Annotated in this window: 36 protein-coding genes; 12 read left to right on the top strand and 24 right to left on the bottom strand. The window is 61.3% G+C overall.

Annotation, left to right across the window (positions count from 1 at the left end; all coding sequences use genetic code 11):
• Positions 1 to 456 precede the first annotated feature (456 nt).
• From FHS81_RS06605 to FHS81_RS06635, 7 genes are all read left to right on the top strand, one after another.
• Positions 457 to 10,866 (top strand): cadherin-like domain-containing protein, encoded by a 10,410-nt coding sequence (locus FHS81_RS06605; RefSeq protein WP_210281582.1) that lies wholly within the window; start codon positions 457 to 459, stop codon positions 10,864 to 10,866.
• A 179-nt stretch (positions 10,867 to 11,045) separates the two neighbouring features.
• Positions 11,046 to 12,581 (top strand): TolC family protein, encoded by a 1,536-nt coding sequence (locus FHS81_RS06610; RefSeq protein WP_183751313.1) that lies wholly within the window; start codon positions 11,046 to 11,048, stop codon positions 12,579 to 12,581.
• Positions 12,578 to 13,408 (top strand): efflux RND transporter periplasmic adaptor subunit, encoded by an 831-nt coding sequence (locus tag FHS81_RS06615; protein WP_183751314.1) that lies wholly within the window; start codon positions 12,578 to 12,580, stop codon positions 13,406 to 13,408. The genes FHS81_RS06610 and FHS81_RS06615 overlap by 4 nt, the downstream gene beginning before the upstream one ends.
• Complete coding sequence (locus FHS81_RS06620; RefSeq protein WP_183751315.1) at positions 13,405 to 14,769, top strand: efflux RND transporter periplasmic adaptor subunit; 1,365 nt, start codon at positions 13,405 to 13,407, stop codon at positions 14,767 to 14,769. The genes FHS81_RS06615 and FHS81_RS06620 overlap by 4 nt, the downstream gene beginning before the upstream one ends.
• Entirely contained in the window at positions 14,754 to 16,943 is a 2,190-nt protein-coding gene (locus FHS81_RS06625) for an HlyD family efflux transporter periplasmic adaptor subunit (RefSeq protein WP_183751316.1), read from the top strand. Before FHS81_RS06620 ends, FHS81_RS06625 begins: the two co-directional genes overlap by 16 nt.
• A 58-nt stretch (positions 16,944 to 17,001) precedes the next feature.
• Positions 17,002 to 17,922 carry an SPFH domain-containing protein gene (locus FHS81_RS06630; protein WP_210281583.1) on the top strand — a complete coding sequence of 307 codons (921 nt, stop codon included), beginning with the start codon at positions 17,002 to 17,004 and terminating at the stop codon, positions 17,920 to 17,922.
• Between the two features lies 1 nt (position 17,923).
• Complete coding sequence (locus FHS81_RS06635; RefSeq protein ID WP_183751317.1) at positions 17,924 to 18,217, top strand: NfeD family protein; 294 nt, start codon at positions 17,924 to 17,926, stop codon at positions 18,215 to 18,217.
• A gap of 132 nt (positions 18,218 to 18,349) precedes the next feature.
• Here FHS81_RS06635 and FHS81_RS06640 read toward each other — a convergent pair whose 3' ends face one another.
• Entirely contained in the window at positions 18,350 to 20,965 is a 2,616-nt protein-coding gene (locus FHS81_RS06640; RefSeq protein ID WP_183751318.1) for a sensor domain-containing diguanylate cyclase, read from the bottom strand.
• Between the two features lie 416 nt (positions 20,966 to 21,381).
• Here FHS81_RS06640 and FHS81_RS06645 point away from each other — a divergent pair, with 416 nt between their 5' ends.
• The 3 genes from FHS81_RS06645 (at position 21,382) to FHS81_RS06655 (ending at position 28,488) form a co-directional block, all read left to right on the top strand.
• The gene (locus tag FHS81_RS06645) at positions 21,382 to 22,575 is read left to right on the top strand and encodes an efflux RND transporter periplasmic adaptor subunit (protein ID WP_246374879.1); all 1,194 of its coding nucleotides are present in this window, start codon (positions 21,382 to 21,384) and stop codon (positions 22,573 to 22,575) included.
• A gap of 9 nt (positions 22,576 to 22,584) precedes the next feature.
• Complete coding sequence (locus FHS81_RS06650) at positions 22,585 to 25,749, top strand: efflux RND transporter permease subunit (protein ID WP_183751319.1); 3,165 nt, start codon at positions 22,585 to 22,587, stop codon at positions 25,747 to 25,749.
• Between the two features lie 231 nt (positions 25,750 to 25,980).
• On the top strand, positions 25,981 to 28,488 hold the full coding sequence (locus FHS81_RS06655; protein WP_183751320.1) for a cellulase family glycosylhydrolase: 2,508 nt from the start codon (positions 25,981 to 25,983) through the stop codon (positions 28,486 to 28,488).
• A 114-nt stretch (positions 28,489 to 28,602) separates the two neighbouring features.
• Here FHS81_RS06655 and FHS81_RS06660 read toward each other — a convergent pair whose 3' ends face one another.
• The 6 genes from FHS81_RS06660 to FHS81_RS06685 form a co-directional block, all read right to left on the bottom strand.
• Positions 28,603 to 29,325 carry an ABC transporter ATP-binding protein gene (locus tag FHS81_RS06660; RefSeq protein WP_183751321.1) on the bottom strand — a complete coding sequence of 241 codons (723 nt, stop codon included), beginning with the start codon at positions 29,323 to 29,325 and terminating at the stop codon, positions 28,603 to 28,605.
• Between the two features lie 6 nt (positions 29,326 to 29,331).
• Entirely contained in the window at positions 29,332 to 30,099 is a 768-nt protein-coding gene (locus FHS81_RS06665; RefSeq protein ID WP_183751322.1) for an ABC transporter ATP-binding protein, read from the bottom strand.
• Complete coding sequence (locus FHS81_RS06670; protein WP_183751323.1) at positions 30,096 to 31,139, bottom strand: branched-chain amino acid ABC transporter permease; 1,044 nt, start codon at positions 31,137 to 31,139, stop codon at positions 30,096 to 30,098. Before FHS81_RS06670 ends, FHS81_RS06665 begins: the two co-directional genes overlap by 4 nt.
• The gene (locus FHS81_RS06675; protein ID WP_183751324.1) at positions 31,139 to 32,044 is read right to left on the bottom strand and encodes a branched-chain amino acid ABC transporter permease; all 906 of its coding nucleotides are present in this window, start codon (positions 32,042 to 32,044) and stop codon (positions 31,139 to 31,141) included. Before FHS81_RS06675 ends, FHS81_RS06670 begins: the two co-directional genes overlap by 1 nt.
• A gap of 162 nt (positions 32,045 to 32,206) precedes the next feature.
• Entirely contained in the window at positions 32,207 to 33,334 is a 1,128-nt protein-coding gene (locus FHS81_RS06680) for a branched-chain amino acid ABC transporter substrate-binding protein (RefSeq protein WP_183751325.1), read from the bottom strand.
• Positions 33,335 to 33,669: 335 nt separating this feature from the next.
• Positions 33,670 to 34,155 (bottom strand): Lrp/AsnC family transcriptional regulator, encoded by a 486-nt coding sequence (locus FHS81_RS06685; protein WP_183751326.1) that lies wholly within the window; start codon positions 34,153 to 34,155, stop codon positions 33,670 to 33,672.
• A gap of 349 nt (positions 34,156 to 34,504) precedes the next feature.
• Between FHS81_RS06685 and putA the strand changes: the two genes are divergently transcribed.
• Positions 34,505 to 38,182, top strand: coding sequence for a trifunctional transcriptional regulator/proline dehydrogenase/L-glutamate gamma-semialdehyde dehydrogenase (putA, locus tag FHS81_RS06690; RefSeq protein WP_210281584.1), 3,678 nt, complete (start codon positions 34,505 to 34,507; stop codon positions 38,180 to 38,182).
• A gap of 96 nt (positions 38,183 to 38,278) precedes the next feature.
• Here the strand turns inward: putA and FHS81_RS06695 are convergent, their stop codons facing one another.
• The 14 genes from FHS81_RS06695 to minC form a co-directional block, all read right to left on the bottom strand.
• Positions 38,279 to 39,472 carry a CobW family GTP-binding protein gene (locus tag FHS81_RS06695; protein ID WP_183751327.1) on the bottom strand — a complete coding sequence of 398 codons (1,194 nt, stop codon included), beginning with the start codon at positions 39,470 to 39,472 and terminating at the stop codon, positions 38,279 to 38,281.
• Entirely contained in the window at positions 39,472 to 40,218 is a 747-nt protein-coding gene (gene ribD, locus FHS81_RS19345) for a bifunctional diaminohydroxyphosphoribosylaminopyrimidine deaminase/5-amino-6-(5-phosphoribosylamino)uracil reductase RibD (protein WP_210281585.1), read from the bottom strand. Before ribD ends, FHS81_RS06695 begins: the two co-directional genes overlap by 1 nt.
• Positions 40,218 to 40,853 (bottom strand): GTP cyclohydrolase I FolE, encoded by a 636-nt coding sequence (gene folE / locus FHS81_RS06705; RefSeq protein ID WP_183751328.1) that lies wholly within the window; start codon positions 40,851 to 40,853, stop codon positions 40,218 to 40,220. Before folE ends, ribD begins: the two co-directional genes overlap by 1 nt.
• Positions 40,854 to 41,036: 183 nt before the next feature.
• The gene (locus FHS81_RS06710) at positions 41,037 to 41,507 is read right to left on the bottom strand and encodes a type II toxin-antitoxin system RatA family toxin (RefSeq protein ID WP_183751329.1); all 471 of its coding nucleotides are present in this window, start codon (positions 41,505 to 41,507) and stop codon (positions 41,037 to 41,039) included.
• Positions 41,507 to 42,532 (bottom strand): lipoyl synthase, encoded by a 1,026-nt coding sequence (gene lipA, locus FHS81_RS06715; protein ID WP_183751330.1) that lies wholly within the window; start codon positions 42,530 to 42,532, stop codon positions 41,507 to 41,509. Before lipA ends, FHS81_RS06710 begins: the two co-directional genes overlap by 1 nt.
• A gap of 180 nt (positions 42,533 to 42,712) precedes the next feature.
• Positions 42,713 to 42,964 carry a GlsB/YeaQ/YmgE family stress response membrane protein gene (locus FHS81_RS06720; protein WP_183751331.1) on the bottom strand — a complete coding sequence of 84 codons (252 nt, stop codon included), beginning with the start codon at positions 42,962 to 42,964 and terminating at the stop codon, positions 42,713 to 42,715.
• Between the two features lie 167 nt (positions 42,965 to 43,131).
• A complete protein-coding gene (gene lpdA / locus FHS81_RS06725) occupies positions 43,132 to 44,544 on the bottom strand; it encodes a dihydrolipoyl dehydrogenase (protein ID WP_183751332.1) in 1,413 nt (470 codons plus the stop codon).
• A 60-nt stretch (positions 44,545 to 44,604) separates the two neighbouring features.
• On the bottom strand, positions 44,605 to 45,966 hold the full coding sequence (locus FHS81_RS06730) for a pyruvate dehydrogenase complex dihydrolipoamide acetyltransferase (protein ID WP_183751333.1): 1,362 nt from the start codon (positions 45,964 to 45,966) through the stop codon (positions 44,605 to 44,607).
• Positions 45,967 to 45,977: 11 nt separating this feature from the next.
• Entirely contained in the window at positions 45,978 to 47,369 is a 1,392-nt protein-coding gene (locus tag FHS81_RS06735) for a pyruvate dehydrogenase complex E1 component subunit beta (protein ID WP_183751334.1), read from the bottom strand.
• Positions 47,370 to 47,441: 72 nt separating this feature from the next.
• The gene (gene pdhA, locus FHS81_RS06740; RefSeq protein WP_183751335.1) at positions 47,442 to 48,515 is read right to left on the bottom strand and encodes a pyruvate dehydrogenase (acetyl-transferring) E1 component subunit alpha; all 1,074 of its coding nucleotides are present in this window, start codon (positions 48,513 to 48,515) and stop codon (positions 47,442 to 47,444) included.
• Between the two features lie 463 nt (positions 48,516 to 48,978).
• Positions 48,979 to 49,635 (bottom strand): class I SAM-dependent methyltransferase, encoded by a 657-nt coding sequence (locus FHS81_RS06745; protein WP_183751336.1) that lies wholly within the window; start codon positions 49,633 to 49,635, stop codon positions 48,979 to 48,981.
• 286 nt (positions 49,636 to 49,921) lie between these two features.
• Positions 49,922 to 50,275 (bottom strand): cell division topological specificity factor MinE, encoded by a 354-nt coding sequence (gene minE, locus FHS81_RS06750; protein ID WP_183751337.1) that lies wholly within the window; start codon positions 50,273 to 50,275, stop codon positions 49,922 to 49,924.
• Positions 50,272 to 51,087: a septum site-determining protein MinD gene (gene minD / locus FHS81_RS06755; RefSeq protein WP_183751338.1), complete on the bottom strand. Its 816-nt coding sequence runs from the start codon at positions 51,085 to 51,087 to the stop codon at positions 50,272 to 50,274. The genes minE and minD overlap by 4 nt, the downstream gene beginning before the upstream one ends.
• A gap of 13 nt (positions 51,088 to 51,100) precedes the next feature.
• Positions 51,101 to 51,946, bottom strand: coding sequence for a septum site-determining protein MinC (gene minC, locus FHS81_RS06760; RefSeq protein ID WP_183751339.1), 846 nt, complete (start codon positions 51,944 to 51,946; stop codon positions 51,101 to 51,103).
• A 373-nt stretch (positions 51,947 to 52,319) separates the two neighbouring features.
• Between minC and FHS81_RS06765 the strand changes: the two genes are divergently transcribed.
• Entirely contained in the window at positions 52,320 to 53,528 is a 1,209-nt protein-coding gene (locus FHS81_RS06765) for a lytic murein transglycosylase (protein WP_183751340.1), read from the top strand.
• 173 nt (positions 53,529 to 53,701) lie between these two features.
• Here the strand turns inward: FHS81_RS06765 and FHS81_RS06770 are convergent, their stop codons facing one another.
• The 3 genes from FHS81_RS06770 to FHS81_RS06780 all read right to left on the bottom strand — a co-directional run bounded on the left by FHS81_RS06770 (position 53,702) and on the right by FHS81_RS06780 (position 57,317).
• Positions 53,702 to 54,256 (bottom strand): GNAT family N-acetyltransferase, encoded by a 555-nt coding sequence (locus FHS81_RS06770; protein WP_183751341.1) that lies wholly within the window; start codon positions 54,254 to 54,256, stop codon positions 53,702 to 53,704.
• A gap of 77 nt (positions 54,257 to 54,333) precedes the next feature.
• Positions 54,334 to 55,464 (bottom strand): type III PLP-dependent enzyme, encoded by a 1,131-nt coding sequence (locus FHS81_RS06775; protein WP_183751342.1) that lies wholly within the window; start codon positions 55,462 to 55,464, stop codon positions 54,334 to 54,336.
• A 737-nt stretch (positions 55,465 to 56,201) separates the two neighbouring features.
• On the bottom strand, positions 56,202 to 57,317 hold the full coding sequence (locus FHS81_RS06780) for a polyamine ABC transporter substrate-binding protein (RefSeq protein ID WP_183751343.1): 1,116 nt from the start codon (positions 57,315 to 57,317) through the stop codon (positions 56,202 to 56,204).
• Positions 57,318 to 57,671: the final 354 nt, after the last annotated feature.

Consider the following 57,671-nt stretch of genomic DNA (forward strand, 5'->3'; position numbering starts at 1 on the left):
GCCGGTCATCGACGCGCGGAACCCCATGCGGCAGCGGGAAAAACGGCGATATCCGCGCCATCTGGCACTCACTCAACAAAAACAAATCACCCATCACAACCTCCTCAATGGAGACTGTGAATCACATCTAAAGCCAAATTAATAGGTCCTGAACCTAATTAACTGGATGTTTCGGTGAATATCGTATATGTCTCGCAAATCAGTATTTCTGATCTTGTTTTTGTGATGATTTATGCTTCAACGTAAAACTTGGAGGTCGATTGTTCGCTATGTCGAAGGGTAAAAAAGTGGCAGGCGCCAACAAGGTTCATGCGGGTCTTTCGTCGCCAAGTCTTGCCCTTGCTCTTGAGCCGCGTTTCATGTTCGACGCTGCCGGTGTTGCCACCGCTGCCGCAACGGGCGCCGTCTCCGAAGCGACCTCTCACGCAGAAGCCGATAAATCGACTGCGGCAGCCGATGGTGCCGTTGCGTCCGCGCTGTCTGAGTGTGCCGGTCGACACCGGGCCGTTCGGCAGTAAAGCCGAGGCCCAGCTCATCCAGGCAGACGATGATGCTGCCGGCTCCGTCAGCAAGGCCGTGTTCGTCGATGCGCGCTTTCCCGATATCGAGGCTCTGAGGGAGGGGCCTGGTGTCGATGTCGTGGTGCTCGACCCTTCGCAGGACGGTATCGCGGAAGTCAGCAAGGCTTTGGCCGCCCATGAAGGAACTCTGACATCCATCTCGTTCGTCGGGCAGGATGGCAGCAACTCGTTCGGCGTCGGCGGCACGACTGTAGATGCTGCGACCCTCTCGTCCCGCGCCGGAGAAGTGGCTCAATGGGCCTCCGCTCTTGCGCCCGATAGCGAAATCCTCATTTCCGGCTCCGGTGAGGGGCAGGCCGAAGGTGTAGCGCTTGCCAGCAGCCTGTCATCCTTGACCGGCGCGACCGTGCCCTCATCTTTCGCCGGCACTGAGGATTTGCCGGAAAGCTCCACGGACGACACCGCGACAGCCCTGTTCGGTTCTGTCCCGTTGGCATCGGCGGCTCTTGGCGAAACGGGCGATACCGTGCTGCCGCCAGACAATCCGGCCATCACCGGCGATGAGGCCTCTATTCGTGTCAGCGAGCCCAGCACGCTCAATGAGCCGGGCGCGGAAAAGGCGACCTTGTCCGGGTGGCAGTTTGAAAGTGCCCGGCCTGACGATCAGTTTCTGGTTTCGGCGAGCGTTGCCGATCCGGCTGTCGGCTCGCTGAGCGACTTCGGTGGCCAGAGCACGACCGCCGCCAATGCGTCCATCGGCTTCACCGGCTCGCTGACCCAGGTCAACGACTGGCTGGATGGCGTTGTCTTCCAGGCGGCGGACGTCGAGCGCGGTCTGGCCTCTGGCCAGACAAAGGTGGTGCTGTCGATCACCAATATCACCGATGCCCAACCCGTCGCTGTCGATCACGAGATCGAAGTCGAAGTAGCATCCTCGAACGATCCGGTGACGATCGCCGACGCGACCCGGATTGTGGCGGAAGGGGCCAACAATACCGTTATAACCAAGGACACGCTTGCCGCCGTCGATCCGGAGACGGAATTCGGAGCAGGAAATCCGACACAGATCATCTACACGCTGTCGAAGGCGCCGAATCAGGGCTATCTGCAACTCAACGGCACGCGGATCGGCGCGGACTCCGTCTTCTCTCACCAGCAGGTGCTCGATGGCCAACTGGTCTACGTGCACACGGCGACCGGCGCGGAGCAGAACAAGAGCGACGCCTTTCAGGTGCGGGTGAATGACGGCGCTACGCCGCTCGACAAGTCCGATACGGCGACGATCACGCTCGATATCGCCCCGGTCAATCAGGCGCCTGTCATAACCAACAGCAGTGGCACGGTCTATGAAGGCCAGCCGCAGAATGCGAAGAATGGTGCCGGGGCCGCTGCTTCCGCTGCTTCCGCGGTCGGCAATTTCATCAGCGCAACAGGCGGCGGCGATCCCGGCGACACGACACTGAACGTTACGCTGACGTCGCTGCCCTCCAATGGCACGCTTTATTTCAATGGCGTTGAGGTCACTCAGGCGGATATCGATAGCGGTTTCAGCTTCGCCTATGCGGATCGCGGCTCGTTGACCTATGGTCATGACGGCAGCGGTGACCCCAACCCGCCCAAGGACGCGTTTGGCTTCACCGTTACGGATGGTGGCGGCGGCGCGGGCGAAGGCGCGGCCTTGAGTGTGTCGGGCTCGGTGGACATTACGACGCTTGCCGTCAACGACGATCCTGTGCTCGATCCGGCTTCCTCGCTTGACGCGACGGTCAATGCCGGCAACAAGGTCCAGCTCACTCTGGACATGTTGAATGTTCTGGACGTGGATTCCGCCGACAAGAATATCGTCTTCCGCGTGCTGGACAGCACGACGGGCACGGATCTCGACAAGGGGCGTCTGGTCTTCGAGAACTTCGAGAACAGCGGTGAGAACGTTGCCATTGCCGCGACCGGCGGCGTCTTTACGCTGGACGACGTCAAGAGCGGTCGCGTTTATTACTATCAGACGGGATCGGCTGGCGAGAACGAGACGGACAATTTCAGCTTCCAGATCCTCGACAATGCCCAGTCGCTCCATTGGGATGCTCAGGGAAACCCGTTCACGCGGGCCGGCGGCGTCTATGATAATCCGGTTGCCGTTCCGGGCGACCAGCTCAAGACATTCAGTTTCACGGTCAATCTGAACGAAAAGACCGAGGCGGATGACGGAACCGGCCGTTTCAAGGTTCTCAACTATGACGAACCGGAGAAGGGTTCCGCCGATGCCGGCACCGAACCCGTCGAGAACGGGCTGACCCACGGGAGTCTGGACGAAGGCGGTGTCGTAAAGCTCCTCAACGGCCGCGACGGCAACCCGGGTCTGTCCTATGAAGTGCCTTATCAGGTAGAGGGCCTGCTTCCCGGCACGCTGTCGGCCGAGCAGATCGTATACACGATTGCCAGTTTCGAAGGCGGCGCCAACGGAAAGTGGAACGGGGAGCTGCAAAAGAACATAGGCAGCGATGCAAACCCGCAATGGGTGAGCCTCGGCGTCTACAGCACGTTCACCCAAGCCGATCTCAATGCGGGACGTGTTCAATTCAAGCATGACGGCGGCGAAAACTTCGAGTCGAGTGTCAAGCTCAACGTGTCAGCCGGTTTGCTGATCGATGACGGCAATGGCAATCTCGTCAACGATCAATGGAATCCGGAACTCAAGTTCTACGTCACGCCGGTCAACGACGCTCCTGTGGTCAAGGGCTCCGACAGTGGCGTGATGTATGAGGGCGGCTCCTTCGATATCACGAAGGACTATCTGGCGATCAGCGACCCGGACGACGCCGTGAGCGAGTCGTATCTGGAGCAGGGCGCGACGTTGCCTTTCGCCGCGGGCGATAACTATGCCTTCAACAATAACGACAAGCTGACGTTCACAATCGCCGATAAACCTCAGAACGGGCACATCGAGTATCTCGACGAGGCCACCGGCGAGTGGAAAAAGGTTGAGGCCGATACAGAGCTTCAGGCGAACTGGATATTCGGTGACAGCAACGAATCACGTTTGAAATATATCCACAACGGCAGCGAGACGACGCAGGACAGCTTCACGATTCTGGCCAAGGATCGATGGGGTGAATCGTCCAACAAGGCGACGGTTTCGCTCTCCATCATTCCGATACCGGATGCTTCGTGGGTTCCGAAGGATCCGACCGGCGCCGAGCCAGCGCCGGATCATCAAGGCCCATTCCAGCCCGGCGGCACCGCAGGGCCGGGCGTGAATGCGCCGCTGAGTGTCGCCGAAGGTTCTTTTGCACGGATAGACAACACGGTGTTGCAGGCCGTCGACCCCGACAGTTCGCCTACACAGGTGCAATATCGTATTACGTCGACACCGAAAAACGGGCTCATCGCCTACTCGACGGACGGCATCACCTTCTCCAGCATCGGGGTCGGCTCGTCGTTCACGCAGGCGGACATCGACGCGGGTTACATCTATTATCGGCACAGTGGCGTTGAGTCTTCAGGCGCCAGCCTCGCCGCAGGCACGAAGGATGACAGCTTCACCTTTACCCTGTCCGATGGCGCATCCGCGAAAGCTGGCAACGAGTTCTGGATCTACACGCAACCTGCGAACGACGCGCCCAAAGTCACGGGGCCAACGGGACCGATCCAGTCCACGGACAGCACGCATGCGGTGCCGGGCTTCAGCGTTTCCGATCCCGATCTGTCCGGTGGTGCAACATCCGGTGAGACGGACTTCGTGCAGGTCGTGGTCCGCCTGCTCGATGCAAGTGGCAACCCACTGAAGCACGCCGATTATACTGACACGACCATTTCCTATGACACGACGAGCGGCGCGCAGGTCGTCGGCAAGAATGGCGTCAATGACTATCTGACGCTGCAGGGCACGCAGGCCGAGGTTAATGCCGCGCTCGCCGGTTTGGCGGTCAAGTTCGATACTGATCGCAATGCCATCTATAGATTGCAGGTCGTCGCTGACGACCGCCTGCGCGATTCGGCAGGCGCACTCGTGGACGGCGACGCCACGACCGATGGCTTGCAGCCCGGCGCCAACGGCGGCCTCAATAATCAGAGCACGGCGGCATACACTCCAGGAACGCCGGTGCCCGGCGCCGAGGTTGATTACTACACCGCGACGGGTATCCCGACCGAGCTTGCCGGCAACCTCGCTGCCGCATCGGTCAGGCTCTATGCCTCCACAACGAACGATCCAGCCACGCTCGATGCCGGCACCAAAAACATCAGTGTGGATGAAGATCAGCCCACCAACATCGGCTCGCTGATCAACTTCAATATCGCCGACCCCGAGTCCGATACGTTCGGCACGCCGGTTTCCGTAACGCTTTCCGTTGCGAGCGGAAGACTGGCTGTCGGCACAGGGCAGGCCGCCGGTATTACCGGCGTCACCGGCAACAACACCGGCACCGTGCGCATTGAGGGCACGGCTTCGGCTATCAAGAATTTTCTGAACGGTACGCTGACTTATACAAGCGCTGCGAACGTCAATCACGATCTGAATGGCGCCGAGGCGGACGGCGACGTCACGCTCTCGGTCTCTTTCGACGACAGCGGATCGCAGATCGGTTCCGGCGGAGCCAGCGCCAATCCGGCCAATCTCGACATCGCGCTGACAATCGTCGCGGTCAACGATGCCCCCACGGTGACGAGTGGCAGTGGTCTCATCGTCATGCCGCCGGACAACTCCGCTATTAAAATTCCCGGCTTTGCCGTTGGCGACATCGATATCGTTGGCGACAATGGCGGCATTGCCGCGGGCGAGACGGATTTCGTACAGGTCACGGTCCGCATCAGCGACGGGCAGGGCAAGCCGCTGGCGCAGGACAGTTACACCGACGGTGCGCAGGCGCTCATCAAGATTGACTCCCAGAACGCTGCCGGCGGAGCGCTCGTCATCGACAGCGTCTACAACGGCGACGGCTCGGCGCTCGTGCTGCGCGGCACGCTGGCGGAGGTCAACGCTTATCTTGCCGGCCTGACCGTGCAGATCACCACCCCGGATCTGGTCAACAAGGATGCCACCTTCCGCGTGGAGGTGATTGCCGATGATCGCGTGCGTGATACCGCTACCGGCGCCCTGGCAGGCAATGTCGCCAATGGCGGCGCCAACGCCAGCCCGAATGGCGGCACGTCCGGAACGCCTTCGGCCGAACTCAAAATTTACGAGGATGCGGCTGCGTCGCAGATTGCCGGTCTCGACCTGGGCGGCAATGTCGCCGTCGCCTCCCGTGACATCTTCCTTTCGCAAGTGAACGACCCTGCGAAAATCGACGTTCCAGAGCAGAAGAGTGATGAGAGGATCAGCACCTATCAGCTTAACGGGATTGTTATCGCGGATACCGATGCGCTCAATGCTAATCTCACTGTCAAGGTGACGCTCGATCCTGGCTTTACGTTTGCCACATCCAACAACGTCGTTGCGGGTTCTATAGAGGCGACCTTTACCGGCAACCTGACCGCGATCAATACGTGGGTCAACCTGCTCAAGATCAACCTGCCGAACACCAGTGGAGCCCCCTCGGATTGGAACGGCAGCTTCGGCGTCACCATCGTCGTCGATGACCACGGCAACACTGGAAATCGACCCGGAAGCCTGACGGGTGACAGCAACAATCCGACGATCAATCCCGGAGACTTCGACTACAAGGACCCGGGGACCGGGAATGCGCTGGTCACGACCCGCAGCTTCACCGTCACCATTGTTCCAGTCAATGACGCGCCGGTTGTCAACAGCACCACTGAGGCTACCCTCGATACGATCAACGAGGATACCGTCGCCGGCAACCTGACAGGCAAGACGGTCGATGTGCTTTTCAGCGGTTATTTTTCAGACCCCAAGGACAATGTTGCCGGCGGCACGCAATCGGATAACTTTGCCGGCATTGTCGTTGTTGGAAACACTGTTAACAGTGCTCAGGGTGCCTGGCAGTACTCCGTCGACGGTGGAGCATCGTGGAAGGATATCGGCGGGCATAGCGGCCAGAAAGGTCTTTACCTCGACAAGAATGCCGTGATCCGTTTCGTACCGGCAGCCGATTTCCATGGCACACCGAACAAACTGACTGTCCGTCTGGCTGAAGATAACATCAATGGCGATCATGCTGGCGGCCCGGTCCTGCCGCAAACAGGTTCAGCCATAACCTTGACAAGCACTGGCGGCACGACGCGCTACAGCTCCGGCACGGTGACGCTCGGCATCACTGTCGCCAATATCAACGACCAGCCCTCGTTGGCCGATTCTGTTCTGGCGTCTGTTGCGGAAGATACGAAAAATGCCGCCGGCAAGACCGTCGGTGAATTGTTCGGCGGCTCGTTCAGCGACACGACCGACGACAAGAGTGCGATTCCCGGTGGCGGCAACGCCAGCGCCCCGTTTGGCGGCATCGCGATCATCGGCAACGCCGCGACGGCGGCGGAAGGAGCATGGCAATATCACGATGGCGCAAGCTGGGTCGATATTCCGGCCAGCGGTCTTGGCGACGGTAACGCGCTGCTCCTGACGGTCGATACTAAAATCCGTTTCAATCCGGCTGAAAATTATAACGGCAAGCCGGGTGGTTTGGTCGTCCGCGCCCATGACCTGTCTGTCGCCGCCATCCAGGCAGGCGCTGACATCACCGCCGAAGTGAACGATGGTGCCGGCAGCACCAGCCATTGGTCTGTCGTGAGAAATCTGGGCACGACAGTAACCGCCGTTAACGATGCGCCTGTGCTGTCGGGCACGACGCAGGCAGGCGTGACGGCGAATGTCACCGAGAACCCGGGCGTGGGAACGGGCACGACATCGGTCAATCTCGTCAGCGGGTCGCTGCTCTCGGATGTCGATACGACGACAACGCCCGGCCTTGACAGCACGATCTTCGGCGCTGGCCGGATCGTCGTTTCGCTCGACGGGTATGTCGCCGGAGACCGTCTGGAAACCGCGACGCTGCCGGTGGGTGTGACGGTCAATGCAACGCAGAATGGCAATGGCCGCAATCTCGTTATTGACCTCGATGCCGATACCACGTTCTCGGAAGTGCAGGCGATCCTCGACGGTATCTCCTTCCGGAATACGTCCGACAATCCGACGGATTTCGGCGCTCGCGAAACGCGCACCTACACCATTGTCGTGTACGACGGCATCAACAAGGATCCGCAGGGCAATACGGCGGGCACGGGCGGCTCGCTGCCCTCGACCGCATTGACGGGCACGATCCGTATCGCCGCCGTCAACGATCCGCCGGTGGCGCAGGACAACGAGAACAGTGTCAATGAAGCCGGCAGCGGCGCGGGGCCTGCCCCCACCGCAAGCGGCAACGTCATCACCGATCCCGGTCCTGCGCCAGGAAACGCGAAAGACAGCGATCCCGATACACCGATCGCTCAACTGAAGGTTGTGAGCATCGGGAGCGCCACAGCCGGTGAGATGCCGGTCGATGCAGCTGCTGCGACGGTGATCAACGGCCAATACGGTACGCTCACCATCCATGCCGATGGCCGCTATGTCTACAGTGTCAACAACGACTCTCCGGTGGTGAACGCGCTCAAGAATGGCGAACACCTCTCCGACGCCTTCACCTATGCGATTTCAGATGGTGGACTTGAAAGCAATACGGCGAGCCTGACGATCACGATCAACGGCGTTACGGACGGTTCGCCTTCCATTACGCCGGATGACGTCAACGGGACTGTCGCCGGCCACGCGACCGTCGAGGAGCGCGGTTTGCCGGAGGGAAGCGACCCGTCGTCTGGCACGGCCAAAACGACGGGCGACATCGCCATCGGCGCGCCGGACGGTTTGTCGCGTATCCGGGTGGGCGGCGTCGATCTGACGGTCGACCAGCTCAAAGCGCTGTCGACGACGCCGGTCACCATCGACACGGGCGCGGGCATCCTGACGCTGACAGGCTTCTCTGTCTCGGCCGGTCATGCCAATGCGCCGACTTCGGGCACGCTGGATTATACCTATGCGCTGAAGGCCCGGCAGGATCACTCCGGCGACTACAGCCTGGACACCGTTGCGCTCTCCGTGACCGATCGCGGCAACCATACGACTGACGGAACGCTGACGATCCACATTGTCGACGACGTTCCGGTTGCCCGCGACGATACGGCGACGATTACGGAAAACGCGGCGAGCGTGTCGGGGAACGTCGTGTCGGGGAACGATACCGGAGGCGCCGATGGCGCGTCCGTCACGGACATCTCGTTCGACCTGAACGGCGTGACGGGCACCCATGCGCCCGGCCAGACCGTGACGACACTTTACGGCACGATCGTCGTCAACGCGGATGGCAGTTACACCTATACGCTCGACAACGCCAACCCGGCGGTGAACGGGCTGACGGACGGTGAGAGCCTGACCGAACAGGTGACCTACACGCTGACGGATGCTGACGGGGATACATCGACCGCCACGCTGACGATCACCATTGCCGGCAGCAACGATGCCCCGGTTATCGCGTCCGATCTGTCCAAGGCCGGGCGCGAGGATACTGCGGTTGTCTTCGCGGATACGGATTTCCGGTTCACGGATGCGGAGAGCGATACTGCCTCCTTAATTCGCATCACGGAGCTTCCCAAGTTCGGAAAGCTGCTGTTCGACAACGTTCTCGTTACGGCCGGAGCGGAATACAGCTTTAGCGATCTGGCCCTTCGAAAGCTGACCTACGAGCCGCCAGCCAACGCCAACGGGCCTGATTTCGCAGATTTCAGCTTCCAGATAAGTGATGGCAAAGCATTTTCCGATGTCGGCAAGATACGCATCGATATCACGCCCGTAAACGATACGCCGACAGTAAGCGGACCGGCGAATGCGACGGTTATCAAGAATACGCCGCTGTTGTTCGACGGTGTGACCGGGACCAACCGTGCCCCGATCATCAGCTTCGACGACTTTGTCGATCGAACGGCCGCAGCCGGCTATACGGATTACTTCACGCTGATGCTTTCCGTTCAGGAAGGCATCCTGACCGTTTCCGACCTCGGAGGAACGGTCACAGGGGCCGGAAGCGGTAGCACGCTGACGCTGGCCGGTGAGTGGGATGATCTGAACAAGGCACTCGAAACGCTGACCTATCTCGCTAACCAGGACTATGTGGGTACGGACAGGCTCACCGTGACGGTGGACGACGGTATTAATGCCGGCACGGGTGCAGACGCCAAGCCGGGCACTGCCACTCATCACACAGACATCGTCATCAATCCCGTTCCTGTTCCCGTACCGCCAGGTCCTCCTGGCGGCGGTGGCGGTGGCGGCGGTGGGGGCGGCGGCTCACCTGGCGGCGGTTCCTCTGGCGGCGGCACGCCTGGTGGTGGTTCGCCGGGAGGCGGTTCCTCCGGAGGTGGCACGCCTGGTGGTGGTTCCTCTGGCGGCGGTTCCTCAGGTGGCGGCTCTTCCGGAGGTGGCACGCCTGACGGTGGCTCCACCGATGGCGGCTCGCCCGGTGGCGGTTCCCCCGTGGGCGAGCCCGATACGGATAATCCCTCCGCAGTTGTTCCATCGCTGCCAGTTGTCGATGTTCCGTCGGCGCAGAATAATGGTGGGCCGGCAACGTCGGGACTTGCCGAATCTCCGGTCAATACCGATCCGGGCAGGCTGTTTGTCGCGCTATCGGATGATTGGGCATCGTCGCGGGACGGTCTGGCAGGTCGGCTGGAAAGCTGGCCGATCCAACGTTACACCGCGCTTGGAGAGAGCATCGTCCAGCAGGCATTGTTCCACTCCAGCGGCGATATCAACATCGGGCAACTGACGTTCTCCGCGTCCCTGAACCGCAACCAGAGTTTGCCGGCATGGATTTCCTTCGATCCCTACACGCAGACGATCCACGCCCGGCCCACTGAGGACGTTCTGCCGGGCGTCTATACGGTTGTCATCGTCGCGCGGGATTCTTATGGCAACATGGCCGAATCGATCATTACGGTCCACGTGCTGGAAGACACCACGGAGCGGCTGGAGCGGAAGGCCATTTCCGTTGAGGAAACGCCACAGACTATTGAGCAGCCCGGGCAGTCTCCGGAGGCCGATGAGGAAAAATCGCAACCCGGGAATGAGACCGACGACACGCCCGAAGAGCAGCCTGCTCCCGAGACCGTGCCTGAGGTCGCTCCCGATGCGCCGAAGGATGAACCGCTCATACGGCCTGAAGGGCCGGCAGAGCCTGGAGTCGAACCGTCTGCTCAACTTCCCGGCGAGCCGGCAGATGGTTGGGAAGAGGCAGCTCTGCAGGGGATTCCCGCTGGCCGTCAGTCGCTGACCGAAACGCTGATCCACTCCAGTCTCACAGGGCGTACGCTTGAGACGATGAGATTGATCGAGGCGCTTTCCGATAAGGCGGCGAGGTAAAATATAACCGCCGGCCCCTTCCCGAACGGGTCATGGGGCTGGCGGTATTTGTTGCGTATTCGATCGCCTGGTTGCGTATTCCTATGACATTCAGTGGTATGAGAGACATAATGCGCTTGCGCAGTGTATTTGCTTGTTTATTCTTGGGATTGATCAGTGTTGGACTTGGGGCTTGCGCCATGAAGCCCGAGCCGTTCTCACTGGAGGACAATCTCGAAAGAGCAGCCAAGGATCGCGCGGCGCTGGAGGTTCACAGCCCGCCGCCGACGAAACCCATCACGCTTGAAGAGGCTCAGGCGCGGGCACTGGTCTACAATCTCGATCATCGCTTGCGGCTGTTCAATGCGACGTTGCAGGATCGCCAGCTCGACCTCACCAGGATGGATCTGTTGCCGAGCCTGACAGCCAACGCCGGCTATGTCAGCCGCGACAAGGATCTTGTCAGTTCGAGCGCCAGCTATCAGACGGGCCAGGTTGTCCAGTCCAACTTCGAAACCACCTCGACCGATCGCCAGAGAACTTTCGGAGATCTGACCCTGTCGTGGAACGTCATCGACTTCGGCGTCAGTTATCTTCAGGCCAAGCAGCAGGCTGATCGCGTCATCATTGCCGAAGAACAGCGCCGCCGGGTGGTGAACAACATCTTCCAGCAGGTGCATGGTGCTTATTGGGGCGCCGTCTCGGCCGAAAAGGTCGTGCCGCGCATCAAGCCCGTCATCGCCGAGGCGCGCAAGGCGCTCGCCCAATCGCGCGCGGCGGGCGACGAGCGTTTGCAGAACCCCGCCGAGGCGCTGCAATATCAGCGTGACCTGCTGGAACTCATTCAGCAACTCGAAAGCGTCGAGGATCAGCTCTCCGTGGCCAAAACGGAACTGGCCCAGCTTATGGGGCTGCGCCCGGGCACCAATTACCGTCTTGCTCCGCCGCCCCGCGAAACCGCACGCCGGTTGAAGCTCTCCATCGACCAGATGGAGCAAATCGCGCTCGTCAACCGGCCTGAGCTGCGGGAAGAGGCATACAACGCCCGCATCGTTCTCAACGAAGGACGCCGCGCCATCCTGCAACTCGTGCCGGGCGTGACCATGCTGGCGTCGATCAACTACGACAGCAACAGCTACCTGCTCTACAACGACTGGCGTGAGGCCGGACTACGCCTTGCCGCGAACATCGTGCGGCTGGCCTCGATGCCGAGCGTGATCAAGCTGGGCAAGGCGCAGAACGAGATCGCCGAATCGCGTCGTCTTGCGATGGCGATGTCCGTTATCGCGCAGGTGCAGATCGCCACGCGTCAATACGCGATAGCCTACAGCACCTATGAACGCTCCCGAGAACTGGAGATCATCAATCGCAAGATTGCCGCGCTCAAGGTGAGTGAGCAGGAGGCGGACAGCGCGTCGCAATTCGACCTGATCCGCGAAAAAGCCAATGCTCTATTCTCTGAGTTGCGCAGCAATCGCACGCTTGCTGACCTGCAGAGGGCGGATGCCAACATTCGCGCGACTCTCGGTGTCGATCCGCTTGCGCCGAACACGAATATCTCGTCCTTGCAGGAGCTTTCCGACGTGATCGCCAGCCGGCATCAGGCCTGGCGCAAGGGCGATGTAACCGTACCCACCCTGCCCGCCGTTCCTGCCGTCCCGGCGGAAACCCCGCAGGAAACCGCCGACGCCGTACAGGCTGCGGTCAGGAGTGTTGTTGTCGGAGATGCCCGATGAGTCTTTTCCGTATCCGCTGTCACAATGCCGGGCGCACAGCCCGGCCAGCGGCATTGGCTGCCAGCCTTTGCCTGAGCGCGATCTTCCTGCCGTCGCTGGGGCTGGCGGTCGATGACCCTGTATCGCCCTCGCCCCCGCCCCCGGCAGAGGCCCGCGAGGTGCGCGCCCAGTTGACGCCGCGCTATTCCACAACGTTGTCGAGCGAGCTTGCCGGCAGCATAACGTCGTTGCCCGTTCGGGAGGGGCAAAGCTTCTCCGCGGGCGATACGCTGGTGACGATGGACTGCACCAGCCATGACGCCCGCCTTGCGCAGGCGGATGCGCAACTGCGCCGTAACGAGCGCAAGGCACGGGCTTTGCGCTTGCTGGACCAGCGTGGGGCCACGAGCAAGCTGGAACACGATCTGGCTCAGATCGACGTTGCCGCGGCGCAGGCCGAACGCGATCTGGTGGCTGCGGACGTTGCGCGCTGCACCATCGCCGCTCCCTTCGCAGGCAGCATTGCTGCGCTGGCGGTCAAGAACTATCAGTATGTTCCGGCGGGCGAGCCGATCGTCACCATTCTGAGCGATCAGGAACTGGAAGCGGAAATGCTCGTGCCGTCCCGCTGGTTGCCATGGCTGGCGAAAGATGCGCGGGTTTCCCTGCACGTCGATGAACTGGGCCGGGATTTCCCGCTTGTCGTTGATCGCATCGCCGCGAACATCGACCCCGTCAGCCAGTCCGTGAAGGTGTTTGCCCGTGTCGACGGGAACTTCCCGGCCTTGCTTCCGGGCATGAGCGGGCTTGCCCGGTTCTTCTTTCCGGAGGCCAGGGGATCGAGATGAACCGGGAGCGGTCCGCGCAGGTAACACGCCTTGCGGGGTTGGTGCAGCTTGAAAAGCGCGTCCGTGCGGCTGGACTGGAAGAGCTTGGCTTTATCATCGTCAACGAAACCGTGACCATCCTGCCTTATCGGCAGTCGCTGTTTTGGCAGAAGTGGCCGCGGAGCAAGGTCATCGCGGTTTCCGGGGTGGCGACGGCGGAACCGAACGCGCCTTACATCATATGGGCGAGACAATTATGCGCCCATATCGAGCGACTGGTTTCCTCTGCTCCGCATGCAGGCGGCATTCGCCAGTTTATCGCCGCCGATCTGCCGCAACAGGTGGCGCGGCAATGGCCGGAATGGTTTCCGGCTTACCTTGTATGGATTCCGATCGGCTCGGGAGCGCTGCTGCTGGGGCGCGAAAAGCCGCTGGATGAAGCAGAGGAAAGCCTGCTCCCCTATGTGGCGGATGCTTATGATCATGCATGGCGCGCGCGCTTCTCATCGGGACGCCTCATGTCCCGCACGCGCAGGAGGAAAGAACGCGGCGACAGCGGACGCGGCATCGGCTCGCGGCTGTTGATTGTGGCTGCGCTGCTGGCAGTTGTCGCGGCGGGCTTTTACCCGGTGCGCCAGTCGGTGCTGGCATCAGCCGAAGTCATCCCGCGCCAGCCGTCACTGGCGCGCGCGCCGCTGAACGGCGTCATCAGCCAGATCATGGTGCGTCCGAACGAGCACGTATCCGAAGGGCAGCTGCTGTTCGTGCTCGATCCGCGCGACCTGCGCAACCAGCTTGAGGTCTCGACGCGGGCGCGGGAAGCGATGGAGGTGGAGCTTCGTCAGGCGCAGCAGGCATCGGTGATGGACCCGCAAGTGCGCGCTAACCTGCCAGTGTTGCGCGGCAAGCTGGAACAGCAGCAGGCCGAGGTCAACTACCTGACCGAGCAGCTCAACCGAATCGAGGTCAAGGCGGAGCGCGCCGGCCTTGCGGTGTTCGACGATCCCAATGACTGGCTGGGAAGGCCGGTCGTCATAGGCGAGCGCATCATGCTGATCGCCGATCCCGCCAACGTGGAAATCGAGGCGCAGATGCCGGCGGCGGACGCCATCGACCTGACGATCGGCAGCCCGGTGCGGCTGTTCCTCAACATCGCGCCGGAGCGCCCGCTCGACGGGGAGCTGACCTTCGTTTCCTATCAGCCCCGCAAAGGCGTCGACGGCGTACTCGGCTATCGTGTGAAAGCCGCGCTGGCTCCGGACGAGGCCGCGCCGCGTGTCGGTCTCAAGGGCACCGCCAAACTTTACGGCGACGAGGTTCCGCTGGCCTACTTCCTGTTCCGGCGTCCCATCGCGGCAGCACGGCAATGGCTGGGTCTTTGATCGAGGCGGCAGAGCAGCTTCGGCGCGCTGCGCCGCCCCCGCCTCCACCGCCTTTGCCCCCGTTGCGGGATGAACTGAGTATCGAACCCGGCCCGATCCTGCGTGGCGGTGCGCCGAGCTGGACATTATACGATCCTGCCACCCATCGGTACTACCGCCTCGGCTGGCAGGAGTTCGAGATTCTGGCGCGCTGGCATCTGCGCCGCCCGGCGGATATCGTCGCGCGCGTCAACGCGGAGACCACGCTCGACATCACGGTCGAGACCGTGGATCAGGTGCTGAAATTTCTCACCGGCGCCGAATTGCTGCGCGGCGCGGCGCCCGATGCGACGCAACGCATGCTGGAACGCCGTGCGTCGAGGCGGCACGGCCTCTTCAAAACATTGCTGCACAACTATCTCTTCATCCGCATCCCGCTCATCCGCCCGGATGCCGCGCTTGGCGCGATGGTGCCGCTGCTGTCGTTCGTCTATACGCGCACGTTCTTCATCGTCACAGTGCTGGCGGGGCTTCTCGGGCTTTATCTGGTCCTGCGCCAGTGGGATGTGTTTGCTGCCTCGCTGCCCTGGTTTTTCTCCTTCGAGGGCGTGGCTCTGGCCTCGCTTGGGCTGCTGCTGTCCAAGATGCTCCATGAGCTTGGTCATGGCCTTACCGCAAAGCGTTTCGGCTGCAACGTGCCGAGCATGGGGGTGGCGCTGCTGGTCATGTTCCCGGTGCTTTACACGGATACGAGCGGCGCATGGGGATTGACGGACAGGCGCAAGCGTCTGGCCATCGGCGTGGCGGGCATGGCGGCGGAGTGTTGCCTCGCCGCCTATGCGCTGCTGATATGGAATTTTTTGCCGGACGGACCGCTGCGCAGCGTCGTCTTCATCTGGGCCACGACCACGTGGATTCTGACTCTGCTGGTGAACCTGTCGCCCTTCATGCGGTTCGACGGCTATTACCTGCTGGCTGATTTTCTCGATGTGCCGAACATGCAGGAGCGGGCCTTTGCCCTGACCCGACACAAGCTGCGCGAAATCCTGTTCGACCTTGGCGAGCCGCCGCCCGAAACATGGTCGAAACACATGCGGCGCATTCTGATTGCTTATGCTGTCGGCACGTGGATTTACCGCTTCATCCTGTTTCTGGGCATCGCGCTGCTTGTCTATTACATGTTTTTCAAGCTGCTCGGCATTTTACTGTTCGTCGTTGAAATATGGTGGTTCATACTCAATCCGATCATGCGTGAGATCGGTGTCTGGCTGAAACAGCGCCGGGGAAGAAAAATGAATGCCCGCACGTTGCTGACCCTGACGTTTGCCGTCGTTGTCCTTGCCCTGTTTTTCGTGCCGTGGCGAACATCCATCCATGCGCCCGCCGTTCTGGCGGCGCAGTCGCACGTGCGGCTTTATACGGAAGTGCCCGGCCGCGTCGCCCGCGTTCTCGCGGCGGTCGGGGATGAGGTGCTGGCGGGGCAGCCGCTGGTGCAGCTTGACTCGCCTGATGTCGCCTACAGGCTGGAAAAGGCCGAGCGCGCTGTGGCGAGCCTCGGGCTGCAATGGCAGGTCGCGGCGCAGAAAGCGACAGACGGCGACAGTGCATTCAGCTCGAAAGCGCAGCTTCTCATCGGCGACCTTCAGAAGGCGCGGGCAGAACTCACCGCCGCGCAGACGGACGCCGAACGCCTGCTCATCCGCTCGTCGATCAGCGGACGGGTGATGGAAATGGCCGACCCGCTCGGCATCGGCGAATGGGTGAAAGTCAACGACCCGATCGCGCTCGTCGCCGACACCGGGGATGCCGCTGTCGAGGCTTATATTTATGAAGCCGATCTCGACCGGGTTCTGCCGGATGCCGAGGCCTTTTTCATTGCCGGCAACCCGGCGGCATCGCGAATGCCCGCTTCGATCGTCGCTATCGACGATACCGCCACGCGGGCGTTGATGGAGCCGGAGCTGGCTTCAGTCTACGGAGGCCCCATCGCCATCCGCGCTGACCAGGGGCAGGAGCAGACCGAAACGCTGGTGCCGGAGTTGCCGGTGTATCGCGTTCTGCTCAAGCTCTCGATCCCGGTAATACCGGAGCGCACACAGGCCGGAACCGCGATCATCGAGGGCCGTCCGGCCTCTGTTGCGGCACAGGTCTGGCGGCGGGTGCTCAGTGTGCTGATTCGCGAGAGCGGATTTTAGAGCGCCGGATGTTCCTGAACCGTGATGACCCGGCGCTCTTGCGCGCGGGGGAATTCGCGTGCAGTCTGCGCCCCTCGATGTGTCAGAGGGGCCTTTTATGAACGGCGGCGAATTTCTGGGTGACAACGCGGTCTATCTCGCGATTGCCGCCTTTATCATCGTTTCGATTTTTCTGGGTGTCCGGATCGTTCCGCAGTCGGAAAAATACGTTGTCGAGCGCTTTGGCAGGCTTCGGGCCGTGCTCGGACCGGGCATCAATTTTCTGGTGCCGATCATCGACCGTGTGGCGCACAAAGTCTCGATCCTCGAACGCCAGTTGCCGACCGCCTCGCAGGATGCCATCACCACCGATAACGTGCTGGTGCAGGTGGAAACCAGCGTTTTCTATCGCATCACGGAACCGGAAAAGACCGTTTACCGCATCCGCGACATCGATGGCGCCATCGCCACCACGGTCGCCGGTATCGTACGCTCGGAAATCGGCAAGCTGGAGCTGGATCAGGTGCAGTCGAACCGCGCGCAGTTGATCGAGCGGGTGCGCGAGCAGGTCAGCGCCATGGTCGATGACTGGGGCGTCGAGGTGACACGGGCGGAGATTCTCGACGTCAACCTCGACGATGCGACGCGGGCGGCGATGTTGCAGCAGCTCAATGCCGAGCGGGCTCGCCGGGCGCAGGTGACCGAGGCGGAAGGCAAGAAGCGCTCGGTCGAGCTGAACGCGGAGGCGCAGCTTTATGCCGCCGAGCAGGAAGCCAAGGCCCGCCGCGTGCTGGCCGATGCCGAAGCCTATTCAACCAGCGTGATCGCGGCGGCGATCCGCGAGAGCGGGCTTGAAGCGGCGCAGTACCAGATTGCGCTGAAACAGGTCGAGGCACTGGCGACTGTGGGGCAGGCGCCCGGCAACCAGACGCTGGTGCTGCCCGCCGCAGCGCTGGAAGCCTTCACCAATGCCTTCAGCTTGCTGAAAGGGAGGAGCTGATATGTGGTCGGATTGGTGGGTGTGGGTGGTTGCCGGTTTTCTGCTGGCAATCATCGAGGTGCTTGTGCCGGGGTATATCTTCATCGGCTTCGCCATCGGCTCAATGCTGACGGGCTTGCTGCTGTGGGCTGACGTGCTCGGGGGCGAGGGCGGCGTCGCGCCGCTGCTGCTGTTCTACGCACTGGCGTCCGTTGCCGCATGGATCGGGCTGCGCGTCATCTTCGGCAAACCGGGAGAGCGCCCGAAAATCTGGGAGCGCGACATCAACGACGATCAGGGGCCGCCCGCACAATAAACTATCCGCATATTTTTGATTTTACGCGTTTTCCTAGTACAAACCGTTGCCCGCTTCGTTTGAAAACGCGTAAAACCAATATGATAGAGCATTTCAGTGTTTCAACGAAATGCCGAAATGCTCTAACCCCGGTCAGGCCCGGGTGGCTTCCTCTGCCACGATATAGCTGCCATCGATTGTTGCGATGCCGATCCCGTTTCCGCCGGACTTCTTGACCAGATACATGGCGTCGTCGGCACGTTTCAGGAAAGCATCCACATGGTCGCGATCGAACGAACACGCGACGCCGATGCTGGCTGAAATATTGATCGAGACATCATGTCCTGGCAAATGGAACGGGCGGTTCATCGCCGTCAGGATGCGGTCGGCGATCACGCGGGGCATGACGGAATTCTCGACGATCGGTAAAAGAATGACGAATTCGTCCCCCCCGACACGCGACACGGTGTCACCCGCCCGTATGCATGACTTCATCCGTGTCGCGACTTCACGCAGCAGAATATCCCCGACGGCATGGCCGTGTGTGTCGTTGACCGGCTTGAACTTGTCCAGATCGATGAAGAGAATGCCCACCACATGGTTTTTCCGCTCGGTCTGCGCCAGCGCCTGCCGGGCGCGATCGTTCAGCAACGTGCGGTTCGGCAGGTCGGTGAGGGCGTCGAAATTGGCCTGCCGCCATCTTTCCTTTTCCTGCTTGCGCTGTTCGGTGATGTCCGAAAACAGGCCGACATAACGCAGCAGACGGTCATCCGGGCTGTAGACGGCGATGACATTGAGCAGGCCCCTGAAGGTTGTGCCGTTCTTGCGCCGCACGATCACCTCGCCGGACCAGCGCCGCCGCGTCTGAAGGCTTTCGATGATGACGGCATTCACGCGCGATGCGAACAGTGGCGGATCGAGATCCCACAGTTTGCGCTCCAGCACGTCCTGCGGCGTATAACCCGTCAGATCATAGAAAGCAGGGTTGATCTGGATGGTGCGGAAATCCGGCGTCGTGACCAGCAGCGCCTGCGTGACGACATCAAACACGGAATGGCTGATCAGCGCCGACTCCTCCAGCGAGATCACGTGGGACATGTCCGAGAAGACGACCACGGCGCTGATATCGCCGTTTTCCCCCATCGGCGGCAACCTGCGGCTGTTGGCGTAGATCCACGTTTTCTTTCCGCCTGCCGTCTCCATGAAATAAAGGCCGCCGGTCTTGTCGGATTCGATCGCGCGCATCGAGGGATACTGGTCCTTCTGCAACGGCTCTCCGGTGGGATGGGACAGGGGGGCGGAGCGCTCCTTCAGCCCCTTTTCATCCACCCCCAGAATGGAAAGCGCCGCCGTATTCCAGTCGGTGATCGCGCCGTTCTTGTCGACGACGATCAGTCCCTCGGGGATCGTCCGGAACAACATGCGATAACGCGTCTCGCTTTCTTCGAGGCGCTTCTTGAGGGTGGTCTTGTCCGTGACGTCGTGAATGATCGAATACAGCAACTCCTGATTGTTCTGCATAATGGTGCCGGAATAGACCTCCACGTTCCTGATCTCTCCGGAGGCGGTGCGGTGATCGAACAGGAAATGCTCCTGCTGGCCGTTTCTGGCCAGGTCCATGTTGTGCATGACATCGTTCTGAGCGAGCTGATTGATTTCGGCGATGCTCATGCCAACCAGCCTGTCGTGGTCATAACCATAGAACGCGCATGCGGAGGGATTGGCGGCGACGATGCGGCCATTCGTCGGATCGATGATCATCTTGATCGAAACGTTGCGCTCGAAAAGGCTGCGATACAGCGCCTCGCTTTCGAACAGCTGCCGCCGCGCCGCGACCGCGTGCAATCCGAAAAAGATCGCGGCCCAGGTGGATGGCACCAGGATGGCCAGCATGATGGCATTGCGAACAAGACTGCTGCCGCGCGTCTCCTGGACGGGTGCGAGGATGGCGCTTTCGGACAGTCCGACAAAGGTGACGAGCGGGAGGCCAGCCAGCCGCCGCCATGCATAAATGCGGGAGATATGATCGTGGGTCGATTCATCCACGAACACGCCGGTTTCCGGTGCACCCGGCTGTAGATAAGGGCGGCTCGCCTTGACGTGCTTGCCGAGCAGGCTCTCGATGGCGTTGTTTCGGGCGAGATAGGCCCCGTCGGACAGCAATACGAGGCCGGCGCTGTCATCGGGGCCGAGATCCAGCCCGCGCATGATTTGTGAAATGTATTGCGGAGAAATGCTCAGGACGATGAGACCGGCGAACTGTCCATCCCGTTCCATCCGGCGCGCAAACGGGAGATACCAGGTTTTGCTGAAACGGCCGATGATCGGATGGCCTATGAACAGTTCATCGCTGTCATGCGTACTCAGATATTTGAAATGTTCACTGTCATCGACAATGATCGGAGCCCAGTCTGGAACTGTCGAGTAAATTATCCTCCCGTCCGCGCCGATAACGGTCAGTTGTACTTTGCCCAGCACGGGAAAACTGTCGGCGGCGATCCTGACGTCGTCGCTGAAGTTGCCCGGGTCGGACATGAACTGGCGTGTGAGCCTGCGCAGCACGTAATCGATCTGGCGAATGGTTGCCGACGTATGCTCCGCCATGGAATAGGCAAGCTGCTCTGCGGAAGCCTCGCCGTTTTCGATCGCTTTCCGTTCGATCCGGTCGTGGACGTGGTCCAGATACGTCCAGTACGCTCCTCCGGCCAGCAAAGTCAGCAGCCCGGCAACTGTGAGGATCGCAATGCGCCTCCGCAAGATACGCTTCATGCCTGTAACCTTGCCCGTATCTCCGGGGGTGATTCCATTTTGCCATCAATGCGGTAACGGGAGCGGACACACAACCCCGGCCCCGCGATGCGGCAATGTAACATCGAAGAATGCCGGAAAAAATGAACATGCAGTCAATCACAGACAGAATCCGACCGACTGTTCCATCTGAAACACATCATGAAATGCTGTTTTCTTTGGTTTTATTCGGCTAAATGCCGTGTGAAACGCGTGTTTCGGGAATAGCCTAGCTTGCCGCCGTTTACAGCGCGTTGGCGCGCCGGTATACCACGGAACAATCGTTATTCTGGCGCTTGTTTGAAATGCTTTAAAGAAAGTTGCAGTGTTTTGAGCGGCGCGCTCTATTTTGCCGGGTTCTGTTTCTGTCAAACTGCCAACGTCCGGGAGATCTATTCATGACTGCTTTGGTTGCAAGCCGGCTCGCAATCGCGTGCCGCGCCGGCCTGGTAAGCGCCTGCCTCGCGTGTGCCACGATGGGCCTCACCACGGGACAGGCATTGGCGCAGGCTGTTGCGCCCCCCGCCGTGGGGGTCGTGGCGGCGACGCCCGACAGCATGAATGAAAGCATGGAGTTCTCCGGCCGGCTGCAGGCGCAGAGCCGGGTGGAGTTGCTCGCCCGGGTGACCGGCTTCCTTGAGGAACAGGCGTTTCAGGAGGGTGCGGACGTCAAGGCCGGCGATCTCCTTTACAGCATCGAGGCAGGCCCCTATCAGGCCACGGTCGACTCCCAGTCGGCGGTGTTGCAGCAGGCGAAGGCGCAGCAGGTGAATACGGGTCTCACCCTGCAACGCGCGCAGACGCTGCTGGCGCGCAATGCCGGAACGCAGTCGGACGTGGATAATGCCCTGGCCGCCGACAACAGCGCCAAGGCGCAGATCACACTGGCCGAGGCGCAATTGCGCGCGGCGCAGATCAACCTCGACTACACCCGGATTCAGGCGCCCATCGACGGCCGCATCGGCCGTACATCGGTGACGAAGGGCAATGTCGTCGGACCAAATTCAGGCGTGCTGGCGACGATCATCAGTCAAGACCCGATATACGTGACCTTCCCGGTGCCCTCGCGCCAGATCCTGGAACTGGGCGAGGATCAGCGCAGCAAGGGCGGCAAGGGCCTCAACGTGCGGCTGCGGCTGGCAGATGGTTCGCTGTACGATCAGGTCGGCAAGCTCGACTTCATCGATACGACGGTGGCGCAGGATACCGATACCATCCTGCTGCGCGGCGTCATCGCCAACCCGCCGCTGCCGGATGCAGGCGACGCGGTCGGCACCGTGCGCAAGCTCACTGACGGCTCGTTCGTTACGGTGGTGCTCGAATCCATCGAGCCGACGAAATATCTCGCCGTGCCCCGTTCCGCCATCCTGTCCGACAGGCAGGGCGATTACGTTTTCGTCGTTGGCGCCGACAACAAGGCGGAGCAGAAGCGCGTCAAGCTCGGCCAGTCCACGCCGCTCGTCGCGGCGGTCGTCGAAGGGCTGAACGAAGGCGACAATGTCATTGTCGAGGGCATCCAGAACGTGCGCCCCGGTGCGCCGGTATCGCCCGCGCCGGCCAGCCAGCCGGCTGCCGCAGCCGCTCAGCAATAAGGCAGGGCCATGATCTCATCGGTCTTCATCCGCCGGCCACGGCTTGCGATCGTCATCGCGATCGTCATCTCCATCGCCGGTCTGCTGGCATTGACGCGCATTCCCGTGTCGCAGTTGCCGGACATCGTTCCGCCCCAGGTCAAGGTCAGCGGTTTCTATCCCGGCGCGTCCGCCGATGTGGTGGAAACCTCGGTGGCGCAGCCGCTCGAAGCCAAGGTCATCGGCGTCGACAACATGCTCTATATGAAGAGCACCAGCGGCGCGGACGGCTCCTACAACCTCACGGTGAGCTTCGAGCTGGGCTCCGACCCGGACATGAACACGGTCAACGTCAACAACCGTGTGCAGACCGCGCTCGCCAGCCTGCCGCCGGAAGTGCAACAGCAGGGCCTGACGGTGCAGAAGCAGTCGTCATCGATCCTGCAGTTCATCATGCTGTCGAGCGACAATCCCGAGCACGATCAGCTTTTTCTCACCAACTACGCCACGATCAACATTCTCGATAATCTCGCCCGCACGCCGGGCGTCGGATCGGCATCGCTGTTCGGCCGCATGAACTATTCGATGCGGATCTGGTTCGATATCGAGCGCCTGACCAGCCTTGGCCTGATGCCATCCGACATCACCCGCGCCATCGCGGCCCAGAACGTGCAGGCCCCCGTGGGGCGCATAGGCGCGCAGCCCGTGCCGGACGATCAGCAGTTTCAGTTCAACGTCTCCACGAAGGGCCGCCTGACGACATCCGAGGAATTCGGCAACATCATTCTGCGCGCCAACCCGGATGGCTCCGTGCTGCGCGTGAAGGATGTCGCCCGCATTGAACTGGGTGCCCAGAACCAGGACACCACCAGCCGCCTCGACGGTGGAGAAGCCGTCGCCATCGGCATCTATCAGGCTCCCGGCGCCAACGCGATCAACGCGGCAAATGCGATTGCGACGACGCTCGACGATCTGTCCAAACGCTATCCCGAGGGGATGCGCTCGCAGATCGTTTTCGACACCACCGTTTTCGTCAATGCGACCATCGAGGAAGTCATCAAGACGCTGTTCGAGGCTTTCGTCCTCGTGGCTATCGTGGTGTTTCTCTTCCTTGGCAGCGTGCGCGCCACGCTGATCCCGATCATCGCGGTGCCGGTGAGCCTCGTCGGCACTTTCGCGGTGCTGCTGGCGCTGGGCTTTTCAGCCAATACGGTGTCGCTGCTGGCGCTGGTGCTGGCCATCGGCATCGTGGTGGATGACGCCATCGTCGTGGTCGAGAACGTCGAGCGCGTGATGGAGGAAGAGCCGGATCTGACGCCCGCGCAGGCGGCCGAAAAGGCCATGAACGAGGTGACTGCGCCGATTGTGGCGGTGACGTTGGTGCTGCTGTCCGTGTTCGTGCCCATCGGTTTCATTCCGGGCATTTCCGGCGAGCTGTTCCGCCAGTTTGCCGTCACCATCAGCGTGTCGATGGTGATTTCGGCCATCAACGCGCTCACGCTGTCGCCGGCGCTGTGCTCCGTGCTGCTGCGTCATGGTGGCCCCAAGCGTGGCTTGCTGGGCTGGATCAGCAAGCGCATCGATAATGTGCGCGACGGTTACGCGTCGCTGGTGGGGCGGCTGGTGCGCGTATCGGCGCTGTCGCTCGTTGCCGTGGCGGCGCTGGCTTTCGGTGTCGTCTCCCTGTCCAAACTCACCCCGACGGGCTTCCTGCCCGAGGAGGATCAGGGCGCGTTCTTCGTCAACATCCAGCTGCCGGATGGCGCTTCCACCAACCGCACGCGGGAAGTGACCAAGAGCGTCGAGGATATCATCCGCAAGATGCCGCAGGTCGAGCATGTCACCTCGATCATCGGCTATTCGTTCCTCGACGGTTATTCGGCGAGCAACGCGGCCTATGTCGTCGTCACGCTCAAGGACTTCGCCGACAGGCCGACAGCGCAGGATTCCGTGCAGACACTCATCCGCGAGGTTTTCGCCGCTTCGACGCAGATCCGTTCCGCCAGCGTGTTGCCGCTCAATCTCCCGCCGGTCATCGGCCTGTCGACGAGCGGCGGCTTCGAGTATCAGCTCCAGAACCTGGAAGGCGCCGATCCGGCCGAAATGGCCAGCGTGGTTCAGGCGCTGGTGTCGGCGGCCAATCAGGACGAGCGCCTGTCACGCGTGTTCACCACCTTCCGCTCCTCGACGCCATCGATCTATCTGGATATCGACCGCGAGAAGGCGCAGGCGCTGGGTGTCAGTGTCGGCGATATCTTCTCCACCGTGCAGGCGACGCTCGGCGGCTCCTACATCAACGACTTCAACCTGTATGGCCGCACGTGGCAGGTGAACCTGCAGGGCAATGCCGCGGATCGCCGCGACGTGAATGCCCTGTGGAACATCTACGTGCGCAACGACAAGGGCACCATGGTACCGCTGCGGTCCATCGCGACCACGCGTACGGAAGTGGGGCCGCAGGTCATCACCCGCTACAACAACTACCGCTCGGTCACGATCGATGGCAGTCCCGCCCCCGGCATCTCTTCCGGCGAGGCGATGCTGGCCATGGAGGAGGTGTCGAACAAAACCCTGCCGGACGGCTACAGCTTCGAGTGGACGGGCACCGCATATCAAGAGCAGGGCACCAGTGGCCAGACCGCGATCATCATGGGGCTGGCCATCCTGTTCGCCTACCTGTTCCTTGTCGGCCTTTACGAAAGCTGGACCATTCCCGTGCCGGTGCTGCTCTCGGTGACGGTCGGCATCATGGGGGCGTTCATCGGCCTGCTGATCTTCGACCTGACGCTGGATCTCTATGCGCAGATCGGTTTTGTCGTGCTGATCGCGCTTGCGGCGAAGAACGGCATCCTGATCATCGAGTTCGCGAAGGACAAGCGCGAGGCCGGGCTCGATATCAAGGAAGCGGCGATCATGGGGTCGAAACTGCGTTTCCGCGCGGTGATGATGACCTCCATCGCCTTCATCCTCGGCCTCGTGCCGCTGGTGTGGGCGAACGGCGCTTCCCAGATTGCCCGTCACAACGTCTCGACGCCGGTGTTCGCGGGCATGATCGCCGCGGCCCTGTTCGGAATCTTCCTCATTCCGATGCTTTACGTCACCTTCCAGTCGCTGCGTGAAAAGGTGAAGAGCCGGTTCGGATCGGCCCCGCCCAAGGCTGGTGACGAGGGACACGCCGCCCCGCCTGCGCCGTAATCCCGAAACGCTCTCAACCGGCCCGCGCACCTGTTCCCCGGAATGGATGCGCGGGCCGGCTATCGAGTCTTCATCGATTGCGGGGCGTTCTCGCCATGTTAGTTCTCGCTATGTCAGTTCTCGCCATGTCACATGACTGCCGCACCTTTTGATGGAATATATAGTGTATTCAATCGGGGGCGATGATGCTTTTCCGCCTCAATCGACACATCATGAGGAGAGGTGCCGGTCATGAGCGCAGCGATCTATAATATTGGCGACGATTGGGGAGCCGGGTTTATAGGCAACATAAGCATCTCCGGCGGCTCTGCCGGGCTGGAGGGCTGGACCCTCACGTTTGAGGCGGACTTCGATATCACCAATATCTGGGGCGCGGAGATCGTCAGCCGGGAGGGCAATCTCTATACGCTGCGCAACCTGAGCTGGAATGCGAACGTACCGGCGGGGCAGTCCGTCAACTTCGGTTTTCAGGCGGTTCCCGGTCCCGGCGGCAACACAGCCGTCAATCTCGTGCTCAACGGCGAAGAAGTCGAACCGCCCGTGCCGCTGCCGGCGCTGTCGGTTGCCGACGCGTCTGTGGTCGAAGGCGATGACGGCGTGTCCGAGCTTGTCTTCACGGTTACCCGTTCCGGCGATACGCAAGGCCCTGTCAGTGTTGACTACAACACGCTTGACGGCACCGCGCTGGCAGGTTCGGATTATGCCGCTATTGCGGGCACGCTGGTTTTCGCGGAAGGCGAGACCTCCAAAACCATCCATGTCGAGGTTCATGGCGATACGCTGTTCGAGCCGGACGAGTACCTGAACCTCGTGCTGTCTGCGGCGGAAGGTGCGACCATCGCTACCGGCACGGCGACCGGCATCATTCTCAATGACGACGAGGCGCCCGCGCCGGCCATCCTGCCGGTGGTCAGCATCGGCAACGCGACGGTGGTGGAGGGCGATCCGGCAGCCGGCTCCGCCGCCTCGGGCTGGCTCAGCACATCCGGCAACCAGATTGTCGATGCCGATGGCAACAGCGTGCAGATTTCCGGAGTGAACTGGTTCGGTCTCGAGTCGGGGAATTTTGCCCCGCACGGCCTGTGGGCGCGCGGCTATAAGGAAATGATCGAGCAGATCAAGGATGAAGGTTTCAACACCATCCGGTTGCCGTTTTCCAGCGAGCTGCTGCATACGTCCACGGCTCCCAACGGCATCGATTTTTCCAAGAACGCCGATCTTCAAGGCCTCAGTGGCCTTGAGGTCATGGACAAGATCATCGAATACGCGGGGGAGGTCGGGCTGAAGGTCATCCTCGATCACCACCGCAGCGAGGCTGGTGCGGGCGCGTCCGGCAATGGCCTCTGGTACAACGATGCCTATACCGAAGCCGCATGGATCGCGGATTGGCAGGCGCTTGCCGCCCGTTATGCCGACGATACGACCGTGATCGGTGCCGATCTTCACAACGAGCCGCATGCCGGCACCTGGGGTGGCGGCGGGGCTACCGACTGGGCAGCCGCAGCCGAGCGCGCGGGCAATGCCATCGGCACGGTCAATCCCGACTGGCTCATCTTCGTCGAAGGTGTGGCCACGTATGAGGGGCAGAACTACTGGTGGGGCGGCAATCTCGCCGGCGTCCGCGACCGGCCGGTCGAGCTTGATGTCGACAACAAGCTCGTCTACTCGCCGCACGACTATCCCAATTCCGTCTTCCCGCAGTCGTGGTTCCAGGGCGCGGATTTCCCCGCCAATCTGGAATCCGTTTTCGATGAGGCATGGGGCTTTATCTACCGCGAGGGCATTGCGCCGGTCTATCTCGGCGAGTTCGGAACCAAGCTGATCGATCCCAAGGACGCTCCGTGGCTTGACGCTATCACGGCTTACCTGGCCGGCGATTTCAACAATGACGGCACCTCGGACATTCCCGCGGGCGACAAGGGCATCAGCTGGACCTTCTGGTCGTGGAATCCGAACTCCGGGGACACCGGCGGCATCCTTAACGACGACTGGACGACGGTGAATGCCGACAAGCTGGCCTATCTCCAGCCGATCCAGTTCGACTTCGACACCGATGTCACCGGCGGGGAAACGGGCGAGCAGACGCCGGTTTTCGCCGAGTTCCTCGTGACCCTGTCCGAGCCGGCCGACGAGCAGGTCAGCGTGGATTATCATACTGTTGCAGGCACGGCCTCGACGGCTGATTTCACGTCGACGAGCGGTACGGTGGTGTTCGAGCCCGGCGAGCAGAGCAAAACCATTGTCGTAGCCATCAAGCCGGATCTCATTGCAGAGGCCGACGAACAGTTCAGTGTCGTGCTGACCAATGCCACGGGCGCAACGATCGGTGTCGGCACCGGCATCGGGACCATCGTCAACGATGACGGCACGCCAACCGAGCCGACCCCGCAGCCGGAACCTCAACCCGAACCTGAACCGCAGCCAGAGCCTCAGCCTCAGCCCGAGCCCGTGGACGGGCTTGACGCTTCGCTGGCGCTGGTCGATTCATGGAGTGCGGGTTTTAACGCGAATGTGGTTATCCGCAACGAGGGTGCCGCCATTCAGGGTTGGCAGATCGAGATCGGGCTGGATAACGACATCGCCAATATCTGGAACGCTGAAATCATTTCCCGCACCGATCAGGGTTACATCATCGGCAACGCGGCTTGGAACGGCGGCATCGCATCGGGATCTGAAATCAGCTTCGGTTTCATCGGCGTGGGCCAGGTCAATGCGTCCGACATCGAGCTGATCATCTGATGCGGCGTCAGTGATCGGAGGCCTCTGGTCTTCGCGTCGACAGGCTTTTGAAAAACAATGGCCCCGGCTTCATCGAAGCCGGGGCCATTGTTTTTATACCTGTGCCGATGGGGTTCAGCCGCCGAGATAGGCCTTTTGAATCTCGGGGTTGTGCATCAGCGCATGCGCCTCGCCGTCCATGACGATGCGCCCGACCTCGATGACATAACCGCGGTTGGCGATTTTCAGGGCGGCCACGGCATTCTGCTCGACGAGCATGACGGTGACGCCGCGCTCGTTGATTTCCTTCGCCGCTGCCAGAATCTGACGCACGACCAGCGGCGCCAGTCCGAGCGACGGTTCATCCAGCAGCAATAATTTAGGGTCGCCCATCAGCGACCGGCCGATGGCGAGCATCTGCTGTTCACCGCCGGAGAGGGTGCCGGCAAGCTGCTTGAGGCGTTCTTTCAGGCGCGGGAAAAGGGTGAACACCCATTCGAGGATGTCCTTTTCCTTCTGCTTGTCATGGTTGGTGTATGCGCCCAGAAGAAGGTTTTCCCACACCGTCAGCGTGGAAAACACCCGGCGCCCCTCGGGGGACTGGATGATGCCGCGTTTGACGATCTCGGCGCTGTCGATGTTCTGGATCGGCTGACCATCGAACAGGATGGTTCCGGAGCTGGGGCGGATCAGCCCGCTGATGGAGGCCAGCAGGGTGGTTTTTCCCGCACCGTTAGCGCCAAGAATAGTGACGATCTCACCCTTCTTGACGTTCAGGCTGATGCCATGCAGGGCTTCGACCTTGCCGTATTTGACGACAAGATCCTTGATCTCGATATAGGACGACGTATTGCTCATGATGGCTTACTCGTCGTCGCTGGTGCCGAGGTAAGCCTCGATCACCTTGGGATTGGACTTGATTTCCTCAGGCGTGCCTTCCGCAATCTTGGCGCCATATTCGAGAACCACGAGCTTCTGGCAGATGTTCATCACCAGATTCATGTCATGTTCAATCAACAAGACGGTGATCCCTCTTTTCTGGATGGCGGCGATCAGCTCCGTAAGGGCTGCGGTTTCCTGATCGTTCATGCCGCCCGCAGGCTCGTCGAGAATGATCAGCTTCGGGTCGGTCGCCAATGCGCGGGCAATTTCCAGCAAGCGCTGGTTGCCATAGGATAGGTTGCCCGCCTCGTTGTCGTATCCCGCATCAAGGCCGACAAAGGCCAGCTCCTGCATGGCCCGCTCAACGGCGCTCTTTTCCTCCCGCTGCTGCCACGGCAGGCAGAACATCGATGCGAACAAGCCCGCGTGCATCCGGCAATGCCGGCCGGCCAGCACGTTCTCAAGCAGGCTCATCTGCTGGAATAGACGGATGTTCTGGAACGTGCGGGCGATGCCCTGCTGCACGATCTTGTAGGGCTTCTGACCATTGATGACCTGGCCGCGGAACGTGACCGTGCCGCTCAGCGGCGCATAGTTGCCGGTGATCAAGTTGAAGACCGTGGTTTTTCCCGCGCCGTTCGGTCCGATGAGGCCGACGACAGACTGCTCGTCGACGGTGAAGCTGACGTCGTTGACCGCGGTCAGGCCACCGAATTTCTTGATGACATTCTGGAGTGACAGAAGGCTCATTCCACCACCTCCGCCTGATTGCCGGCCGACAGGCCTGCTTTCTTCCCGATCCCGCTGGGGAACTTACCGACCAGATGGCCGGCGTTATACTGCCGACGGCGCGGCTTCATGATGCCCTGCGGACGGATAATCATGATGACCACCATCATCAGGCCGAAAAGCAGCATGCTCCAGTCGCCGAACATGGTCAGGACATCGCGCATGCCGACCAGCAGGAACGACGCCAGAACGATGCCGACGATATTGCCGCCGCCGGCGAGGATCACGATGGCGAACAGCAGCACCGATTCCTTGAACTCGAACAGACCCGGCGAAATCGTGCGGATGAAGGGCGCATAGATCGTGCCGACCATGCCGGCCCAGAACGCGCCGAGCGCGAAGGCGATCAGCTTGTAGCGGACGATGTTGACGCCGTTGCCCGAAGCCGCCACCTCGTCGTACTTGATGTAGTTCAGCGCACGGCCGAAGCGCGAGTGTTCGAGGAAGTAGAACAGGCACGCCGTTATCGCGACAAAACCCCATATGAGATAAAACTGCGCGAACTGGCTCATGAAGCGGTAGCCGAACAGCTCGATGCGTTGGATGCCCGTGATGCCGTTCGGTCCCTGCGTCAGACCGAAGATGTCGTTAACGAAGGCGATACGCAGGATTTCACTGATGCCGATCGTCACCACCAGCAGATAGTCGCCGCGCAGGTGGATGACCGGCAGAGCCACCACGAACGCGAACAGCGCCGTGATGCAGGCCGCGAACGGCAGTGTGTAGATGATCGGCCAGCCCAGCACGGAGTTGAGGACGGCAGTCACATAAGCGCCCAGCGCGAAGAACGCGATGTGGCCCATGTTGAACAGGCCCGTCTGCCCCAGAATGATGTTGAGGGACAGGGCAAGGGCAGTGAAGATGCCGATGTTGTTCAACGTGCGCAGCCACGTGTTCCCGCCGCTGCTCGATTCAAGCGCGATTGCGAGAACCGCCATCAGTGCAAAGAAGACGATGCCTGTCCAGAAGCCGATGTGGCGTGTTTGTTTCAGAGCTTCCATCAGATTTTATCCGCAACACGTTCGCCCAGAATGCCGGTGGGGCGAAAAATCAGGATGACGATGAGGGCTCCGAAGGCGATTGCGTCTTTCCAGCTTCCGGAGACATATCCGCCGGCAATTGCCTCCACGACGCCCAGCAGCAAACCGCCCAGCATGGCGCCCGGAATGTTGCCGATGCCGCCGATGATGGCCGCCACGAATGCTTTCAGGCCGAAGGAGAAGCCCATTTCCGGATGGATCTGGCCGTAGAACAGCCCCATCAGCACGCCCGCCGCGCCGCCGAGCGCCGGCCCGATGATGAACACCAGCGAGATGATCTTGTTGACGTTGATGCCCATCAGTTTCGCCGCGCCCTGATCGATGGCGACGGCTCGGATCGCCGTTCCGGTGCGCGTGTGGTTGATGTACCAGTAGAGCAACGCCATCAGAAGAACGGCAGTGCCAAACATGATGAGGCGCTTCGACTGAATATCGACGCCGAAAATCGGAATGTTCGGCAGGTTGATGATATCCGCCGGATAGGATTGCCGGTTCGGCGAGTAAATCAGCTTCAGCGCATTGGCAAAGAAGATCGACGCGCCGAACGCCGAAACCACCGCCGCGAGCCGGTTGGCATTACGCAGGGGGCGGTAGGCGACGCGTTCCAGCAGGAAGCCGATGATGGCGACGCCGATCGCCGCCATGATGATGAGTATCCACGGAATGATCAGCGGGCTGACATTGCCCTGAAGGGCGAAACTGACGAGGATCGTCAACCCGAAATAGGCGCCTATCGTGAAAAGATCGCCGTGGGCAAAGTTGATCAGCCGCAAAATGCCGTAGACCATCGTATAGCCCAATGCGACAAGAGCATATATGCTACCGATTGCCAGGCCATTGCTGAGTTGGGTGATGAAAATATCCATGGCGATCTATCTGAATTGACGGCACATGAGTAGGAGCCGTTTCCTTGCGGAACAGCTTCCGGTTTCTTCGGATGATGCCAGGCGCTTGTCTTGGTGATCTTGGCGATCACTGTGACCGCGCCCGGCATGCCTCATGTACTGCTGAACAAGGGAAGAAACGGCTTATTCAGGCTGGAGGACGAAGTTGCCGTCTCCATCGACCTCGTACAGGCGGTAGAGATCGCCGACGCGGTCACCCTTTTCATTGAAGGAAATCTTGCCCGAAAGGCCCTGCACGTCCTTCAGGTCGTTATGCAGGTAGTCGGCGATAGCTTCGGAATCCGCACCCTTGGCCTTGATGGCTTCGACAAGGGCGATGAAGGCGTCACCGCTGGCGACGGACCAGATCGATCCGGGATAGGTGCCGTACTTTGCCTTGTAGGACGCCAGGAACTCCTTGGTCACAGGCGTATCGAGATCGGTCGGCAGGGGCGGGGAGATGAAGCGGTAGCCCTTGGCCGCATCCTTGCCGGCGATCTTAATCAGATCGACGTGGTTGGACGCATCGCCGCCGATGATCGGCGCATCGAGACCGATTTCCTTCTTCTGGCGCAGCAGCAGACCGACTTCAGGATAGTAGCCGGTAAAGAAGATCGCGTCGGGATTGGCGCTCTTGAGCTTGGTCAGCACGACCGAGTAGTCGCTCTCGCCCGGCACAAGCGCGTCGAAGAACACGGTGTTCACGCGGCCGTTCTTGTCGATCTGCGCCTTGAGTTCGTCAGCGAGGCCCTTGGCGTAGGCGGTGCTGTCGTGCAGGATGGCGACGGTCTTGAAGCCCAGCTTGTTGAGGCTTTCCTCGGCGACGCGGCCCTGCTCGTCGTCGCGCGGCGCGGTGCGGAAGAAGCGCTCGTAGCCTTTTTCGGTGAGGCGGATCGAGGTCGAGCCCGTGCCGATCTGGACGATGCCGGCTTCGTCAAAGATGTCCTGGGAGGCTTCGGTGACGGCCGAACCATAGGTGCCGATGACGGCGGGAACCTTGGTGGAGGCCAGACGCGTGGCAGCGGTCGCAGCCGTACCCGGCGATGAACCGTCGTCCTCGATGACGAGCTGAACCTTGTTGCCGTTGATCCCGCCCTTGGCGTTCAGATCCTCGATCATCAACTCGATGATTCTCTTGGTGTCCTGCCCTTCGCTGGCATAAGGACCTGTCAGGCCGGCCATCAGGCCGATGCGGACATCCTGAGCAAATGCCGGAAATGCAAAAGCGAGCGAAACGCCTGTCGCCAGCGCGAGCATAGTTTTCTTTATCATCGAAGTTCCTCCGTATTCAGTCAGACAATCTTTGTTTAATTCCAAAACAGGAATGATCCTGTCTTTCTGGAAGTAGCTATAAAAGCATTTTTATGATCGTACAACCGTATCTGGTTTTATGCATTCACACGTATCGATAGACAGATCCAATGTTTTTATTCGTGCCTTATTTATAGGCAGGCTTGATTCTAGCCTTGGAGTGAGCCTGAAAATCGATCTATTCAGACAGCTACATTAATAGCGACCTCATTCCGACGGCAGACTATAATCGGTTCCTCGCGTAACTTGCAACCGGACGGGGGCGGCGTGGGTGTCATGTTTCGGACGGCGCGATCTCACACCGAAATCGCCGGTTCCTTGACCGCCTGCATGACGATGAATGTCGAGGTACTGGCGACGTGCGGCAGGCTGGATATGCTCTCGCCCAGCACCTGCCGATAACGCCGGATGTTCGCGGTGCGCACCTTGAGCAGGTAGTCGTATGGCCCTGCGATCATATGACACTCTTCCACTTCGCGGATTTTTCGGACAGCATCATTAAAGCTAGTAAGCGCTTCTTCCCGTGTATCCGAGAGCTTTACCTCGGTATAGGCAACATGATCGAGGCCGACGCGGCGTGGGTCGAGCACGGCTCTGAAGCCGAGGATGTATCCCTCGTCGATCAGCCGTTTCAGGCGCGTGTGACATGGGCTCTTGGAGAGGCCGATCCTCTCCGCGAGGGTGGCGATCGGCATGCGGCCGTCCTCCTCCAGAGCTTCGATGATCTTCAGGTCGTACCTATCCAGATCGACCGCGAAAGGCGCTTTGGGCGTGATTTTCATCTCGATTCCTGCCGAACAAAAGTGTTTCAGGCTGATATTTTTTGTTATTTCGGTGCATATGTAAATACGCTTCTCACTATAAGATACCGCTCGCATCAAAGGCCCCGATGCGCGATGGAGCGGTGCGCGAAAATCCGGCCTCAACGGCTGGAATCGCGCTGACTTCGCCGGACACGCGGCCTCTGGCGACATATCGAACACCCGTTTTTCCCGAAGCAGCCTGCGCTCAGGTCGAGCTGAATTGAACGCAAGCTGCGGCTAAATATAAATTCAGGGCGCCCGACGCGCTGGAAGCATAACAGCAGATGCCTTCGCCGGCCGGCAGGCCAGCGTGCGCACAGAGGTGATCATGAACCATATCCCGGAAAACCAGCCGCCTTTCGCCTCCTTCGCCCCCCCTGTCCGGGAGCAGGGGCCGCTGCGCCAGGCGATCACCGCCGCCTATCGCCGGCCGGAAGCCGAATGTGTCGCGACGCTGCTTGAACAGGCGACCCTTCCCACGGAAACCGCTACCGCCGTGCAGGCTACGGCGCGGAAGCTGATCGAGGCTCTGCGCGCCAAGCACAAGGGCACCGGCGTCGAGGGGCTGGTGCACGAATATTCGCTCTCCAGCCAGGAGGGCGTGGCGCTGATGTGCCTTGCCGAAGCATTGCTGCGGATTCCCGACAACGCGACGCGCGACGCGCTCATTCGCGACAAGATCGCTCACGGTGACTGGCGCTCACATGTCGGCGGCGGGCGTTCGCTGTTCGTCAATGCTGCGACGTGGGGGCTGGTGGTCACCGGCAAGCTCACCGGGTCGGTCGATGGGCATGGCCTGTCCTCGGCGCTGACGCGTCTCATCGCCCGTTGCGGCGAGCCGGTCATTCGTCGCGGCGTCGATATGGCGATGCGCATGATGGGCGAGCAGTTCGTGACCGGCGAGACCATTGAGGAGGCGTTGAAGCGCGCCCAGGTGCTGGAGGAGCGCGGCTTCCGCTATTCTTATGACATGCTCGGAGAGGCCGCGACGACCGCCGAGGATGCCGACCGCTACTATCGCGACTACGAACAGGCCATCCACGCCATCGGCCGGGCATCGGCAGGGCGCGGTGTTTATGCCGGCCCCGGTATTTCGATCAAGCTTTCGGCGCTGCATCCGCGCTATTCCCGCGCGCAGGCCGAACGCGTGATGGAAGAGCTGTTGCCCAAGGTGAAGGCGCTGGCGCAACTCTCCAAAACATACGACATCGGCCTGAATATCGATGCGGAAGAGGCCGATCGTCTTGAGCTGTCGCTCGATCTGCTGCAGAGCCTGTGCGAGGATCCGGATCTGGCCGGGTGGGAAGGCATCGGTTTCGTCGTGCAGGCCTACGGCAAGCGCTGCCCGTTTGTGCTCGACTTCATCATCGATCTGGCGCGCCGCACGGGCCACCGGGTGATGGTGCGTCTGGTGAAGGGCGCTTACTGGGATGCCGAGATCAAGCGCGCGCAGGTGGACGGGCTGTCGGATTTCCCGGTCTACACGCGCAAGGTGCACACCGATCTTTCCTATATCGCCTGCGCCCGCAAGCTGCTGGCCGCGACCGACGTGGTCTTCCCGCAGTTCGCGACGCATAACGCCCAGACGCTGGCAACGATCTATCATCTCGCCGGGCCGGATTTCAAAGTCGGCAAGTTCGAGTTCCAGTGCCTGCACGGCATGGGCGAGCCGCTTTATGACGAGGTCGTCGGGCCGCAGAAACTGGGTCGTCCTGCGCGCATCTATGCTCCGGTGGGAACGCACGAAACGCTGCTGGCCTATCTGGTGCGGCGCCTGCTGGAAAACGGCGCCAATTCGTCCTTCGTCAACCGTATCAGCGACAGCAACGTGGCGGTCGAGGATCTGATCGCCGATCCGGCGGATGTCGTGCGCGCCACGTCTCCGGTGGGTGCGCGCCACGATCAGATTTCCCTGCCGGCCGATCTTTATCCCGGCCGTCCGAATTCCGCCGGTCTTGACCTGTCCGATGAGCGGACGCTCGCGCAACTCAGCACGGCCCTGCGCGACAGCGCCGCGCATGCGTGGACAGCTTCGCCTCTGGTCGCGGGCAAGACGGTGTCCGGCATTAGCCGCCCGATCCTCAATCCCGGGGACCACGGCGATGTTGTGGGGACGGTGACGGAGATTGCTGAGAACGAGGTTGCGGGCGCCGCTGAAATCGCTGCGCAGGCGGTTGATGCCTGGTCGCGCGTGACGCCGGATGAGCGGGCCAGCCGTCTGGAGCGCGCCGCCGACATCATGCAGGAGCGTCTGCCGACGCTGTTGGGCCTGATCATGCGCGAGGCTGGTAAATCCGCGCCAAATGCTATTGCCGAAGTGCGCGAGGCCATTGATTTTCTGCGCTATTATGCCTTGCAGGCGCGTGTGACGTTCGATGGCACACAGAAGCCGCTTGGACCCATCGTCTGCATCAGCCCGTGGAACTTCCCGCTGGCCATCTTCATCGGCCAGATCGCTGCGGCGTTGGCGGCCGGCAATGCCGTTCTGGCCAAGCCTGCCGAGGAAACGCCGCTCATCGCCGCCGAGGGCGTGCGCATCCTGCATGAGGCCGGCATCCCGGCCGACGCCGTGCAATTGCTGCCCGGTGACGGGAAAATCGGTGCGGCGCTGGTTGCCGCGCCGCAGGTGAATGGCGTGATGTTCACGGGCTCCACGGAAGTAGCGCGGCTGATTCAGAAGCAGCTTACCCGGCGTACGCTGGCGAACGGCAAACCCGTCCCGCTGATCGCCGAAACTGGCGGCCAGAACGCGCTTATCGTCGATTCCTCGGCGCTGGCTGAACAGGTCGTGTTCGATGTGATCGCTTCGGCTTTCGACAGCGCTGGGCAGCGTTGCTCGGCCTTGCGCGTTCTGTGCTTGCAGGAAGAGGTGGCCGATCGCATCCTCACCATGCTCAAGGGTGCGCTGAACGAACTGTCGATCGGCCGCACGGACAAGCTCAGCATCGATATCGGCCCGGTCATCACGGATGAAGCCAGAGGCATCATCGACCGGCATGTCGAGGCAATGCGCGGGCTTGGCGCGAAGGTCGAGCAGACCGATCTGCCGGCGGCAACGCAGAAGGGCACCTTCGTTTCGCCGACTATCGTCGAGATTGCGTCGCTTGCCGATCTCAAGCGCGAGGTGTTCGGCCCCGTGCTGCACGTGCTGCGCTATCGGCGCGAGAATCTGGACCGGGTCATCGACGACATCAACGCCACTGGCTACGGCCTGACTTTCGGCCTGCATACGCGTCTTGACGAAACGGTGGCCCATGTCACCGGCCGCATCCGGGTGGGCAACATCTACATCAACCGCAACATCATCGGCGCGGTCGTGGGTGTGCAGCCGTTTGGCGGGCGCGGCCTCTCCGGCACAGGGCCGAAGGCGGGCGGCCCGCTCTATCTGGGCCGGCTGGTCGAGACGGCTCCGGCATTGCCGCGCGAGGGGTCGATTCACGTCGATCCCGCGTTCGTCGATTTCGCCACCTGGCTGGACCGTCAGGGCAAGGGTGAACTGGCTGCCGCGGTTCGCGAAACCGGGGTGCGCTCGCGGCTCGGCCTTGAAACGGAGCTGCCCGGCCCGGTCGGTGAGCGTAATCTTTATGCGCTGCATCCGCGCGGCAAGATTCTGCTAGTGCCGCAGACCGAGATTGGCCTCATCCGGCAGGTCGCAGCGGTTCTGGCGACGGGCAACGAGGCAATCGTCGACGCAGGATCCAACCTGCGGAAAACGCTTGAGAAGCTGCCGCCCAATATTTCCGTGCGCGTTTCCTGGAGCACGGACTGGAAGGCGGATGGGCCTTATGCGGGCGCGCTCGTTGAAGGCGATGCGGCGCGTGTGGCCGAGGTCTCTGCCCGGATCGCCGAACTGCCCGGCCCGCTGGTGCTGGTGCAGGCCGCTGCTTCCCCGGCGCTGGCGCAGGGCGTCGATGCCTTCAACCTCGACTGGTTGCTGGAAGAAGTGTCCACGTCCGTCAACACCACGGCGGCGGGCGGCAACGCCAGCCTGATGGCCATCGGCTGATCGGAGCCGCTCACGTCCATCATCCCCGCGTGCTCCACACAAGCATGCGGGGATGATGGTTGAAGATGCTCGCGGTGTCAGCCGCGCATGAGCGTGTCAGGCATCCACGCGTGGCCATGGATCTTCGAAATGCTCTCCATGCTGCCATGCGACGATCTCGTCTTCCGTACAGAAACAGGTTTTTAAGGCATCGACAAAAGGATCGATTTCCTGCTCCTGTCCGATGATGACGAGCTGGCAGCGTCTGTCACCGAACACCGGCGACAGGCCGGCAAGACGCTCTGCGAGTCCGGTGCGCTCTTCCGGCGTCAGTTTCAGGCTCAGATCGCTCAGCGCCGCGATGCGCCAGTAGCTGACGACTTCAAGGTTGATCGATCCGGCGGCCTGATTCCACAGCAGGCATTGGTCATCCCGCGAGGGCAGCCAGAAGAAACCTTTCGAGCGATGAATGCCCGTGCCCAGAAAGCGGTTGTAGATGGTCCACAGCCGTTGCGGATGAAACGGTCGCGGATCGTTCAGCGTGCGTGACACGATGCGGTATGCAGCCGGATCGGCAGGGTCGTCTCCGTCATCAGCCTGCTGCGCGAATTCCTGACCGAGCCGCGCGACGCGATGGAAATCATAAGGCGGCATGGCGAAGACATCGTCGAGCCGCAGCCCGCCCCAGCTCATGCCGGTTATGTCCGCGTAGGGATTGAGCGGGTGGATGGCTTGCGCGATCTCCTGCAACGCGCCATCGGGGAGGCGATCCGTCTTGGTCAGCACAAGGCGGTTGGCGAACATGATCTGTCCCGCCAGAAGGTTTTCCACTCCCTGCTGATCTTGCGCCAGATTGCGCTGCAAGCCCTCGACGACACCCCGGCCTTTGTCGAAGTCCTGCAACAGCATCACGCTGTCGATCAGCGCGAGACAACCGTGCAGTTCCACCTCCGGCGTGTCGCGCAGGGCCTCGACAAGCGGCCAGGGGTGAGTACTGCCGGATGTCTCGACCAGAATATGGGTTGGCCCATCCTCCGCGATCAGCCGCGCCAGCGCCTCGCGAAAACGCGGCAGAATATGGCGACTGGACAGGCTGCCGCTGTCGATTGATATGAAATTGTTGCGTTCGCCGCCAACGAGGTCGGTGTTGGCGATGACATCGGCGTCGATATCGATTTCGCCCATGTCGTTGGCGATGACGGCAAGGCGAATGTCGCTGCGCTTCCGCGCCTGATGCAGCAAGGCGTTCAGAAGGGTTGTCTTGCCCGATCCCAGAAAACCGTTGAGCACAGTCACATGCGTTTTTGCCATCAGGGCCTCATGATATATGCAGATGCTGGCAGCGACGGGTGCCTCTGGGCCTCGATCGCAGGCGCAAGCAGCAGTAGCAGCGGGTCGCCGCCGGGGATAAAGACGGTGGTGAGGCCACGCCGGCCAAGCTGATCAAGCAGGTCGTCGGCATTGCACGGATGGGGCAGTGTCTCGGCCGCTGGGTGGTGTCCGGATGCCCGCAGCACCAGCTTGATATGCCCGGCCTTGCTGATGAGCATGGCGTCGAAACCATCCGGGATGCTTTCGTGAGCATCGAAGGCGCTTCCGGTTGAGACGAGCGGTCTTCCGGTCGCTATGCGGTGGAAGAAACCGGCCATGATGACCTGCGCCTCCGCCGCTCCGGGGCCGACTGTCACCGTCACTCCGGCCTCCCGCAGTTTGCGAAATCCCCCGCCGTTCACGCGCGGGTCCGGGTCTTGCAGCGAGGCATGGACATGCGTCACTCCGGCTTCGATGATCGCATCGGCGCAAGGCGGGGTTTTGCCGTAGTGGCAGCACGGTTCGAGCGTCACATAGAGGGTGGAGCCGCGTGCCTGCGCGCCCGCTGCATCAAGTGCCACACGCTCGGCATGTGGGCGGCCGCCGATCTGCGTCTGCCCGCGCCCGACGCACACGCCGTCCCGGACGATCACGCATCCCACCGCCGGGTTGGGCCAGACCCACCCTTGCATGTCCCGCGCCAGCCCGATGGCCTGCGCCATCCAGTGGCGGTGCTCATCCGGCATCACGTAAAGGCCGTGCCCTGTGGCAGGGAAGACAGAAACTCCTGCCGCAGATTGACATCGTCCCGGAAAACGCCGGTCAGGCGGCGGGTCACCATGCTGACGCCGGGCTTTCTCACACCGCGCGTCGTCATACACATATGCGCGGCCTCAATCACCACCGCCACGCCGCGTGGCCGCAGCACGCTCTGGATGGTATCCGCGATCTGCGAGGTCAGAGTTTCCTGAATTTGCAGGCGCTTTGCATAGGCCTCGACCACGCGGGCGATCTTGCTGATGCCGACCACGCGACCGGCTGGAAGATAGGCGACATGCACCTTGCCGATGATCGGCACGACATGATGTTCGCAATGCGATTCCAGCCGCATGTTGCGAAGCACGATCATGTCGTCGTAGTCGTTGGTTTCCTCAAAAGTGCGGGCAAGAAGTTCGGCGGGGTCAGTGTTGTAGCCGTCGAAAAATTCCTCATAGGCCTGCACCACCCGCGCGGGCGTGTCGATCAGCCCTTCCCTGTCCGGGTCGTCACCGGCCCATTCGATCAGCAGGCGAACCGCAGCTTCAACATCGGCACGGGCGGGGCGCTGCCGGATTGGCTTTTTCGCATCCAGACGCTCCTGCCCGCTGGCCACCTTGTTCATTGCCAATAACTCCCTGCATTAATTGCGTAAAAAACGTATCGAGCGCCCACCGCTCCCGACACGCTTTTTGCCAAGCCTGCATGCCTGCTAAAAATGTAATGTTATATAATTTCATAAAATGCACAGACAAAGCAAGCGGGATATGAACCGCTTCGCTTTTGTCAGGTTCTTTGCAGTTGATTATTAGCTGCGAGGGGGGAGGGTGCCATAAAGGCTGTCGGCGCGGGTGGCGAAGGCGTCCGAAAACTTCTTGAACGCTTTGTCGAAGACCGCGCCCATCAGCATGCCGAGTGTGCGGCTCTTGAACTCATATGAAATGTAGAAGTCGACGATGCAACTGTTCGCGTCGCTTCCAGTACGGAAGGCCCAGCGATTTTCCAGAAAACGGAACGGCCCGTCGACATACTCCACCAAAATCCGCAACCTTGGCCGATCCAGCGTAACGCGGGTGGTGAAGTTCTCGCGGATGGCCTTGTAGCCGATGCCCATATCGGCCACGAGTATCATCACCCCTCCATCGCCGTTGATGCGTTGGCGCACCGTCAGGCTTTCGCACAGGGGCACAAAGGCCGGATATTGCTCGACATCCGCCACCAGATCGAACATGGCAACGGGGGAGTGCGGAACCTTCCTCTCATTCCGAAACGATGGCATCAGCCGCCAACCTGCGCTGCTCGTGCAGCCTTGAGGCGGGCAAAATCCTCACCGGCATGATGAGACGAGCGTGTCAGCGGGCTCGACGACACCATCAGGAAGCCCTTGGCATAGGCCGTGGTTTCGAAAGCCTTGAACTCATCCGGCGTCACAAAGCGGATCACTGGATGATGCTTGCGCGTGGGCTGAAGATACTGGCCGATCGTTATGAAATCGACCTCCGCCGAGCGCAGATCGTCCATGAGCTGCAACACCTCGTTGCGCTCCTCGCCAAGCCCGACCATGATGCCGGACTTGGTGAAGATGGAGGGGTCGATCTCCTTGACCCGTTGGAGCAGGCGGATCGAGTGGAAGTAGCGCGCGCCGGGCCGCACCTTGAGATACTTGGACGGCACGGTTTCAAGATTGTGGTTGAACACGTCCGGCCGCGCAGCGACCACGACCTCAAGCGCTCCCGGCTTGCGCAGGAAGTCCGGCGTCAGAATTTCGATGGTGGTTGCCGGCGAGCGTCGGCGTATAGCGTGGATGACGTCGGCAAAATGCTGCGCACCACCGTCGGCGAGGTCATCCCGGTCTACGGACGTGATAACGACGTGCGTCAGTCCCAGCTTTTCGACCGCCTTGGCAACGCTCTCCGGTTCCTCGCGGTCAAGCGGCAGGGGCATGCCGGTTTTCACGTTGCAGAAAGCACAGGCGCGTGTGCACGTGTCGCCCATGATCATGAAGGTGGCGTGCTTCTTTTCCCAGCACTCGCCGATATTCGGGCAACCGGCTTCCTCGCATACGGTGACGAGCTTGTTCTCGCGCACGATGCGGTTGGTCTCGTTCCACTTGGGCGAGCCGGGAGCCTTGACGCGAATCCAGTCCGGCTTGCGCGCAATCGGCTGATCGGGCCTATGCGCCTTTTCGGGATGGCGGGCTTTTTCGGCTATCCTGGCGTCAGCCGTTTTCGCGTCGCGAGGCGCGGCGTCGGTATTCAGTTTGCGGCGCGGGTCACGATTCAGAATATCGAGAACGACCGCCATGCCGACGCCTCCACAGTTTCAAGATGCGCAAAAGCGGCGCGGATTTGCCCCGCGCCGCATTTCAAGGTTTTGCAATCTCGCCACAAAACGGCGCCGATTGCAAATGCTCTGAATCACCATGATCTAGACAATGACCAAGGCGGTTGCAAGAGCAAGCGCTGGCTGCGTCAGATCACACGGTTATGCGCGTCGAAGCACGCGCACGATGAACAACAGGACGATGGCGCCAATTGTCGACACCACGAGGCTGGGAATGAACCCCGAACCCTGCCAAAGGCCGAAAACACCCAACACGATCGGGCCGATGAAAGCGCCGATCAAACCGATCACGAGGCTCGACACAAGTCCGCCCTCGCGACCCATCAAACTCTGCGCGATCCAGCCAGCCAGCAGACCGACGATGATTGCGCCAATAATACCCACGCCTGCCATATTCATCTCCCACGGTTTGACTACAAGGTGACTGATAAACGCCAAGCTTGGCGATACGTTCCACCATGCGTCTTCTTAATACCCGGGAACCATGACGTCCTGACTGGACCGTGTTCCGGTTTCGGTGAAACAGGAACACGGTTTTGGCAGATCAAACGCAGGCTGCTTTAGATGTGGATCGCGCGCCCGTAAGCATCGAGCACGCTCTCGTGGATCGTCTCTGAAAGCGTCGGGTGCGGGAAGACGGCGTCGATGAGTTCCTGCTCCGTCGTTTCCAGATTCAGCGCGATGACGAAGCCCTGAATAAGCTCCGTTACTTCCGCGCCGATCAGATGCGCACCGAGCAGGCGGCCCGTCGATTTTTCGAAAATCGTCTTGACGAGACCTTCCGGTTCGCCGAGCGCAATCGCCTTGCCGTTGCCGACGAACGGGAAGCGGCCAACGCGAATGTCGTAACCGGCTTCCTTGGCCTTCGCCTCCGTCAGCCCGACCGATGCGATCTGCGGATGGCAATAGGTGCAGCCCGGAATGCGCGTCTTTTCAAGTGCATGAACGGGCAGGCCCTTGATGGCTTCCACCGTCAGCGTGCCCTCATGCTCGGCCTTGTGGGCAAGCATGGGCGGGCCGGCGACGTCACCGATGGCGTAGATGCCGGGCACGTTGGTGCGGCCCAGACCATCGGTGACGATGGTGCCGCGATCCGTCTTCACGCCAAGCTTTTCAAGGCCGAGATTCTCAATGTTGCCGACAACGCCCACCGCCGAAATCACGCGATCCACGGTGATCGTCTGTGGGCCCTTCGGCGTCTCCAGCGTGGCGGTGACGCTGTCCGCGCCCTTGTCCAGCTTCGTTACCTTGGTGCCGGTCAGCACCTTGATGCCCTGCTTTTCAAAGCGCTTGCGGGCGAGATCGGCGATCTCCGCATCTTCCGCCGGCAGGATCTGCGGCAACACCTCGACCACGGTCACTTCCGCGCCCATGGTGCGGTAGAAGGAAGCAAACTCGATGCCGATTGCTCCCGAGCCGACAACCAGCAGGGACTTCGGAATCGCCGGTGGCACCATGGCCTCGAAATAGGTCCAGACCAGTTTCTTGTCCGGCTCAAGACCCGGCAGCACGCGCGGACGCGCGCCGGTGGCAATGATGATGTGCTTGGCCTTGTACGTGCCGCCGCCCAGCGCGCCTTTCGGCGCATCCGGCGTGGCCGAGATGGTGATCGAACCGGGCGCGTCGATGGTCGCCTCGCCCCAGATCACATCGACCTTGTTCTTCTTCAGCAGGAAGCCGACGCCCGTGTTGAGCTGCTTCGACACACCGCGCGAACGCTCGACAACGGCCTTAGCGTCGAAACGCACGTTGTCCGCCGAAAGACCATAGTCCTTGGCATGCTGGAAGTAGTGATAAATTTCGGCGGAGCGCAGCAGAGCCTTGGTGGGAATGCAACCCCAGTTCAGGCAGATGCCGCCGAGGTGCGACCGCTCGATGATCGCGGTCTTGAACCCGAGCTGGGCGGCGCGAATGGCGGTGACGTACCCGCCGGGGCCGGAGCCGATAACGATAATGTCGTAGGAATTGGCCATGACAGCCTCATGCTATCCGGAGAAGACGGCGGCCGGCGGACCGGCCGCGTTGACACGGAATCAGACCAGCAGGCCGAGCGGGTTCTCGATCAGCGGTTTAAAGGCGGCGAGCAGTTCCGCGCCCAGTGCGCCATCGACCGCGCGATGATCGGTGGACAACGTCACCGTCATCACCGTCGCGACTGCTGGCGCGCCATCCTTCACCACGACGCGCTTCTCGCCCGCGCCGACCGCCAGAATGGTGGCGTGCGGCGGGTTGATGATCGCCGAGAAGTTCTTGATGCCGAACATGCCGAGGTTCGATACCGCCGTGGAGCCGCCCTGATACTCGTCCGGGCGCAGCTTGCGGGCGCGGGCCCGCGCAGCGAAGTCCTTCATCTCGTTGGAGATGGTGGAGATGCTCTTGATATCGGCATTGCGCACCACCGGCGTAATCAGTCCGCCGGGGATGGCAACCGCCACGCCCACGTCCACGGCCTTGTGGCGCAGGATGGCAGCATCCGTCCAGCTCACGTTGGCGTCCGGCACCTGCCGCAGCGACAACGCCAGTGCCTTGATGACGAAGTCGTTCACCGACACCTTGTAGACCGGCTTGCCGTCCTTGTCCTTCGGCGCGGCGGCGTTGATCTGCTCGCGCAGCGCCAGCAGGGCGTCGAGCTCCGTATCCACCGACAGGTAGAAGTGTGGAACCGTCTGCTTGGATTCGAGCAACCGGCGCGCGATGGTCTTGCGCATGTTGTCGTTCGGCAGCTCTTCGTAGCTGTCGGGAGCGAAAAGCTTCTTCACCGCCTCGTCGCCAGCACCGGCAGCCGGGGCGGGCTTGGGAGCCGTGGCAGGAGCAGGTGCTGCCGCTGCAGGAGCAGCGGCCTGCTGCGCCACGCCACCCTTTGCCGCCGACTGAACGTCGCGCTCGATGATGCGGCCATGCGGGCCGGTGCCCTTGATGGCGGCAATGTCGATGCCCGCTTCCTTCGCCAACCGGCGTGCCAGCGGCGAAGCAAAAATGCGCTCGCCATGCGAGGCGGCAGCCGCTGCCGGAGCAGCAGACTGGGCCGTCGGGGCCGGGGCGGCTTCAGCGGCTGCCGTCTGGGCAGGGGGCGCTTCCGCAGCCGGAGCAGAAGCCGCGGCAGTGGCGGGGGCCGCGCCGGCTCCAGCCGCAGCGACGGCCGCCACGTCCTCGCCCTCTTCGGCGATCACCGCGATGACCTCGTTCACCGGAACATCGGCAGTGCCTTCCGGGACGATGATCTTCGCCAGCACACCCTCATCGACCGCTTCGACCTCCATGGTGGCCTTGTCGGTCTCGATCTCGGCGATGATGTCGCCGGACTTGATGGTGTCGCCTTCCTGCTTGAGCCACTTGGCCAGATTGCCCTTTTCCATCGTGGGGGACAGGGCAGGCATCAGAATCTTGACGGACATGAAACCCTCCCTCAGCGATAGGTGACAGCCTTGACCGCCGCGATAACGTCATCGGCGGTAGGCAGGGCGAGCTTTTCGAGATTTGCGGCGTAAGGCATCGGCACATCCTTGCCGAACACGCGCAGAACCGGCGCATCCAACCAGTCGAAGGCCAGTTCCTGAACACGCGCGGCGATTTCCGAGCCGACGCCGGACTGTCCCCAGCCCTGTTCCACGGTTACCACGCGGCCGGTCTTCTTGGCCGATGCGATCACGGTGTCGGTGTCGAGCGGGCGCAGGGTGCGCATGTCGATGATCTCGGCGTCGATGCCCTCTTCGGCAAGCTTTTCGGCTGCTTCAAGAGCATAGATCATGCCATAGGACCACGCGACGATGGTGACATCCTTGCCGGGGCGGGCGATGCGCGCCTTGCCGATGGGCAACACGAAATCGTCGAGCTTCGGCACCGGGAACGAGTGACCGTAAAGGATTTCGTTCTCAAGGAAGATGACCGGGTTCGGATCGCGGATCGCTGCCTTCAGCAGGCCCTTGGCATCCGCCGCCGTATAGGGGGCGATGACCTTGAGGCCGGGCACGTGGCTGTACCACGAGGAATAATCCTGGCTGTGCTGCGCGCCAACACGCGCCGCCGGGCCGTTGGGGCCGCGGAACACGATGGGGCAGCCAAGCTGACCACCGGACATATAAAGCGTCTTGGCGGCGGAGTTGATGATCTGGTCAATCGCCTGCATGGCGAAGTTGAAGGTCATGAACTCGACGATAGGACGCAGGCCGGTGAAAGCCGCGCCGACCGCGATGCCGGTGAAGCCATGCTCGGTGATCGGCGTGTCGATGACGCGACGGTCGCCGAATTCCTGCAGCAAGCCCTGGGTGATCTTGTAGGCGCCCTGATACTCGGCAACTTCCTCGCCCATGACGAAGACGTTGTCGTCCTGACGCATTTCCTCTGCCATCGCATCGCGGAGGGCTTCGCGAACCGTCTGGTTGACGAATTCCGTGCCGGGCGGCACTTCCGGATCGGGCTCGGCTGCCGGCTCCGGCGCGCGCGGTGCGGCTGGGACAGACGCCGCGGCAGCAGGGGCAGGAGCCTCGGCGGCAGGCGCAGGCGCAGGCGTTGCCGCCGGTGCGGAGGACGCCGACGTAATGGCCGACGCATCCTCGCCTTCTCCGGCGATGACGGCGATCGGCGTGTTCACGGCGACTTCCTCGGTGCCTTCGGGGACGAGGATCTTTGCCAGCACACCTTCATCAACCGCTTCGACCTCCATAGTGGCCTTGTCGGTTTCGATCTCGGCGATGATGTCGCCGGACTTGATGGTGTCGCCTTCTTTCTTAAGCCATTTAGATAGTTTGCCGCTCTCCATGGTCGGAGACAGCGCGGGCATGAGAATATCGGTCGGCATGTCGAATGTTCCAAAAAATCTGGAAAGGGCCCGGCGATGTTTGCCGGCGCATCGATTCGTTCTGCTGGCTGATTACTTCAGCACGTCGGTCCACAGCTCCGACGGATCGGGCTCGGGATCGTTGGTGGCGAAGTCTGCCGCATCGTTGACGATCTCACGCACCCCGGCATCGATGGCCTTGAGTTCGCTCTCGTCGACCTTCCACTCTTCCAGCAGGCGGCGCTTCACCTGCTCGATGGGGTCGTGCTCCTCGCGCATGCGCTGCACTTCGTCCTTCGTGCGGTACTTCGCCGGATCGGACATCGAGTGGCCGCGATAGCGGTAGGTCTGCATTTCCAGCAGATAGGGGCCCTTGCCCGAGCGTGCCCAGTTGATGGCGCGTGCGCCAGCTTCCAGAACGGCGCGGTAATCCATGCCGTCGACCTGCTCGCCCGGGATGTTGAACGAGACGCCGCGCTTCGACAGATCGGTCTGTGCGGAGGCGCGGTTCAGCGCCGTGCCCATGGCATAGCGGTTGTTCTCGATCACGTACACGACCGGCAGCTTCCACAGCTCCGCCATGTTGAAGCTCTCATAGACCTGGCCCTGGTTGGCCGCGCCATCGCCGAAATAGGTCACGGAGACAGCGTCTTCGCCACGATAGCGGTTGGCGAAGGCCAGACCCGTGCCCAGCGAGACCTGTGCGCCGACGATGCCGTGGCCGCCGTAAAAGTTCTTCTCGCGCGAGAACATGTGCATGGACCCGCCCTTGCCGCGCGAGTAACCGCCCTGACGGCCGGTCAACTCGGCCATGACGCCGCGCGATTCCATGCCGGTGGCCAGCATGTGGCCGTGGTCACGGTAGGCGGTGATGACCTGATCACCTTCCTTCTGCGCAAGCTGCATGCCGACGACGACGGCTTCCTGCCCGATGTAGAGGTGGCAGAATCCGCCGATGAGGCCCATGCCATACATCTGGCCGGCCTTTTCCTCGAAACGGCGGATGAGCAGCATCTCACGATAGGCGTGGAGATCCTGATCCTGCGTATGATTGATAATTGCCGACGATGCTGCTGCGCCCTTGGCGGCGCCTGACTTGCCGCGTGATGGCGCGGAGGTGCCTGCATCGGCTTCGGCGCGGGATGCTCTTCTTGCTGTACCAGCCATGGCGTATCCTCCCAGATAACGCTAACGGTTGAACAAACGCTTCACAAAGCTCTTTATCCCAGAAGTTCCCGTTTGGCGAGAGTCTAAAACACGGATCGATTAAGTTTTTTTGTAACCAAACTACTGATAAAACGTCATTTTTTTCATTTAACTGTTAAGTAGTTAAATTGGATATTGGTGTCTGTCAGCCTGTTTGGCGCCATCTTTATCGGCCGATTCACCGCCGCGTGCCTCCTTTCCGCGTGTGCCGCACAGGTGATGTTACCCACTCGCTATTCAAATATCCATGCGTCTCTTTTGCTGCTGAATATAAGAAAATCACTGTTGGGCCGATTGCCTCAAGGCACTGTCCCATAAGCAAGGCACCAGCCGACAGGATGGCATCGGAGCCGCCTTTAGGCTACCCGGATTTCACACGTCTTCATCCATAGGGTGGCTTGGGCTTTATGGGGTGGCTTGGGATTTATGGCGCTGCGGCGTCGCCCGCGCGTCCTGCCAGCCATATCGTCGCCGAGCCGCAATGCGGATCATTGACCTGATGCGCCACAACGTTGAAACCGTTCTCCGCCAACAGGGCGCGGTATTCTTGCGGATCGAGGCTGGCGTGATAAAGCGGCTCGCCCATCCATTCGCCAATGGCCTCACCGTGATGCGTGCCGCTGGTGAACATAAGCGCTGCCCCCGGCGCAGCGTGGGCGGCGAAGCGGGGAAACATGGCGCGTTGGGCGGTATCTGTGAGGTGAAAGAAACTGTGCCAGGCAATCAGCCCATCGAATCGCCGTCCGAGGGCGAGATCGCGCATGTCCGCGACGATCCATTCGCGGTCGGGAAAACGCTCGCGCGCTTTTGCTATCAATGATGGAGAGGAATCGACGCCCGTCACCGCATAGCCGCGCCCGAGCATGTATCGCGCGACCGGATGGCCAGTCCCGCAGCCGACATCGAGGATGGAACCGCCAGCCGGAATCAGCGCCAGAAAACGATCGAGCCACGCCTTCTCCATAAAGCCGTGGTCCATCCAGGCGTCGTCCGACAGCTCACTGTCCGTGAGGCCGCGCCGACGCTGCCTGTCCAGTTCGGCAGCGTGCTCTTCGTATAGCCCGATGATGCGATTGTGCATGCTACCTCAGGGCTTGATGTCGCGCATTGCAAGATCGGGCATCACCGGCGAGTGATCAGCGTGACCCCGTCTCATGTCACCATAACCGGACGCGGCAGCGGGCGTCGAGGCTTGCCGATGCCTTCATAAAAGCCGACAAGCGCCAAGGGTAGCCAAGAGTAGGGGACCCCACGCCCGCGCTCGTTTAGTCTGAGTCGCTACATACCGCTTCGGCGCGGCGCGCAGGCGTCTCAGTTTCCATGCGCTGCTGTCTCGAAGAGCCGGAATGGCTCATTAATATCTGGTGTCAAGCGCTAGCGGAGCGTGTCAGCGGGGCTGCCGAGGCAGCCTTTGCCGATGCACCGACCTTGGCGGAGGTGTTTGCCACGTTGGCCTTGGCAGCCGTCGCCGGTGCGACATTCGAGGGAATCTCGATATCCACCTCAAGCGTCGACACCGCATCGCCGCGATCCATGGTCACCTTGACCTTGTCGCTGTCGACATGGATGTGCTTGGCGATGACGGCGAGGATTTCCTCGCGCAGCACTGCGACAAGATCCGACTGGCCGGTGGAGACGCGCTCGTGCGCGAGCAGGATCTGAAGCCGTTCGCGCGCGACCGGAGCCGACGTGCGGCGGCTGAAGAGTTTGAAAAAGCTCATGCCGCCCTCCGTCCGAACAGCTTGTTGAAGAGCCCCTTCTTGTCGGAGGGGATGGTGATTTCCACCGTCTCGCCACGCAGGCGGCGGGCGGCGTCGGCGTAAGCGCGGGCGGGCGCGCTCGTCGGGTTGCTGATGGTCACCGGCGTTCCGAGGTTCGAGGCGCGCAGCACTTCGTCGCTCTCGGGGATGATGCCGATCAACGGAATAGAGAGGATTTCCAGCACATCCTCGACCTTCAGCATCTCGCCGCGCTCGGCCCGCGTCACGTCATAGCGCGTCAGCAGCAGGTGCTTTTCGACGTGCTCACCCTTTTCGGCCTTCAGCGTCTTGGAATCCAGCACGCCGATGATGCGGTCCGAATCGCGCACCGACGACACTTCCGGATTGGTGACCACCACGGCAACGTCGGCGTGGCGCATGGCCAGCGTCGGGCCGCGCTCGATGCCGGCAGGGCTGTCGCAGATGATCCAGTCGAACTTCTCGCGCAGTTCGGAGATCACGCGGTCGACGCCTTCTTCGGTGAGGGCGTCCTTGTCACGCGTCTGAGAGGCGGGCAGCAGTGACAGCGTCTCGATGCGCTTGTCGCGGATCAGCGCCTGCGCCAGCTTGGCCTCGCCCTGCACGACATTGATAAGGTCATACACGACCCGCCGTTCCGCGCCCAGCACCAGATCGAGATTGCGCAGGCCGACGTCGAAATCGACAACGACGACGTTCTGCCCCGTCTGCGCCAGCGCCGCTCCGAGGGCGGCCGTCGACGTCGTTTTGCCAACGCCGCCCTTACCCGATGTCACGACCAGAACTTTGGTCATTGCTTTTCCCTCTTCAGTTGATTGGCGCGATCTTGATCGCGTCGCCTTCGAGCCAGATTTGGACGGCTTGTCCACGATAGTTGTCGTCAAGTGCTTCAGCCGTCTTGTAGAGCCCGTCGATAGCGACGAGTTCGGCTTCCAGCTTGTTGCAGAAGATGCGGGCCGATGCGTGACCCGCACAGCCGGCAAGGGCGCGCCCGCGCAGGGCGCCGTAAATATGAATGGAACCGCCGGCAATCACCTCCGACCCCGATGCGACGGAGCCGATAATGGTGACGTCGCCCTGCGGGAAGGTCACGGACTGCCCCGAGCGCACCGGCTGTTCGATAATCAGCGACGGACGTGTCGTTTCGGCCGGGATGCTAATCGGTGCCGGCTGCGATTGCTGGGCGGATGCGTCCTGCGTTCCCGTACCTTGCTCGGAATTGCCTTGCCCGGAAGCATTTTGCGCCGGAGCGGGCTGGGTGGCGGAACCATCGTCTGCCTTCGCTGCCGGAACCGGCACATCGACTTCATTAACCTGCTTTCCGCCTCTGACCAGCGGAGGAAAGCCCGGCCCGAGCCATGTTTCCTTCGCGCCTTCGATGCCCATCACCTGAATGCGGCGCTCGCCGAGCTGGGCGAGAAGATCGATCAAGCCCTGCCGGTCGATATCGAGCCCTGAGACGTCAAGAATGACCGCGCGCGCGCCGAAAAAGCCGGGCGAGCGGTCGATCAGGCTCGTCAGTTCCTCGAACCAGATGTCGAGCGGCGCTTCCGGCGACAGCAGCAAGGCAAGAAACGAACGGCCGCGGAAACGGATCGTAGGACGCTTAGCTTGGCCGGGCTGCGCGGCAGGGGGAGTGGCTGTTTGGGTCACGGTGCTTCTTCAGGGTTTCTGATCTGTTAAACATTTGGAGCCATCATGGTTACCAGTTGGTTAACAGCGCTAAAGAAACGCCGGTATAACCGCCTTTCCACATGCCACAGGTGCCGCGAGGCTTTTCCATGGCCCGCATAGCTGCCTCCCGCCCTTGGGCTGCTTTTGCCCGTCCGATATCGCAAATCCGTGAACGGGCCGCGCGCGGCGGATCAACGATTCGTTAGCCATTTGCGTTAATGATGCGCCGGACGTCGGCATTTCAACGAACACGCTGGCAAGATGTGGATTTTTGGCTTTTACGCGGTTTCATCATGTCAGGCGGTTGCCGCCTTGGCTGAGAACGCTTTGAAGACATCTGGGAGGATGGCGCATGCGGCATATCAATAAAGGCGCGATCCGGCGGTGGCTGGTGGCTGCCATGGCCGCGTCGGCGGCGGGGGTGGCGGCTTCGCCGGCACAGGCGAATTTCGGTTCCTGCATCGCCAACCTTAAAAATGCCGCCGTCAATGCCGGCATCAGCAGGGCGGTGGTGACACAGGCCCTCGACATCAATGCGCCGGATGAGAAGGTGCTGCGGCTTTCCAAGGTGCAGCCGGAATTCAAAACGCCGATCTGGGATTATCTCGGCTTCCTCGTCGACGAGCAGCGTGTGGCGGATGGGCAGGCGCAGATGCGCCGTTATGATAATGTGCTCCGCGCGGCCGAACGTCAGTATGGCGTGGATCGCCACGTGATCGCTGCCGTGTGGGGCGTGGAAACCGATTTCGGCCGCGAGGCGGGTGATAACTTCCTGCCGCACGCCCTGGCGACGCTTGTGTGCGAAGGCGGCCGGCGCCGTGACTTCTGGCGCGGAGAGTTGTTCGCGGCGCTGAAGCTCGTGGACCGGGGCGACCTGCAACTCAACAAGCTTTATGGATCGTGGGCCGGCGCGTTCGGCCAGACGCAGTTCATCCCCACCACCTATCAGCGTCTGGCAGTCGACTTCGATGGCGACGGACGGCGCGATCTCGTTAGCTCGGTTCCCGATGCGCTCGGGTCCACAGCCAATTATCTCAAGCGCGGCGGCTGGCGTGCCGGTGAGCCTTGGATGATCGAGGTGAAGGTGCCGCGCGGCTACAAAGGCCCGACAGGCCGGCAAAACAAGGAACCCATCGCGCAATGGTCACAGCGTGGCATTACCCGGGCGGACGGACGACCACTGACAGGTGGCGGAAACGCCGGCCTGTTGCTGCCGGCGGGGCCGAATGGCCCCGGGTTCCTGGTGTTCCGCAACTTTGACGCGATCTATTCCTACAACCGCGCAGAATCCTATGCGTTGGCAATCTCTCATCTTGCCGACCGCATGGCTGGATACCCGACACTTCGCACACCTTGGCCAACCGACGATCCGGGCCTGACGCGCGCGCAGCGCCTGCATCTGCAAAAGCTTTTGCTGGCCAAGGGCTATAATATCGGCGAGGCGGACGGCAAGATCGGCCCTGTCACGCGCGATGCGATCAAAGACGTCGAGCGCCAGATCGGCATGCCCCAGACAGGCCGCGCGGGTACGAAGGTCTATCGGGCGTTGGGCGGCCGATAAGTCGTCGCTAAAGCATTTTCACGCAAAGCGGATGCTGCTTTGCGTGAAAAAATGCTCTAGATCATGGATTTGAGCTGCTACGACAGAGTAAAATATCGGCAATGTCAAATAAATGGGCTGGTTTCCTGTCGATTGAACAGGAAACCAGCCCATTTTGTTGGAGTTTGCGCGGCTCAGGCTGCCTGAGCCATCGGCAGAGCGGGCGCGGCATCGGCAAATTCTCCAGCAGGAGCGATCATACCGCGTGCGCCTGAGAGTGCATTTGCAGTTAGCTCCAGCGCCAGGAAGCGCTCGCGCTCAAAGGGGCCGGGCATCCACAATGCGCCGGTCGCTGCCGGGCTGAAGCCGAAGCGGGTATAATAACCCGCATCGCCGACCAGCAGAATGGCATCGTGGCCGAGCGCCCGGGCGGTGCCGATGGCGTGACGCATCAAAGCGCCACCGAGCCCCATCGACTGGCACGCCGGATCGACGGCAAGCGGCCCCAGCAAAAGCGCGGAATGGCGCGTGCCGGCCAGCACGTGCCACAGCCGCACAGTGCCAAGTAGCTTGCTGTGCAGCTTGCTGTCTTCCATCGAAATAGCGCTCAGTGCCAGCCCACTGGCCGGTAACCGGCCCTCGCGAAGCCGTTCACTGGTTTTGCTGAAACGGCTGTCGCCGAAGCAGGCGTCAAGCAGCGCCTCCCGCGCGACAACGTCGGCGGCGATTTCATCCCTGATGATGAACATGGCAGGTTCCTCCCCGCCCGGTCGCGTGTTCGCGCGCCGGGCAGCCGGAAAAACGATTGGTTACGTCCGGAAAATAATCAGATGTGGTAGGACTTCAGCGGCGGGAAGCCATTGAAAGCAACCGCCGAATAAGTCGTGGTGTAGGCGCCCGCACCCTCGATCAGCACCTTGTCGCCAATGGCGAGGCTGACCGGCAGCGGATAAGGCGTCTTTTCATAGAGCACATCGGCGGAATCGCAGGTCGGCCCTGCGAGGATGCAATCCTCGACGGTGTCGCCATCGCGCTCGGTGTGGATCGGGTAACGGATAGCCTCGTCCATCGTCTCTGCGAGACCACCAAACTTGCCGATATCCAGATACACCCAGCGCAGCTCGTCGGCTTCGCTTTTGCGGGACACGAGTACGACCTCGGCCTCGATCATGCCGGCGTTGCCGACCATGCCACGGCCGGGCTCGATGATGGTTTCCGGAATGGCATTGCCGAAGTGCGTCCGCAGCGAATCCAGAATGGAAGCGCCATAGGCTTCCACGGCCGGGATGTCGTTGAGATACTTTGCCGGAAAACCACCGCCAAGATTGACCATGGACAGGCCGATGCCGCGCTCGGCGCACTGCCGGAAGATTTCGGCGGACGACGCCAGCGCCTGATCCCATGCACCGGTGTTGCGCTGCTGGGAACCGACATGGAACGACACACCATAGGCCTCAAGACCCAGACGATGAGCATGCTCCAGCACGCTGACGGCGAGCGACGGATCGCAGCCGAACTTGCGCGACAGCGGCCATTCCGCACCTGCGCCATCGCACAGGATGCGGCAGAACACGCGCGAACCGGGAGCGGCGCGCGCCACCTTTTCAACCTCGGCCTCGCAGTCAACAGCGTAGAGGCGGATGCCCAGCGCAAAGGCGCGCGCGATGTCGCGCTCCTTCTTGATGGTGTTGCCGAACGAGATACGATCCGGCGACGCGCCGGCAGCCAGCGCCATCTCTGCCTCGGCGACCGAAGCCGTGTCGAAGCAGGAGCCGAGCGAGGCGAGCAGGGACAGGACCTCCGGCGCAGGATTGGCCTTTACGGCGTAGAATACGCGCGTGTCAGGCAAGGCATGGGCGAAGGCGAGATAGTTGTTGCGCACGACGTCGAGATCGACGACCAGGCAAGGGCCGTCGTCGCGTCGGTTGCGGAGAAATTCGCGAATGCGGTCAGTCATGGCGTCAACCCTTCGGACAAAAATCTAAGGTCAGAAGCGCGCTCTCACGGAGCAGCGCAAAGTGGATGCGGACGCGACAACCCCCGTGCTGCGTGGTGGAGACGCAATACGAAGGTGTGTTCGGACACGCGCGGATCGATCCAGGATCGACCCTTGTCTGCCTTGGATTGGAAGGGGAGTTCCCGACCGCACGCCTGGCAATGATGGACAAGCCTCTTCGGTAATCCACACCAGCCTTTGGAAAGCTGGCAGAGACCAAAAAAGCCCGTTCCGTCGTTGCTTTAAGTCCCGTCCCCTGCGGAGAGCAGAGTGGGCCGGTTTCGCCTCCGGCTGCCGGTCGGTCAAAAATGCGGGGAACACTTGTCTCCGCATATCGGGCGGGCAAACCGGCCTCTTGTCCGGCATCCCGCCAACCGGCACGCGACCACAGGCACGTGCGAAATTGGGCAGGTCGTCTTATAAGGCCATGCTGCGCATTTCACAAGCACCTGCACAATCATTTTGCCCGGTAAATCATCATATTCCGCGCATATCAGCCATGCGTTTAAATCATAAGCTGGCGCCGCAAACCGAGGATAAACGCTTTCTCAAGCTTGATCTTTAGCGCTTCAAGGCTTGCCAATTTTTAAGTAAGATATTGAAAAATAATATGGATTTCGTGGCTATCTATTTTTCTGGCAAATAAAAAACCGCGCCGGAGGCGGTGCCCGGCGCGGTGCGTTTATCTGTATGCCGGCTTATCGTCCGGTCTTGATGCGCGTCCACAGCCGCGTGACGGCGCGCTGGGTGCGGTCGTCGTAGGCCGTGTTGGTGAACAGGCGCTTCATCGTCTCGTCATCGGGGTAGATGCCGGGGTTGTCGCGAACCTCGGCCTCGACGAGCGGGCGCGCTGCCAGATTGCCGCTGGCATACGACAGGAAGCTCGCATTCCGCGCTGCGATTTCCGGACGGTTCAGGAAGTCGAGGAAGATGCGCGCTTCCTCGGGGTTCGGTGCATCAGCCGGGATGGCGAAGCTGTCGAACCACATCAGGGCGCCCTCGCGCGGAACCTGATAGGAAATTTCGACACCGTTGCCGGCCTCCTGCGCCCGCGTCGCGGACTGGAGGATGTCGCCCGAGTAGCCCACGGCGACGCAGATGTCTCCGTTAGCCAGCGCATTGATGTATTCCGACGAGTGGAATTTGCGGATGAAAGGCCGCACCTTTATCAGTGCATCGGCTGCTTTCTGCAGATCCTGCTGGTCCTTGGAATCCGGATTGAGGCCGAGATAATTGAGCACACCCGGAAACAGGTCTTCCGGCGAGTCCAGCAAGTAGATGCCGCAGTCCTTCAGCTTGGCCGCCACTTCCGGATCAAGCACCAGATCCCAGGTGTTGAGCACGGCGTCCTGTCCCAGACGTTCGCGGACCTTGGCCACGTTCACGCCCACGCCAGTTGTGCCCCACATATAGTTAGCGGCGAACTTGTTGCCGGGATCGAATACCTGAAGACGTTCGGCGATCTCCGGCCACAGGTTCTTGGCGTTGGGGATCTTTTCCAGCTCGATGGGCTGGAACACGTTCGCCTTGATCAGCCGCTGCAGGAACGGCCCGGAAGGGCCTACCAGATCGTAGCCGGACTTGCCGGTGAGCAGCTTGGTCTCGACAATCTCGTTGTTGTCATAGGTGTCGTAAACGACCCTGATGCCGGTTTCCTTGGTGAAGTCGTCCAGCACGCCGGGGGCGATGTAATCTGACCAGTTATAGACGTTGACCGTTCTGTCCTGTGCGGCAGCGGGGCCCGCGACCAGCAGGACGGCAACGGAGGCGCTTGCGAGGCAGGCACCCACTTGTGAGGCGATGGCACGAATCATGTCCCGCTGTCTCCCGTAACGCGATCGATGTGAATGAAAGGCCTAATGGATGAAAAAGGCTTAGTGGATGGAAAAGCTTGCCGACCCAGAATTGTGCCCGGCTAATCAATTATCTTGCCGGGCCACCATGTACCCCTCCGGGTCACGACAGCACCATACGTAACTTTCAACGGGAATGCATCAACTCTGGTTGCAAGAAAATTTTGCAGCAGACCGCAACAAACGCATGGCAAGCAATGATGCAGTGGAAATCCGGCCAGATGGACGATTTGCTTCTGGTTGTCGTCTTTTCCGGTTTTGTAAAGGGCGCACCCCCTTTTGTAACCCGCCTGCAACACTTAAATGAGCGATGCT

It is taken from the genome of Pseudochelatococcus contaminans, from assembly GCF_014195635.1.
Classification (GTDB): Bacteria; Pseudomonadota; Alphaproteobacteria; order Rhizobiales; family Beijerinckiaceae; genus Pseudochelatococcus; species Pseudochelatococcus contaminans.

Bases quoted from the DNA above. Each gene is read 5' to 3' on its own strand.
- FHS81_RS06605 (WP_210281582.1), top strand. From the start codon at position 457: ATGGTGCCGTTGCGTCCGCGCTGTCTGAGTGTGCCGGTCGACACCGGG.
- FHS81_RS06610 (WP_183751313.1), top strand. From the start codon at position 11,046: ATGAAGCCCGAGCCGTTCTCACTGGAGGACAATCTCGAAAGAGCAGCC.
- FHS81_RS06615 (WP_183751314.1), top strand. From the start codon at position 12,578: ATGAGTCTTTTCCGTATCCGCTGTCACAATGCCGGGCGCACAGCCCGG.
- FHS81_RS06620 (WP_183751315.1), top strand. From the start codon at position 13,405: ATGAACCGGGAGCGGTCCGCGCAGGTAACACGCCTTGCGGGGTTGGTG.
- FHS81_RS06625 (WP_183751316.1), top strand. From the start codon at position 14,754: ATGGCTGGGTCTTTGATCGAGGCGGCAGAGCAGCTTCGGCGCGCTGCG.
- FHS81_RS06635 (WP_183751317.1), top strand. From the start codon at position 17,924: ATGTGGTCGGATTGGTGGGTGTGGGTGGTTGCCGGTTTTCTGCTGGCA.
- FHS81_RS06640 (WP_183751318.1), bottom strand. From the start codon at position 20,965: ATGAAGCGTATCTTGCGGAGGCGCATTGCGATCCTCACAGTTGCCGGG.
- FHS81_RS06645 (WP_246374879.1), top strand. From the start codon at position 21,382: ATGACTGCTTTGGTTGCAAGCCGGCTCGCAATCGCGTGCCGCGCCGGC.
- FHS81_RS06650 (WP_183751319.1), top strand. From the start codon at position 22,585: ATGATCTCATCGGTCTTCATCCGCCGGCCACGGCTTGCGATCGTCATC.
- FHS81_RS06655 (WP_183751320.1), top strand. From the start codon at position 25,981: ATGAGCGCAGCGATCTATAATATTGGCGACGATTGGGGAGCCGGGTTT.
- FHS81_RS06660 (WP_183751321.1), bottom strand. From the start codon at position 29,325: ATGAGCAATACGTCGTCCTATATCGAGATCAAGGATCTTGTCGTCAAA.
- FHS81_RS06665 (WP_183751322.1), bottom strand. From the start codon at position 30,099: ATGAGCCTTCTGTCACTCCAGAATGTCATCAAGAAATTCGGTGGCCTG.
- FHS81_RS06670 (WP_183751323.1), bottom strand. From the start codon at position 31,139: ATGGAAGCTCTGAAACAAACACGCCACATCGGCTTCTGGACAGGCATC.
- FHS81_RS06675 (WP_183751324.1), bottom strand. From the start codon at position 32,044: ATGGATATTTTCATCACCCAACTCAGCAATGGCCTGGCAATCGGTAGC.
- FHS81_RS06680 (WP_183751325.1), bottom strand. From the start codon at position 33,334: ATGATAAAGAAAACTATGCTCGCGCTGGCGACAGGCGTTTCGCTCGCT.
- FHS81_RS06685 (WP_183751326.1), bottom strand. From the start codon at position 34,155: ATGAAAATCACGCCCAAAGCGCCTTTCGCGGTCGATCTGGATAGGTAC.
- putA (WP_210281584.1), top strand. From the start codon at position 34,505: ATGAACCATATCCCGGAAAACCAGCCGCCTTTCGCCTCCTTCGCCCCC.
- FHS81_RS06695 (WP_183751327.1), bottom strand. From the start codon at position 39,472: ATGGCAAAAACGCATGTGACTGTGCTCAACGGTTTTCTGGGATCGGGC.
- ribD (WP_210281585.1), bottom strand. From the start codon at position 40,218: ATGCCGGATGAGCACCGCCACTGGATGGCGCAGGCCATCGGGCTGGCG.
- folE (WP_183751328.1), bottom strand. From the start codon at position 40,853: ATGAACAAGGTGGCCAGCGGGCAGGAGCGTCTGGATGCGAAAAAGCCA.
- FHS81_RS06710 (WP_183751329.1), bottom strand. From the start codon at position 41,507: ATGCCATCGTTTCGGAATGAGAGGAAGGTTCCGCACTCCCCCGTTGCC.
- lipA (WP_183751330.1), bottom strand. From the start codon at position 42,532: ATGGCGGTCGTTCTCGATATTCTGAATCGTGACCCGCGCCGCAAACTG.
- FHS81_RS06720 (WP_183751331.1), bottom strand. From the start codon at position 42,964: ATGGCAGGCGTGGGTATTATTGGCGCAATCATCGTCGGTCTGCTGGCT.
- lpdA (WP_183751332.1), bottom strand. From the start codon at position 44,544: ATGGCCAATTCCTACGACATTATCGTTATCGGCTCCGGCCCCGGCGGG.
- FHS81_RS06730 (WP_183751333.1), bottom strand. From the start codon at position 45,966: ATGTCCGTCAAGATTCTGATGCCTGCCCTGTCCCCCACGATGGAAAAG.
- FHS81_RS06735 (WP_183751334.1), bottom strand. From the start codon at position 47,369: ATGCCGACCGATATTCTCATGCCCGCGCTGTCTCCGACCATGGAGAGC.
- pdhA (WP_183751335.1), bottom strand. From the start codon at position 48,515: ATGGCTGGTACAGCAAGAAGAGCATCCCGCGCCGAAGCCGATGCAGGC.
- FHS81_RS06745 (WP_183751336.1), bottom strand. From the start codon at position 49,635: ATGCACAATCGCATCATCGGGCTATACGAAGAGCACGCTGCCGAACTG.
- minE (WP_183751337.1), bottom strand. From the start codon at position 50,275: ATGAGCTTTTTCAAACTCTTCAGCCGCCGCACGTCGGCTCCGGTCGCG.
- minD (WP_183751338.1), bottom strand. From the start codon at position 51,087: ATGACCAAAGTTCTGGTCGTGACATCGGGTAAGGGCGGCGTTGGCAAA.
- FHS81_RS06765 (WP_183751340.1), top strand. From the start codon at position 52,320: ATGCGGCATATCAATAAAGGCGCGATCCGGCGGTGGCTGGTGGCTGCC.
- FHS81_RS06770 (WP_183751341.1), bottom strand. From the start codon at position 54,256: ATGTTCATCATCAGGGATGAAATCGCCGCCGACGTTGTCGCGCGGGAG.
- FHS81_RS06775 (WP_183751342.1), bottom strand. From the start codon at position 55,464: ATGACTGACCGCATTCGCGAATTTCTCCGCAACCGACGCGACGACGGC.
- FHS81_RS06780 (WP_183751343.1), bottom strand. From the start codon at position 57,317: ATGATTCGTGCCATCGCCTCACAAGTGGGTGCCTGCCTCGCAAGCGCC.